This window comes from Bacillus sp. D386 (assembly GCF_006346415.1).
The window spans coordinates 346030-403700 of record NZ_VEMV01000004.1 but is presented as its reverse complement, the minus strand read 5'-3'; the positions used below and the strand labels follow the sequence as shown (position 1 = coordinate 403700).

The 57671-nt window shown below is 39.9% G+C and carries 54 protein-coding genes, 1 pseudogene and 1 riboswitch (2 of these 56 only partly in view); of the genes and pseudogenes, 13 read left to right on the top strand and 42 right to left on the bottom strand.

Going from position 1 to position 57671, the window contains the following annotated elements; genetic code table 11:
• The 3 genes from clpP to FHY45_RS13930 all read left to right on the top strand — a co-directional run.
• Positions 1-265: the 3' portion of an ATP-dependent Clp endopeptidase proteolytic subunit ClpP gene (gene clpP, locus FHY45_RS13940; protein WP_066106206.1), read on the top strand. 338 nt of this gene lie to the left of the window's left edge; the window shows 265 of its 603 coding nt (coding positions 339-603); its start codon lies beyond the left edge, outside the window; it ends in the stop codon at positions 263-265.
• A gap of 346 nt (positions 266-611) precedes the next feature.
• Complete coding sequence (locus FHY45_RS13935; protein ID WP_139892214.1) at positions 612-2036, top strand: amino acid permease; 1425 nt, start codon at positions 612-614, stop codon at positions 2034-2036.
• Positions 2037-2205: 169 nt separating this feature from the next.
• On the top strand, positions 2206-4590 hold the full coding sequence (locus FHY45_RS13930) for an immune inhibitor A domain-containing protein (RefSeq protein ID WP_139892213.1): 2385 nt from the start codon (positions 2206-2208) through the stop codon (positions 4588-4590).
• Between the two features lie 69 nt (positions 4591-4659).
• Here FHY45_RS13930 and FHY45_RS13925 read toward each other — a convergent pair whose 3' ends face one another.
• The 20 genes from FHY45_RS13925 to hprK form a co-directional block, all read right to left on the bottom strand.
• On the bottom strand, positions 4660-4914 hold the full coding sequence (locus FHY45_RS13925) for an HPr family phosphocarrier protein (RefSeq protein WP_066106196.1): 255 nt from the start codon (positions 4912-4914) through the stop codon (positions 4660-4662).
• A gap of 49 nt (positions 4915-4963) precedes the next feature.
• Positions 4964-5905 carry a DNA-binding protein WhiA gene (whiA, locus tag FHY45_RS13920; protein ID WP_066106193.1) on the bottom strand — a complete coding sequence of 314 codons (942 nt, stop codon included), beginning with the start codon at positions 5903-5905 and terminating at the stop codon, positions 4964-4966.
• A 29-nt stretch (positions 5906-5934) separates the two neighbouring features.
• Positions 5935-6909, bottom strand: a complete 975-nt coding sequence (locus tag FHY45_RS13915) for a gluconeogenesis factor YvcK family protein (RefSeq protein WP_302621342.1) — start codon at positions 6907-6909, stop codon at positions 5935-5937.
• Positions 6884-7810, bottom strand: coding sequence for an RNase adapter RapZ (gene rapZ / locus FHY45_RS13910; protein ID WP_373925482.1), 927 nt, complete (start codon positions 7808-7810; stop codon positions 6884-6886). The genes FHY45_RS13915 and rapZ overlap by 26 nt, the downstream gene beginning before the upstream one ends.
• 3 nt (positions 7811-7813) lie before the next feature.
• Positions 7814-8278, bottom strand: coding sequence for an 8-oxo-dGTP diphosphatase (locus FHY45_RS13905; RefSeq protein ID WP_139892212.1), 465 nt, complete (start codon positions 8276-8278; stop codon positions 7814-7816).
• Positions 8279-8572: 294 nt separating this feature from the next.
• Positions 8573-9526, bottom strand: a complete 954-nt coding sequence (trxB, locus tag FHY45_RS13900; RefSeq protein WP_066106186.1) for a thioredoxin-disulfide reductase — start codon at positions 9524-9526, stop codon at positions 8573-8575.
• 114 nt (positions 9527-9640) lie between these two features.
• Entirely contained in the window at positions 9641-11131 is a 1491-nt protein-coding gene (locus FHY45_RS13895; RefSeq protein WP_139892211.1) for a tetratricopeptide repeat protein, read from the bottom strand.
• A 642-nt stretch (positions 11132-11773) separates the two neighbouring features.
• The gene (gene hisIE, locus FHY45_RS13890; RefSeq protein WP_139892210.1) at positions 11774-12445 is read right to left on the bottom strand and encodes a bifunctional phosphoribosyl-AMP cyclohydrolase/phosphoribosyl-ATP diphosphatase HisIE; all 672 of its coding nucleotides are present in this window, start codon (positions 12443-12445) and stop codon (positions 11774-11776) included.
• Positions 12442-13200, bottom strand: coding sequence for an imidazole glycerol phosphate synthase subunit HisF (gene hisF / locus FHY45_RS13885; protein WP_139892209.1), 759 nt, complete (start codon positions 13198-13200; stop codon positions 12442-12444). The genes hisIE and hisF overlap by 4 nt, the downstream gene beginning before the upstream one ends.
• Positions 13197-13943, bottom strand: a complete 747-nt coding sequence (gene hisA / locus FHY45_RS13880; protein WP_139892208.1) for a 1-(5-phosphoribosyl)-5-[(5-phosphoribosylamino)methylideneamino]imidazole-4-carboxamide isomerase — start codon at positions 13941-13943, stop codon at positions 13197-13199. The genes hisF and hisA overlap by 4 nt, the downstream gene beginning before the upstream one ends.
• Positions 13943-14581 carry an imidazole glycerol phosphate synthase subunit HisH gene (hisH, locus tag FHY45_RS13875; protein WP_066106169.1) on the bottom strand — a complete coding sequence of 213 codons (639 nt, stop codon included), beginning with the start codon at positions 14579-14581 and terminating at the stop codon, positions 13943-13945. The genes hisA and hisH overlap by 1 nt, the downstream gene beginning before the upstream one ends.
• Before the next feature lie 19 nt (positions 14582-14600).
• A complete protein-coding gene (gene hisB, locus FHY45_RS13870) occupies positions 14601-15188 on the bottom strand; it encodes an imidazoleglycerol-phosphate dehydratase HisB (RefSeq protein WP_066106166.1) in 588 nt (195 codons plus the stop codon).
• On the bottom strand, positions 15185-16468 hold the full coding sequence (gene hisD, locus FHY45_RS13865; RefSeq protein WP_139892207.1) for a histidinol dehydrogenase: 1284 nt from the start codon (positions 16466-16468) through the stop codon (positions 15185-15187). The genes hisB and hisD overlap by 4 nt, the downstream gene beginning before the upstream one ends.
• Before the next feature lie 15 nt (positions 16469-16483).
• Positions 16484-17119, bottom strand: a complete 636-nt coding sequence (gene hisG, locus FHY45_RS13860; RefSeq protein ID WP_139892206.1) for an ATP phosphoribosyltransferase — start codon at positions 17117-17119, stop codon at positions 16484-16486.
• Complete coding sequence (locus FHY45_RS13855; protein WP_139892205.1) at positions 17116-18303, bottom strand: ATP phosphoribosyltransferase regulatory subunit; 1188 nt, start codon at positions 18301-18303, stop codon at positions 17116-17118. Before FHY45_RS13855 ends, hisG begins: the two co-directional genes overlap by 4 nt.
• Before the next feature lie 193 nt (positions 18304-18496).
• Complete coding sequence (locus tag FHY45_RS13850) at positions 18497-19024, bottom strand: acyltransferase (RefSeq protein WP_066106154.1); 528 nt, start codon at positions 19022-19024, stop codon at positions 18497-18499.
• Positions 19021-19665, bottom strand: a complete 645-nt coding sequence (gene ppaX / locus FHY45_RS13845; protein ID WP_139892204.1) for a pyrophosphatase PpaX — start codon at positions 19663-19665, stop codon at positions 19021-19023. Before ppaX ends, FHY45_RS13850 begins: the two co-directional genes overlap by 4 nt.
• Entirely contained in the window at positions 19634-20602 is a 969-nt protein-coding gene (locus FHY45_RS13840; protein ID WP_139892203.1) for a nucleoside recognition domain-containing protein, read from the bottom strand. Before FHY45_RS13840 ends, ppaX begins: the two co-directional genes overlap by 32 nt.
• 78 nt (positions 20603-20680) lie before the next feature.
• Positions 20681-21481, bottom strand: coding sequence for a prolipoprotein diacylglyceryl transferase (lgt, locus tag FHY45_RS13835; protein WP_139892202.1), 801 nt, complete (start codon positions 21479-21481; stop codon positions 20681-20683).
• 21 nt (positions 21482-21502) lie between these two features.
• A complete protein-coding gene (gene hprK / locus FHY45_RS13830; RefSeq protein WP_066106142.1) occupies positions 21503-22426 on the bottom strand; it encodes an HPr(Ser) kinase/phosphatase in 924 nt (307 codons plus the stop codon).
• Positions 22427-22582: 156 nt separating this feature from the next.
• On the opposite strand from hprK, the gene nagA reads away from it, so the two are divergent.
• The 3 genes from nagA (at position 22583) to FHY45_RS13815 (ending at position 25414) form a co-directional block, all read left to right on the top strand.
• Complete coding sequence (gene nagA / locus FHY45_RS13825; RefSeq protein ID WP_066106141.1) at positions 22583-23758, top strand: N-acetylglucosamine-6-phosphate deacetylase; 1176 nt, start codon at positions 22583-22585, stop codon at positions 23756-23758.
• An 11-nt stretch (positions 23759-23769) separates the two neighbouring features.
• Positions 23770-24498: a glucosamine-6-phosphate deaminase gene (gene nagB, locus FHY45_RS13820; protein ID WP_066106867.1), complete on the top strand. Its 729-nt coding sequence runs from the start codon at positions 23770-23772 to the stop codon at positions 24496-24498.
• Positions 24499-24715: 217 nt separating this feature from the next.
• Positions 24716-25414: an N-acetylmuramoyl-L-alanine amidase gene (locus tag FHY45_RS13815; protein ID WP_257469122.1), complete on the top strand. Its 699-nt coding sequence runs from the start codon at positions 24716-24718 to the stop codon at positions 25412-25414.
• A 35-nt stretch (positions 25415-25449) separates the two neighbouring features.
• On the opposite strand, the gene FHY45_RS13810 is transcribed toward FHY45_RS13815, so the two are convergent.
• The 7 genes from FHY45_RS13810 to FHY45_RS13780 form a co-directional block, all read right to left on the bottom strand.
• On the bottom strand, positions 25450-25794 hold the full coding sequence (locus tag FHY45_RS13810) for a phage holin family protein (protein WP_066106135.1): 345 nt from the start codon (positions 25792-25794) through the stop codon (positions 25450-25452).
• Positions 25791-26003: a PspC domain-containing protein gene (locus FHY45_RS13805; RefSeq protein WP_066106133.1), complete on the bottom strand. Its 213-nt coding sequence runs from the start codon at positions 26001-26003 to the stop codon at positions 25791-25793. Before FHY45_RS13805 ends, FHY45_RS13810 begins: the two co-directional genes overlap by 4 nt.
• Positions 26004-26041: 38 nt before the next feature.
• A complete protein-coding gene (locus FHY45_RS13800) occupies positions 26042-27142 on the bottom strand; it encodes a DUF4097 family beta strand repeat-containing protein (RefSeq protein ID WP_066106130.1) in 1101 nt (366 codons plus the stop codon).
• A 34-nt stretch (positions 27143-27176) separates the two neighbouring features.
• Positions 27177-27500 carry a magnetosome magnetite crystal formation protein family gene (locus tag FHY45_RS13795; RefSeq protein ID WP_139892200.1) on the bottom strand — a complete coding sequence of 108 codons (324 nt, stop codon included), beginning with the start codon at positions 27498-27500 and terminating at the stop codon, positions 27177-27179.
• A 211-nt stretch (positions 27501-27711) separates the two neighbouring features.
• Complete coding sequence (gene uvrA, locus FHY45_RS13790) at positions 27712-30582, bottom strand: excinuclease ABC subunit UvrA (RefSeq protein WP_139892199.1); 2871 nt, start codon at positions 30580-30582, stop codon at positions 27712-27714.
• A 7-nt stretch (positions 30583-30589) separates the two neighbouring features.
• Complete coding sequence (gene uvrB, locus FHY45_RS13785) at positions 30590-32566, bottom strand: excinuclease ABC subunit UvrB (protein WP_139892198.1); 1977 nt, start codon at positions 32564-32566, stop codon at positions 30590-30592.
• 197 nt (positions 32567-32763) lie between these two features.
• On the bottom strand, positions 32764-32991 hold the full coding sequence (locus FHY45_RS13780) for a CsbA family protein (protein ID WP_066106119.1): 228 nt from the start codon (positions 32989-32991) through the stop codon (positions 32764-32766).
• Between the two features lie 266 nt (positions 32992-33257).
• Between FHY45_RS13780 and FHY45_RS13775 the strand changes: the two genes are divergently transcribed.
• From FHY45_RS13775 to FHY45_RS13750, 6 genes and pseudogenes are all read left to right on the top strand, one after another.
• The gene (locus FHY45_RS13775) at positions 33258-34544 is read left to right on the top strand and encodes an ABC transporter substrate-binding protein (protein ID WP_139892197.1); all 1287 of its coding nucleotides are present in this window, start codon (positions 33258-33260) and stop codon (positions 34542-34544) included.
• 100 nt (positions 34545-34644) lie between these two features.
• The gene (locus FHY45_RS13770) at positions 34645-35940 is read left to right on the top strand and encodes a carbohydrate ABC transporter permease (protein ID WP_139892196.1); all 1296 of its coding nucleotides are present in this window, start codon (positions 34645-34647) and stop codon (positions 35938-35940) included.
• The gene (locus tag FHY45_RS13765) at positions 35941-36765 is read left to right on the top strand and encodes a carbohydrate ABC transporter permease (protein ID WP_139892195.1); all 825 of its coding nucleotides are present in this window, start codon (positions 35941-35943) and stop codon (positions 36763-36765) included. It begins immediately after the preceding gene.
• 36 nt (positions 36766-36801) lie between these two features.
• Complete coding sequence (locus tag FHY45_RS13760; protein WP_139892194.1) at positions 36802-38742, top strand: glycoside hydrolase family 15 protein; 1941 nt, start codon at positions 36802-36804, stop codon at positions 38740-38742.
• A gap of 766 nt (positions 38743-39508) precedes the next feature.
• Positions 39509-40447 (top strand): annotated as a pseudogene (locus tag FHY45_RS13755) (cation diffusion facilitator family transporter).
• A 161-nt stretch (positions 40448-40608) separates the two neighbouring features.
• Entirely contained in the window at positions 40609-40929 is a 321-nt protein-coding gene (locus FHY45_RS13750; RefSeq protein WP_139892193.1) for a helix-turn-helix domain-containing protein, read from the top strand.
• 132 nt (positions 40930-41061) lie between these two features.
• Here the strand turns inward: FHY45_RS13750 and FHY45_RS13745 are convergent, their stop codons facing one another.
• Together FHY45_RS13745 and FHY45_RS13740 are read right to left on the bottom strand one after the other, a co-directional pair.
• Positions 41062-41187, bottom strand: coding sequence for an anti-repressor SinI family protein (locus tag FHY45_RS13745; RefSeq protein WP_077248107.1), 126 nt, complete (start codon positions 41185-41187; stop codon positions 41062-41064).
• Positions 41188-41223: 36 nt separating this feature from the next.
• Positions 41224-41308: riboswitch (cyclic di-GMP riboswitch) on the bottom strand.
• A gap of 626 nt (positions 41309-41934) precedes the next feature.
• Positions 41935-43089, bottom strand: coding sequence for an FtsW/RodA/SpoVE family cell cycle protein (locus FHY45_RS13740; RefSeq protein ID WP_139892192.1), 1155 nt, complete (start codon positions 43087-43089; stop codon positions 41935-41937).
• 195 nt (positions 43090-43284) lie between these two features.
• Here FHY45_RS13740 and FHY45_RS13735 point away from each other — a divergent pair, with 195 nt between their 5' ends.
• A complete protein-coding gene (locus tag FHY45_RS13735; protein WP_139892191.1) occupies positions 43285-43752 on the top strand; it encodes a hypothetical protein in 468 nt (155 codons plus the stop codon).
• A 239-nt stretch (positions 43753-43991) separates the two neighbouring features.
• Here FHY45_RS13735 and FHY45_RS13730 read toward each other — a convergent pair whose 3' ends face one another.
• The 13 genes from FHY45_RS13730 to secA form a co-directional block, all read right to left on the bottom strand.
• Positions 43992-45167: a PDZ domain-containing protein gene (locus tag FHY45_RS13730; RefSeq protein WP_180349980.1), complete on the bottom strand. Its 1176-nt coding sequence runs from the start codon at positions 45165-45167 to the stop codon at positions 43992-43994.
• Positions 45168-45439: 272 nt separating this feature from the next.
• On the bottom strand, positions 45440-46876 hold the full coding sequence (locus FHY45_RS13725; RefSeq protein WP_139892189.1) for a S41 family peptidase: 1437 nt from the start codon (positions 46874-46876) through the stop codon (positions 45440-45442).
• 105 nt (positions 46877-46981) lie between these two features.
• The gene (locus tag FHY45_RS20990) at positions 46982-47107 is read right to left on the bottom strand and encodes a hypothetical protein (RefSeq protein WP_257469103.1); all 126 of its coding nucleotides are present in this window, start codon (positions 47105-47107) and stop codon (positions 46982-46984) included.
• 4 nt (positions 47108-47111) lie between these two features.
• On the bottom strand, positions 47112-48218 hold the full coding sequence (locus FHY45_RS13720; RefSeq protein ID WP_139892188.1) for an AimR family lysis-lysogeny pheromone receptor: 1107 nt from the start codon (positions 48216-48218) through the stop codon (positions 47112-47114).
• Positions 48219-48431: 213 nt separating this feature from the next.
• Positions 48432-49682 carry a murein hydrolase activator EnvC family protein gene (locus tag FHY45_RS21145; RefSeq protein WP_306821555.1) on the bottom strand — a complete coding sequence of 417 codons (1251 nt, stop codon included), beginning with the start codon at positions 49680-49682 and terminating at the stop codon, positions 48432-48434.
• Positions 49683-49781: 99 nt separating this feature from the next.
• Positions 49782-50675: a permease-like cell division protein FtsX gene (gene ftsX, locus FHY45_RS13710; protein ID WP_066106086.1), complete on the bottom strand. Its 894-nt coding sequence runs from the start codon at positions 50673-50675 to the stop codon at positions 49782-49784.
• Positions 50665-51351 (bottom strand): cell division ATP-binding protein FtsE, encoded by a 687-nt coding sequence (gene ftsE, locus FHY45_RS13705; protein WP_066106856.1) that lies wholly within the window; start codon positions 51349-51351, stop codon positions 50665-50667. Before ftsE ends, ftsX begins: the two co-directional genes overlap by 11 nt.
• A 343-nt stretch (positions 51352-51694) precedes the next feature.
• The gene (locus FHY45_RS13700; RefSeq protein ID WP_139892186.1) at positions 51695-52036 is read right to left on the bottom strand and encodes a c-type cytochrome; all 342 of its coding nucleotides are present in this window, start codon (positions 52034-52036) and stop codon (positions 51695-51697) included.
• 55 nt (positions 52037-52091) lie between these two features.
• A complete protein-coding gene (locus FHY45_RS13695) occupies positions 52092-52961 on the bottom strand; it encodes a YitT family protein (RefSeq protein ID WP_373925481.1) in 870 nt (289 codons plus the stop codon).
• Between the two features lie 158 nt (positions 52962-53119).
• Complete coding sequence (locus tag FHY45_RS13690; RefSeq protein ID WP_139892184.1) at positions 53120-54070, bottom strand: ABC transporter permease; 951 nt, start codon at positions 54068-54070, stop codon at positions 53120-53122.
• On the bottom strand, positions 54067-54996 hold the full coding sequence (locus tag FHY45_RS13685; RefSeq protein ID WP_139892183.1) for an ABC transporter ATP-binding protein: 930 nt from the start codon (positions 54994-54996) through the stop codon (positions 54067-54069). The genes FHY45_RS13690 and FHY45_RS13685 overlap by 4 nt, the downstream gene beginning before the upstream one ends.
• 153 nt (positions 54997-55149) lie before the next feature.
• Positions 55150-56251 (bottom strand): peptide chain release factor 2 gene (gene prfB, locus FHY45_RS13680; protein WP_139063848.1). Its coding sequence is split into 2 segments (ribosomal slippage): positions 55150-56178 and positions 56180-56251, totalling 1101 coding nucleotides; the frame shifts between segments, so codons are not numbered across the junction.
• A gap of 157 nt (positions 56252-56408) precedes the next feature.
• Positions 56409-57671, bottom strand: the 3' portion of a protein-coding gene (gene secA, locus FHY45_RS13675; RefSeq protein WP_139892182.1) for a preprotein translocase subunit SecA. The gene runs 1242 nt beyond the window's last position; only the last 1263 of its 2505 coding nucleotides appear in the window; its start codon lies off the right edge, out of view — the gene reads right to left on this strand; the stop codon is at positions 56409-56411.

The window sequence follows — 57671 nt, the reverse complement described above, 5'->3', positions numbered from 1 at the left end:
TGTGTTACCAAACAGTGAAGTGATGATTCACCAACCACTTGGCGGAGCTCAAGGACAAGCGACTGAGATTGAAATCGCTGCTAAACGCATTCTCTTTATGCGTGAGCGCTTAAACAAAATTTTGGCTGAACGTACTGGTCAATCTTATGAAACAATTGCTCGCGATACAGAACGTGATAACTTCATGACAGCTGAACGTGCGGTTGAGTACGGATTAGTTGATAAAATTATCACCCGCAATGTAGTAGAAGAAAATAAAAAATAATAAACTGATTAAGAGCTGTCGAGATATTCGGCAGCTCTTTTGTTTTATCAAAAAAATAATGTAGATATCCCCCTCTACTCCCCTACCTCACAATATTTTAGTCCTCTAATTGTTTATCACTTTACCAAATTAAAGTTTGATGTTAATATGAAAGCACAATTTAATAATTAGTCATTCTAAAGAGTGTTTATTGTGTTGAATTTCATACTTAAAAGTCTCAACCAATACAGCCACCGGAATGATCAAATTATAATTCGGGTATAGAATTATAACGATTTGTACCACTAGCAATAATTTATCTTATTATATTTTTCGCATATTTTGAAAACAGAAGGGGTCTTTCATCATGAATAATAAAAAATGGGGATTTTGGATATTAACCATGTTTGTTGTCGGCAACATGGTTGGTGGAGGAATATTTATGCTTCCGGCAAACCTAGCTGGTGTTTCAAGTCCGTTTGGAGCATCAATGGCCTGGATCTTAACAGGAGCTGGAGTATTAATGGTTGCTCTTGTATTTGGAAATTTGGCTATCAGAAAGCCGGAATTAAAAACGGGACCGCAAAGCTATGCTCAAGCCATGTTCAGTTCACCAAGTAAAGGGAAAATTGCTGGTTACAGTATTGCTTGGGGTTACTGGGCTGCTAACTGGGCTGCTACGGCATCAGTCATTATCTCATTTGCCGGGTACTTATCTACCTTCTTTCCAATTATGCAAAGCCAGTACATCCTTTTTTCAAGCGGCAATTTTGATCTTGAATTAGGGAAATTCTTAAACTTTATGGTATGTACAGTTATGCTGTGGGGCATTCACTTTATTCTCTGCGAAAGCTTTAACAGCGCTGGGAAAATCAATTTGCTGGCTACTATCACAAAAGTAATTGGTTTCGCACTTTTTATTGTCGCAACCATTTTTATATTTGATTCTGCTAATATAATGAACGGTAAAGAATTTATCGATGCATCTGGGGTTTCCCATTCATTGGGTGGACAAGTAAATAACGCAGCTATTGCCACGCTATGGGCCTTTATTGGGGTAGAAGCTGCTGTGATGCTATCCAATCGAGCAAAGTCTCAGACTGATGTGAAAAAAGCGACAATCACCGGACTGATTATTGCCATTGCGATCTATATTGGTATAACACTATTAACAATGGGCGCTTTATCCCAAGAGGCATTGCAACAGTCACATAAACCTTTGGTTGATGCTCTGCAAGCTGCAATCGGATCTAGCGGTGCTTATATTCTAGGATTCCTTGCCTTAATTTCATTATTCGGATCTACAGTCGGTTGGATTGTCGTTAGCTCCGAGGTTCCTTATCAAGCTGCTAAATCCAACTTGTTCCCGGCATTCTTCGGAAAAACGAATAAAAAAGGAAGTCCAGTCAATTCTTTGACTATCACAAACCTTTTAACGCAATTCTTTTTATTCGCTACTGTTTCCGGAACGATAATGGAAGCTTATGAATTCGCAATGGTCGTTGCTACATTAGCTTACTTAATCCCGTATTTCGTTAGTGTCCTTTATCAGGTAAAACTGATTATTACCGGTGAAACATACACAGGGATGAAGCAATCACGATTGATAGATGGCATAATTGCGATAGTGGCTCTTGTATACACCCTATGGGTAATTAAAACCGGAACAGCCGATTTAAAAACCTTCTCGCTCGGTATAGGATTATTTGTCCTCGGTCTTGTTCTCTATCCAATCCTGATGAAAAACAAGAAACCAAAAGAAATTTCTAGAAGTTTGACAGAAGATAGATAATTATAAGACGAAACCACTCTTTCAAAAAGGGTGGTTTTTTTATGTCTAATCACCCACTTCTTTTTCCTCAACTACTCCTATTCTACCATTTTCTACTATTAAAGAGGTTTTTTAACAGAATAGTTAGAATATTTATAGATGTTAATTAAAATTTAGAGGAGGAAACCATTTGCGAGGAAAATCTATTTTGGCATCGGCCTTCGCTGCTGCTTTAACATTCAGTGCCTTTGCACCAGCCACTTCTGCTCACCAAGTTTCGACAATAAGTAATCATGCTGCAACCGAGACCAGTCATAATCATTCAGTTACCTATACAGGAAGCTCTTTTGATTTAAGCATTGCCAACGAGGAACGATTAATTAAAATGCTTAAAAAGGAAGGTGTTATCAAGAAAAATGCAACAGATAAAGAAGCACAGGCACAGTTGAAAAAGTACCTAAAGAAAAAAGAAGAAAACGCTAAAAAGGACTCATCAAAAAAATTCGATAAGCAAATAAAAGAGTTGCAAAAGAAGTGGAACAAAAAGAAAAAAGGAAAAAAACCTGGCAAAGGTTCCAAACCTAATAACGGTGTTGTTCAACCAGTAAAAGAAGAGAAATATAGAGGGTCTGTAGTAAAAGATAAAGTTTTGGTTCTGATGATTGAATTCCCTGATTACAATGGTGACAATGTCAGACCAGAGGATACAGACATGTATTATAAAGATTATACTAAGGATCATTATCAACAAATGATTTTTGGTAAAAAGGGATATACAGGTCCTAACGGCGAAAAGCTAATTTCTATGAAGCAATATTATGAACAGCAATCTGGCGGTAGCTATACCGTAGATGGTGAAGTAGCTGGTTGGTATATGGCTGAAAAACCTGCCGCTGAGTATGGTGGAAATATTCCCACACCCGATGGAAATGACAAGGATGCACGTAGCCTTGTAAAAGAAGCATTAGAGGCAGCAGCAAACGATCCAAATGTAGATCTTGCTGAATATGATCAGGAAGATCGCTACGATTATGATGGAGACGGCAATAAACGCGAACCAGATGGATTAGTCGATCACTTAATGATTGTCCACTCTGCTGTAGGTGAAGAAGCAGGTGGCGGTACACTGGGCGGAGATGCAATCTGGTCCCATCGTTCAAATTTGGGAGGGGTATTCCCAATCGATAATACGGAAACAGACATACCTTACTGGAATGGACAAATGGCTGCTTACGATTACACCATTGAACCAATTGATGGAGCTGCCGGAGTATTTGCCCATGAATATGGCCACGATTTAGGTCTACCGGATGAGTATGATACGCAATACTCAGGATCTGGTGAAGCCATTGGCTATTGGTCAATCATGGCAAGCGGCAGCTGGGCAGGTAAAGTTCCAGGAGGAGAACCAACTGGGTTCAGCCCATATGCAAAAGAATATCTTCAGGAGAGCCTTGGAGGAAACTGGCTTAATTATGAAGAGGTCGATCTTGATGATCTGACTAGACGGGGATCTGAATTCCTTCTCGATCAAGCCATTACAAAGGGAAGAAACCTGGATGCACTTAAAGTGAATTTGCCACAAAAGAAAACCACAGTAAATACCCCTTATAGCGGGAAGTATGAATATCATAGCGGAAAAGGTAATAACCTAAATAACTCTTTGGTTACTTCTCTTGATCTAACAAATAAGTCGACAGCCCAGTTATCTTTCAAGACTTGGTATCAAATAGAGCAGGATTGGGACTATGCATCTGTTCAAGTGCGTGAAGAAGGACAAACAAACTGGACAGGGGTAGCAGGGAATATAACCACTTCTACTAATCCATATAAACAAAATCCGGGTAATGGTATAACAGGAAACTCCAACGGATGGGTAGATGGTATATTTGATTTAACGGCCTATGCTGGCAAGAAAATTGAATTGCGTTTTAATTACTGGACTGATGTAGCAGCTATTGAAGCAGGTTTTTATGTAGATGATATTACAATTACTGCCGATGGTCAGGAACTCGTAAAAGATAATGCAGATACTTCAACCTCTTCCTTTACATTAGATGGCTTCACAAAGAATGAAGGCTTCTATACAAGTGATCAATACTATTTGGCAGAATGGCGGAATCATCAGGGCGTCGATTTGGGACTTGCTCATATCAAACGCGGAGCCAGCCTAATGAAATATGATGGCGGATTAGTGGTTTGGTATGTGGATGACAGCTATTCAGATAACTGGACAGGCAAACATCCAGGTGAAGGCTTCCTTGGAGTAGTCGATGCTGACCAAGGAACATTGAAATGGAGTGACAAATCCTTAGCTGCAACTCGTTATCAAATTCATGATGCTGCATTTAGATTAGATAAAACAGATAAAATGTATTTGGATTATAAGAACATAAATGGTTTAACATTGTCTGATTTTGATACGAAACCATTTTCTGTGTTTGATGATAGCAAAAATTATTTAAATCCTGGCAAACCGGACGCAGGGCGGAATATCCCTGAGTTTGGCGTAAAAATCAAGTTAACGGGCCAAAGTAAAGACCGTACTGTCGGAAAAATTCTTATTAGTAAATAAGGCAGGAAAAGAGGCGGCTCATAGATAGCCACCTCTTTTCTGTTTGTATCCTAACGGTTCTCCATTTTACTACTCTTTTGTCATAAATGCTTCTAAAACCTGTATAGCCTCTTCTTCATCCTGACCATCTGCTGCAAGGGTCACTGTCTTACCTGAACCAATCGCCATACTCATTAATCCCATAATACTTTTTACATTGGCCTTCTTTTCTCCATCTATAATAAATATATCAGATGAAAAACGACTTGCCTCCTGAACAAATAGAGCAGCCGGGCGTGCCTGCAAGCCTGTTTTAAGCTGTACAGTGACTTCTTTTTCAATCACAGCGATTCCCCTCCATTAAATATTATTTATATCATAATGCTTGGAATACTTATTTAGATTCACCGGCTCGCAGCCTCTCGGCAATTTCATCTATTTTACGTAGACGATGATTTATACCCGACTTGCTTATTTTATCGCTTGAAACCATTTCCCCAAGTTCTTTTAGGGTTACATCTTGGTATTCGACACGCAGTCTTGCAATTTCACGTAGCTTATCAGGCAATATATCCAGACCAACTGTATTTTCAATATAACGTATATTTTCAACCTGGCGCAATGAAGCGCTGATTGTTTTATTCAAGTTTGCAGTTTCACAATTTACAAGTCGATTTACAGAATTTCGCATGTCTCTAACAATACGAATATCCTCAAATTTCAAGAGTGCATTATGCCCTCCAATAATATTCAGGAACTCAGAAATCTTTTCCGCTTCCTTCAAATAGGTGATAAATCCTTTTTTTCTTTCGAGCGTTTTGCTTTTTAATCCAAATGAGTTCATCAACTCACACAAAGAATCATTATGCTGTTTATATAAAGACGATATTTCTAAGTGATAAGAGGAAGTCTCAGGATTATTAACTGATCCGCCTGCAAGAAATGCACCACGTAAATATGATCGTTTACAGCATTTCTTGTGGATTAGTTCCTCGGATATATCATGGATAATCGTAAATCCATTTTCAATGATATTCAAGTCTGTTAGTACTTCCTTCGCTTTCTCAGAAAACCGTACAATATAGACATTATTCTTTTTCAGCTTCATCTTTTTACGAACAAGCAAATCAACCTGGAGATTATAAAGCTTCTTTAAAAACGTATAAATTCTCCGGGCAATCGCTGCATTTTCTGTTTGCACATCCACAATAAGATGACGATTGGAAAAGGATAAGGATCCGTTCATCCGGATTAGCGCAGATAGTTCTGACCGTGCGCAGCACTCTTTTACTTCTAAATTGGTTAATTCTTTTTTTGTTTCCGACGCAAACGACACCCTTTTTTACACCTCAATCCCTTTACAACTTACACTTTATTCTTTTCCTTTAATAAATTATAGATAATAGAAGCAACAACGACTGTATCATGTCTGACACGGTTATTTTGAATTGTTACAATATTATCCTTAATCACTTGCAGTCCCATTTGTTCAAGTCTGTTTATATCAAAGATAACCGGTTGGGCATACTCTTCTTTATATTTTAATTTTAAATGCGCAGGGATATCCTCTTTATTGACTAAGATTGTATCCATACATGACTCACCTAAATGCTCATTTATTACTTTCAAATGGTCACTTGCTGTATAATTCAGGGTTTCCCCTGCTTGAGTCATTAAGTTACAAATATATACCTTGGATGCTTTGGCATTTGCAATTTCAGCTGCAATTGTAGGCACAACCAAATTAGGCAATATACTTGTATAAAGACTTCCCGGCCCCATCAAAATTAAATCTGCCTGTCTGATGGCCTGGATGGTTTCATGAGGAGGCTGAATATGCTCAGGACTGAGGAATACCCGCTTTATGCGTTTCCCGGAGTATGGAATTTTTGATTCACCGGAAACAACCGTCCCATCCTCGAGTTCTGCATGTAGGATTACGCTCTGGTTAGCAGAGGGCAAAACCTGCCCTCTTACATTTAAAACCTTACTCATCTCCTGAATAGCATGTACAAAGTCACCGGTAATAGAGGTCATCGCAGCAAGAATTAAATTCCCTAGAGCATGACCTGATAATTGTTCAGAGCCTGTAAATCGATGCTGAAACATTTGCTCAATTAATGGCTCTACATCAGACATAGCTGCTAAAACATTCCGTATATCACCAGGAGAAGGGATGTCCAGTTCCTCTCTCAGTCTGCCAGAACTGCCACCATCATCCGCAACGGTCACTATAGCGGTAATGTCGAGGGGATATGCCTTTAGCCCTCTTAATAGGACAGGAAGGCCCGATCCACCACCTATGATGACCACTTTAGGTTGTGCTGATATGGATGTCATCTGTGCGTACCTTCCTTTTATCAATATCACGATGCGTTACACTCGTATGGTACTCATTGTTATACCGTTTACCCAGATATTCAGCTAAAGTTACGGAACGATGCTGGCCTCCAGTACATCCCACAGCGATAATTAACTGGGCTTTTCCCTCACGTTTATATTGAGGAATCATAAAATCAAGTAAATCCGTCCATTTTTCAATAAATTTCTGGGTTTCACTCCATTTCATTACGTAAGAAGAAACCTCTTCATCCAGTCCAGTTTGCGGACGCATATTTTCTATATAAAACGGATTAGGCAGGAATCTTACATCAAAAACTAAATCTGCATCAATAGGGATCCCATGTTTGAAACCGAACGACATGATATTAATCGAGAACTCTACCCGTTGATTAACGGAAAACTGTTTGGCAATTTTCTCACGCAGCTCTTTTGGCTTAAAATTTGATGTGTTATAAATCGTTTGAGCCCGTCCTTTTAATTCCTCAAGCAAATCTCGTTCCAGTCTAATCCCTTCCAACGGCGATCCTGATGGAGCCAATGGATGAGTACGTCTTGTTTCCTTATATCTTCTTACTAAAACGGAGTCATCCGCATCCAGGAATAAAATTTCAGGAACAAACTTGGAGGATTCGTTAAGATCATCCAAGGCTTTGAATAAGTGTTCAAAAAATTCCCTGCCTCGTAAGTCCATTACTAATGCTACCTTATTCATCTTCTTTCCTGAATTGTTCATAAGCTCCATGAATTTAGGAAGAAGCGTAGGGGGAAGGTTATCCACACAGTAGAAGCCCAGATCCTCGAAGCTCTGTATCGCAACTGTCTTACCGGCACCCGACATACCCGTAATAATGACCAGTCGATTCTCTGATGCTGCAGTTTCTATTTTTTTCTCTTCCATTATTTATTCCCCGTTTCTTTCAAGCTTGTAATCGAGTAGTATGAAATCTTCTGTATATTTAAATGTACCTATTAGTATTCCTTGTCCATTCATCATATGATCCAATATTTTGCGATCTCCCTCTGCCATTGGCAATGCCAGAATATCGTTTAAAGGATGCCATTTCAGAATCCCTTCCTCATTCTCCTGATATGCTTCTCCCTTAAATGCATAGGCACGAAAAGAAAAAAGCATCCATTCATGAACAATTTGGTCATCTTTCATATTAACCATGGTGAAAATGCCTTTTAACTCAGGACGCTCGATTTTCAAATTGGTTTCTTCATAGAATTCACGCATGACAGAGTCATGTATGGATTCTCCAGATTCCATTTTGCCGCCGGGCGCTACCCACCAATTTCTTCTGGGCTTTTGAAGCATAAGGGCCTTGCCATCTGCCATTAACATACAATTGGTTACTCTTTGCAAACTATTTCACCTCAGTTGCTACAGCACAAATTAGATAGACTTCTCTTTATTATACTATTTTAGATGTGCATGAACAATGTACGTTAATCATCATAATTTTTTCAAGTCATCCCTATATTTTTCGACAAACAACAAAAAAAAGCGGCATAGGTTTTATAACCTATGCCAAAAAAATATATAAAAGGGGGTCAATTTCTTATTTTTATTCTACCCCAAATGTATTGCACTTTGATTACAGCTACATTAATTAATAATGACTTTAATGTAAATTTTTTACTCAGCCTTCAAGCAATTTTATTTTGCTTGTGCTTTTAATTGCTCCATCAACTCTTCCACATAATGCTGTGCGGATTGAGCGGCTATACTGCCATCACCTGTTGCCGTAACAATTTGTCGTAAATTCTTTTCACGAACATCTCCGGCTGCAAAAATACCAGGAATTTTTGTTTCCATACGATCATTGGTTTCGATATAACCAGCTTGATTCGTAATTCCGATTGTTTGGAATGGTTTTGTTAATGGCAGCATTCCAATATAAATGAATACGCCATCTGCAGGATACTCGCGCTCAGTACCATCTACAGTGGATATCAATGTTACACTGCCAACCTTACCATCTTTCTCATTAATGCTTTTTAACGTTGTATTCCAAATAAAATCTACTTTTTCATTCTCAAAGGCACGCTGCTGTAGAATTTTTTGGGCACGAAGTTCGTCCCTGCGGTGTACAATCGTTACTTTAGAAGCAAAGCGAGTTAAGTACACACCTTCTTCAACAGCAGAATCTCCTCCGCCAATCACGAAAAGCTCTTTGTTCTTAAAGAAAGCTCCGTCACAAACAGCACAATAGGAAACACCGCGACCACCTAGCTCTTTTTCACCAGGTACGCCGATTTTCTTATATTCAGCACCAGTAGCAATAATAATAGTACGCGTTTTATATTGCTTGGAACCAGCATCAATGGTTTTATATTCTTTTCCATCAATAATTTGTTTTACTTCACCATAAGCATATTCTGCGCCAAATTTTTTCGCATGCTCGAACATTTTAGTTGATAGATCTGGACCAAGAATGGTTTCATATCCCGGATAGTTTTCAACCTCTTCCGTATTCGCCATTTGCCCGCCCGGAATTCCACGCTCAAGCATTAATGTCGAAAGATTGGCTCTTGAAGTATATACAGCTGCTGTCATACCCGCCGGTCCGGCTCCAATAATAATTACATCATAAATTTTTTCCTCAGACATTATGAATCACTCCTTCTTACGATAGGACTCGAACCCTCTCTACATTCATTACATTTCTCGTCTTATCCTCGAACTAATCGTATTAAACTATACATATTAGGTCCAAAAATTTGCTCATTGCAACAATTCGGCTACATGCTTTACATACTTAGAAAGTGTCGAGTTAGATATTCCATATCGTTCCGCCACTGTTTTTTGAGATTCTTTTTCACCGCGCAGCTTGTGCCATTCGTAATCAATAGCAGCTGCCCATGCAAGTGGATTTGAGAACCGTATACCATTCTCTTTTCCTTCTGCATATACAGAAAACCAGAGAAAATAAAGGCCGGACTCAATCAATTTTACCGGCTGATAAAACCTATATAACGTGTCTGCTACCTCTGCCGCAAAAAATTGACGGTTATCGGATAGCTCGATGCTATTTTTATATTCTCGTTCCATCGCTGTGAAACGTTTATTAGTTTCGTAAGAGGGATGAGTTTTAATTTGATTAAATTCCCCCGAATGACTCGCTAAAAAGAGACCAAACAATCTCTCCTCCAGATACTCACTTTCCAACTTTTTAATGATGGAAGGCGCATGCTCTTCAAATCCAGATTCCTCATCTTCAGTCATTGCGCCCCAAGGCTCAAGTCCCTCTTTATCAGGACTGTATTCAACCACTTTAGCCCAGGCATTTTCAGCAACTCTCTTTTGCCCGATTTGATGGGCAGATTTACTGAGCCAATAATAGAAGGTTCCGTCCCCTTCATAACCCTTTTTCTGCAGCTGGCGAAGCCAGATATAAGCTTCCTCATAATAACCAGTCAGCGCAAAGGTCGCTCCTAATTTTAACCGGTGTTCATCAAGAATAGGTCTGACTTTTTTTAGGACAGCGAAAACCTCATCAAGCTTATCCTGCTCCATCTGATAATGGTAAAAGACCATTCCATTGCACAGAGCATGCAGATTGCCAGGGTTCTTCTCAAGGACTCGATCGAGCGTCTCAAAAGCTTTCTCTGTTTTACCTACATAGAAATAAGCCAGTGCCAAATTATTATAAGCCGACCAAAATTCAGGATATAAATCGATTAATTCTTCAATTTTTTCAACGGCTTTCACAAAATTACCCGCTTCAAGCAACTCACGTGCCGCCTCTTGGCGCATCATTAAATCATCCTGAACTTCCAAGGTCTCTTCTGTTTCATCCGTCTCAAATGTGATTAAATCCAGCAAATCTTCTGCATCCTCACTGAATTCACCAAACTGATCTTTATTTAAATATTCGTTAGCATGCTTATAGGCCTCTTTAAATAAACCCATATGAGCAAAATTATTAGCCAGGAAATAATGGCACTCCGTCATAAACGGATCCAACTCCTGAAGAATATTCTCAAGCAGCTGATTCGAAAACTGATATTCACCTAATTCCGTACAAATCACAGCCAGCTGGCAAGCAATCATCGGCTCACCCGGTTCCAGCTGCAACGCACGGTTCATATATTTCTTAGCTCTATATAATTCCCTTCGCTGGAAAGCTTTTATTCCCTTTGTAAAATAGAACTCTCCCGTGGGGTTAAACGAAACAACTTTTGCCTTATTAGTCAAATTAAAATTATTCCCCATCTAGTCCTCCAAGCACATATACTTTAACCCTACAATTATACCATATTAAGAGAATTATAGAAAGAAAAGCGGAAGGGCCTTGCCCAGGAGCGAGGAGCATAAGACAGAGGCTCGGAGGGGGATGTTTTCCCCCGTAGAGGCTATGCTTATGTCCCGAGCTCCTAGGCCCTGACGCTGGATCAGATGAAAAGCGGAGGCGAGACGACTGATTCAAGGAACAAAGATTAAGAACGCCACATCCTGTGGCAACATCTTTGTGACCTACATCCTGTAGGCATCCGACAAGCATATGGAGTGGCGGTTCAGGAGCAGGAGGGGCTTAGCCCAGCCAGAGCTCCTTTCCCCTCTACCTTTCACCCACCTTCGACCCACCTTTACCCGGGTATAGGCAGGTTATAGGTTGGTCATAGTCCTACCATAGCTCCTTTCCTCTACCTTTCACCCACCTTCAACCGACCTTTACCCGGGTATAGCCCGGGCATAGGTCGGTCATAGTCCTGGCATAGCTCCTTTCCTCTACCTTTCACCCACCTTCGACCTACCTTTACCCGGGTATAGCCCGGGCATAGGTCGGCCATAGCCATGACATAGCTCCTTCACCCTGCCACCTTCATCAAACAAAAAAACTCAAAAGGATATCATTCATCCTTTTGAGTCAGTTTCATCATCATTCTGTTTAGTAAGATGGCGTTCACGGAGGTTTTTTTGAATTTCAGAGAATGGGAGATTTTGTTCTTTTAAGAGGACAAGGACATGAAAGAATAAATCGGATACTTCCCATTTTAATTCTTCTAGGTCGCGGTTTTTGGCAGCGATGATGACTTCGGCTGCTTCTTCTCCCACCTTTTTAAGAATCTTGTCTACCCCTTCTTCAAATAAATACGTTGTATATGAGCCTTCGGGACGCTCTGCTTCCCGTTCAGCAATGATTTTCTCCAAATCATACATAAAATCCTTTGCTTCATCTGCCGGCTGAATTAAATTAATATCATCAGCCTGATACAGCGATTCCGTAAAGCAGCTTACCGTACCGTTATGACAGGCTGGGCCTGCTGGTTGAACCAATACTACTAATGCATCCTGATCGCAATCATAGCGGATTTCCCGTACGGCTTGAGTGTTTTTGCTTGTTTCCCCTTTATGCCAAAGCTCCTGGCGGGAACGACTGTAAAACCAGGTTTCTCCCGTTTGAATCGTTTTCTCCAATGATTCCTTATTCATATAAGCCAGTGTCAGGACTTCCTTCGTTTCTCCATCCTGAACAATGGCCGGCACTAATCCGTTCGTATCAAATCGTATATTCTCTATATTCATCTCACAAGCACTCCTTGTTCTCGCAGTCTACGTTTAACTTCCTGTACGCTTGTCTCTTTGTAATGAAAAATGGAAGCAGCCAGTGCTGCGTCTGCTTTTCCTTCTGTAAAAACCTCAGCAAAATCTTCCTTACTTCCCGCTCCACCGGACGCAATCACCGGAACTGTAACAGCCTCACTGATCGCCTTGGTCAGTTCAATATGGAATCCGCTTTTTTCCCCATCACAGTCCATACTCGTTAGTAATATTTCACCGGCACCGAGCGCAACGGCTTGCTTAGCCCAATCAATAGCATTTAATTCGGTAGCTTTACGGCCGCCATGTGTATAAACTCGAAAGCCGTTCATCTCCGCATCATACTTTGCATCAATAGCAAGAACGATACACTGATTCCCAAAATAGCTGGCTCCCTCTGCAATCAGCTCCGGCCGAAGCACTGCCGCCGTGTTTACAGATACCTTATCCGCTCCGGCACGCAGAATGGTCCTCATATCAGCAACTGAGTTAATCCCTCCACCAACTGTAAATGGGATACTCAGGACAGTCGCCGCTTCCCGAACCACTTCCACCATCGTCTTTCTTCCTTCATGGGACGCTGAAATATCAAGGAATACTAGCTCATCTGCTCCTTGGTCATCATACATTTTCGCCAATTCAACTGGATCACCTGCATCCTGAAGCCCAAGGAACTGAATCCCTTTCACGACACGGCCCTCTTTTACATCTAAACAGGGAATAATTCGTTTCGTAATCATAAGGATTCAACCGCCTTCGCTAGGGCCTGCGGCAATGTAAAGCGATTTTCATAAAGTGCCTTCCCGATGATGACTCCTTCAATTCCATCCGCTTGATAGGCCTGTAAAGCAGCGATATCCTCAAGCTGACTCATTCCTCCTGATGCGATGACATTCTTTCCGGTTGCGCACGCAAGTTCAGCTGTTGCCTCTACACTGGGACCATTAAGCATCCCGTCATTGGCGATATCCGTAAAAATGAACCATTCTGCCCCTTTATCGGCAAAATACTTGCCTAAGTCAACGACAGTCCATTCACTTGTTTTCAGCCAGCCATCAGTCGCCACCTTACCGCTTTTACCATCCAGTCCTATCGCAACTTTCCCCGGATATTGCTGAATCATCCGTGTGGCAAATTCCGGTTCTCTTACAGCCACACTGCCAAGAATGACACGCGATATACCATTCTTCAAGTAACGGGCTACCTGCTCCTCATTGCGAATCCCGCCTCCGACTTGAATGGATACGCTCTTTAATTCCCGGGCTGCCTTTAGTACGTGTTCCTCATTAACTGGATTTCCCTCTTTGGCACCGTCTAAATCGACCATATGAATCCATTTGGCTCCTAAATCAGAAAAGGACTTGGCCATTTCAAATGGAGAATCTCCATAAACCGTTTCCTGCCCATAATCTCCCTGCAGAAGACGGACACATTTACCGCCTCTCATATCAATTGCCGGATAGATTGTAAAATTAGTCCCCATCACTTATCCCCCGCCTTCTCTATTACCAGATTCACGAAGTTCCCGAGCAAACCTTTTCCCATCTGTCCACTTTTTTCAGGGTGAAATTGCATTCCCATCACATTCCCTTTTCCTACAATTCCGGGTACCTCGACATCATACATTGCTGTTGCGATTAATTCCGCTGAGTCCTTTATTTGGGCATAATAGGAATGGACAAAGTAGACATAATCCTCTTCCAATCCTTCAATTAAAGGATTCACATTCTTAAATTGCAGTTTATTCCATCCCATATGAGGAACTTTATAGGTTTTACCGGTTTGATCAATCCCCGTAAATTTCGCAATATGTCCTTCCAAGAAACATAGCCCCTCGGAAAACCCGTGTTCATCACTGCTCTCGAACAATAGCTGCATTCCAAGGCAAATGCCGAGCAGGGGCTTACCACTTTCGACATACTCCTTTAAAAATACGTCCAATTTCTGCTCTTTTAATGCAGTTATTGCATCCCGAAAAGCACCCACGCCGGGTAAGATTAACCCATCACAGCCGGCCAATACAGTCGGATCACCGCTTATCACAGGATCCGCTCCCAGCCTGTCTAATGCGTTATAAACGCTGAATAAGTTTCCCATCCCGTAATCAACGATTCCAATCAAGACTGCCACCCCTCTCCACTTACAGCATCCCTTTTGTAGATGGAATTCCTTTCACCCTTGGATCGTGTGATGTCGCTTCATCAAGCGCACGTCCAAGCGCTTTAAAAATGGCTTCAACAATATGATGGGAATTGCGGCCATAATGGACGACGACATGAAGATTCATCTTCGCCTCAATCGCAAGCTTCCACAGGAATTCATGTACAAGCTCTGTATCAAAGGATCCAATCATCGGTGCCGGAATGTCTGCTCTAAATTCAAGATGCGGCCGATTGCTCAAATCAACAACGACCTGTGCCAGTGCTTCATCCATCGGAACAAAGGCATTTCCATATCGCTTAATCCCTCTTTTATCTCCAAGCGCCTGACTCAACGCCTGCCCTAAACAAATACCAATATCCTCTGTTGTGTGATGCCCATCCACTTCTATATCCCCATCCGCATCTACTCGTAAATCAAAATGGCCGTGCTTCGCAAATAGATCCAGCATATGCGAGAGAAAAGGCACACCTGTTGAAAGCTCCGTCTTACCTTCACCGTCAAGGCCTAAAGCAAGCTTAATTTTCGTTTCGTTCGTTCTTCTATCTATTTCGGCTGTACGTTTCATTGACCTTCCTCCTTCGAAATAAATCGCGATTCCACGGCCCGCGCATGAGCCTCTAATCCTTCTAATCTAGCAAAAGCAGCGATTTTAGATGCATTAGCCTCAAAATCCTGTTGACTGTACATAATTAAGCTCGTTTTCTTTTGAAAATCATCTACATTCAATGGGCTTGAAAAACGGGCTGTACCATTTGTAGGCAGCACATGATTGGGACCTGCAAAATAATCGCCAACCGGCTCAGAACTATATTTACCGATAAAAATAGCACCTGCATGCCTAATTGCGCCCGCCACATTCATCGCATCCGCTGTTTGAATTTCCAAATGTTCAGGGGCCAGCTCATTTACAGCCTCAATCGCCTCTTCCAATGTGTTTGCTACGTATATACCGCCAAAATTATTCCAGGCAGCGAGCGCAATCTCTTTACGCGGTAACACGGCCAATTGTTTCTCCACTTCCACTTTGACCTGGCTCGCCAATCTTCGGCTCGTGGTAATCAGCACACTGCATGCCCGTTCATCATGTTCAGCCTGTGATAGCAAATCTGCCGCAACATGCCGAGCCTCTGCCGTTTCATCAGCAAGCACCGTAATCTCACTAGGACCGGCAATCATATCAATATCCACATCCCCATATACTTCCCTTTTGGCAAGCGCGACGTAAATATTACCCGGTCCTGTAATTTTATCTACTTTTCCGATTGATTCTGTTCCATAGGCAAGAGCTCCGATTGCTTGGGCACCGCCTACCTTATAAATTTCAGTGATGCCTGCAATATGCGCGGCAGCAAGCACGGAGTCAGGTAATCTCCCGTCTATTCCCGGCGGCGAAACCATGACAATCCGCTTTACACCGGCCACTTTAGCCGGGATGGCATTCATTAATACGGAGGATGGGTAGGCGGCCGTACCGCCTGGAACATAGATGCCGACTGAATCAAGCGGAGTACGCCTTAAACCAAGCATAGTTCCTGTCACGGACATATCTATCCATGAATTTTGCACTTGTTTTTCATGATAGCTTCGAAGATTTGAAGCAGCTTCAGTCATGATTGAAATCATCTCTTGCGGCATGTTGGCGATTGCTTTTTCCATTTCATCGTTTGTTACTTTAAGAGAATCCATCTCTGTTTGGTCAAACTTTTTTGTATAAAAAAATAAAGCCTGATCTCCGCGTTCCTTTACATCCTGCAGGATTTGTTGGACAACCTTCCTTTGAGCATCGGATCCGCCATCCACCGTACGTTTCAACGATAATCCACTCGTTAACGATTTAATTTCCATGCCTTCTCCCTCCAATTATTCCTTCGGCTGCAAAACCTTTCCCAGTCGAGTTACCATTTCAGCGATTTCTTTTTCCTTCATTCGATAACTTACCGGATTTGCAATAAATCGTGATGTCACATTCTGGATTGCTGCATACTCTACCAGTCCATTCTCACGTAAAGTTTGTCCGGTCGATACAATATCAACGATTCGATCAGCAAGGCCTATCATGGGAGCCAGCTCAATGGACCCGTTTAACTTAATAATTTCAACCTGTTCACCCTGCTCACGAAAATATTGGGAAGCGATATTTGGGTATTTACTGGCAATCTTCGGAGCAATCTTGTTCATTTCTGTATTCGGCATGCCTGCCACTGCTAAATGGCATTCACTTATTTCTAAATCCAACAATTCATACACATCACGTGCTTCTTCCATCAGAACGTCTTTACCGGCAATCCCTACATCAGCCACACCATGCTCGACATAAGTGGGAACATCCATTGGTTTAGCCAGGATAAAACGAAGATTTTCATTCTCTACATGAATGATCAATTTTCTAGTATCGTCAAAATCAGGAGGAATCTGATAATCTGCTTTTCTTAATAATTCCACTGCTTCATCCAAAATCCGTCCCTTTGGCATGGCAATCGTTAATTGTTCCATTATCCCTCTCCCCCTGATCCATCTGTCATGTCAATCATAAATTCAATATTCGGAAAATGATTTGTAAATGTATTTACATCCTTTATTCCATTCACATTTTGTAAAACCACGCGCATGCCGGATTGTCGCAGCTCCGTTGCCCGGCTTATCGCTTTCTGTTGCTGTACAGGGTGATAAATGATGCAAAGGGGCGGCTCTTCTTCAACTCCTGAATCGAGCGCCTCCAGTATACGGTCTAAACGTAAACCAAATCCTGTGGCAGGAGCATCTGTCCCGAACTGTTTATATAGCTCGTTGTATCTTCCTCCATTTCCAAGTGGAAAGCCTACATTTTCCCCAGATACTTCAAACAAAATACCTGTATAATAATCCATATGGCTGACAAGTGATAAATCATACGTAATCATTTCTGTATGATCTGTTAAAAGAAGGATATCGGCCAATTTTTTCAACTCTTTAACCGCATGCTGACCAAGCTGCCCATTTGTCAGTTTTTCAGCCATTTCCAGAATCTCGCGGCCCCCTTTTAAATAAAGAAGCTGAAACAGAGTCTCTTTATCCTTTAATGAGATTGGCAATTGATTCACATACTGTTTAAAACCAACATAGTTTTTTTCAAACAGAAATTTCCTCATAATCCCTGCAGTTTCTGCGCAACCGCCAAAATGAAGGAGTAAATCCTGTACAAAGCCAATATGACCAAGCGTAATATGGAATCTTTCCAAACCAGCACATTTTAAAACATCAGACAGAAGACAAAGCACTTCAGCATCAGCCGAAAGGGTACGATCCCCTATCAATTCAATCCCAAATTGCTCAAATTCTGCTGGACGTCCTCCCTCTTTTTCCTGTGCTCTGAACACATTTGCACTATAGGCGAGCCGCTCGGGATTCCCTTCCTTCAATAGATGGGAAGAAGCAACCCTAGCAATAGGCGAGGTCATATCCGGTCGCAACACTAAACTATGACCATCTTTATCTAATAACTTGAATAAATGAACATCACGGATAGCAGATACCTTACCGACCGTCTCATAATATTCGAGTGATGAAGTTTCCAAAAAACGATATCCGTATTGAACCGTTTGATCCATCATCCTTTGTTTCATGGATTGTTTTATCTTATATAAATCCGGCAATGTGTCACGCATGCCCAAGGGCTTTTCAAACATAAATAAATCCGGCATAATTAACAGTCCTTTATTATAAGTTTTTAGAATACTTTAGTTCGCTAATATGCTAATATGATGAAGTTAAGTTAAAGTGTATCGTTCCTTCCAAATAACGTCAAGTGATATGGATATTCCTTTCCACCAATCTATCATTAGGCCTGCAAATTACACAATTAAAAACCCCGCTCTAATGAACGGGGTTCCTCTTTTACCGAAAGAAATCATCTTCCTTGATTCTAATTTTCATTTCTTCCGCACTATAGATGATTTTCATCGGATTACCTCCTACAAAGGCCCCTGCCGGAACATCCTTATGAACGAGGGTCCCTGCCGAAACAATCGCACCATCACCTATTTCAATTCCGGGCAACAGAGTAGAGTTGGCACCAATCAACACCTCATCACCAATAATTACACTCCCTAAACGGTATTCGTTTATTAAGTATTCGTGCGCGAGAATCGTTGTATTATAGCCAATCACTGAGTTACGTCCAACGGATATTTTTTCTGGAAACATAACGTCAAGCATAACCATTAAGGCGAAGGAGGTCTTCTGCCCAACCTTCATTCCTAAAAAAGTCCGATAAAGCCAATTTTTCATGCTTAAAAAAGGTGTATATCTCGCAAGCTGTATAACGATAAAATTCCGAACAACCTTCCAAAAGGGAACGGTTTTATAAACATACCAAAGGGAATTGCCATCACCTTTTACCGGATAACGCTTAGTTCTTCTCATTGCTTTACAATCGTTAAGAGATCGCGCATATTTTCAAGCATATAATCTGGCTTGAATTGCTCAAGATACTCTCTTCCCTTGATTGTCCAGGCAACGCCCGCTGTCTTCGTTCCAGCGTTTTTCCCAGCCAAAACATCATGGCTATTGTCTCCAACCATAATCGTTTCAGAAGGCTCAGATCCGATTAATTTCAACGCTAACTGGATTGGCTCCGGATCTGGCTTTGGCATTTGAACATCATCAAGTGTGACAACAACATCAAAAAAGGATTCAAGGCGGCCTTTAATCAAGCCCATCTTAACAGCATTGCGCATTTTAGTTGTCACAATACCGACTTTATATCCACTTTTTTTAAGTATTTCAATCGTCTCATATACACCTTCATATTCACGAACAAGTAAGTCATGATTGGCAAAATTGTGTTCACGGTAAAATGCAATCATCTCATCCTTACGCTCAGGATCCAATCCTCCAAAGGTTTCAGCCAGGGAGGGACCAATAAATTGGTAGACGTCCTCACGTGAATATTGGCCTGGATAGTAGTGATTAAATGTATGTAAAAATGAAGCAATAATTAGTTCATTCGTATCAATTAATGTTCCATCTAAATCAAATAGTAATGTTGTGATTTTCTGCTTCACGCTGTTCGTCCTTCCTCTTTCTTAATTCTACCTTTTTCCATATAAATGCAATTGTTACGGCTAAAAGAATGGCTGTCACCAAACGGATGAGTAGCAGGGGCAGAACTGGCACGCCAAGAGGGATAAAAATGACCGTATCCTCCACCACTGCATGGCAGGCGATTAGAAAGATAAAGGCGATCGTAATATCCTTTTTACTAACCCCATCTTCACGAACGGCATCAAGCATAACTCCCGCTCCATAAGCCAGACCAATGACCAAGCCCGCAACCAAAGTCATGGATGTGTTTTCTTTCATCCCCAGCATCCTAGTGATAGGCTTCATCCAGTCCGAAAATTTATTTAGCCAATTAAGATCCTTCATAATTTGGATAACTAGCATCAATGGAATAACGATCAATGCCAGCTTTAATGTTCCATAGGCTGCTTTTTCCAATGCCAGCAATAACACAGGTATGAGGCCTGATACCACTTCCTCATTGCCGCTGATTCCATAATATATTCTCTCTGATCCGCCCTGCCATACTAAATGAATGACAATGGCTGATAATAGCGCGAGTCCAATACGTGTGAGCAGGACAACCCATAGTTTAACTCCTACCTTTAGCGCAACACCGGTTTCAATAAAGAGATTATGGGAAAAGGAAAGCATTACGGCAATAATAAATACTTCTTTAACAGTTAAAGAATCGAGTGCCAATATGCCCCCAATCCCGGCATAGAGATTCAAAAAGTTCCCGAGTACCAACGGAATTGCTGCGTCTCCCGGAAGTCCAATCAGTCCCATGGCAGGACTTATCAAATCAATGATCCAAGGTAATACCGGTGTATATTGCAAGATGGATATTAAAAATGTAACGGGAAAAATAATCTTCCCGAGCATCCACGTAGTTCTTAACCCAGCCATTATCCCTTTTGATATGGTATCTTTTTTCATAAATTCCACCCCTTTAGCTGTTCACGATGTACAACCTGCAATCTGAAATTCTAAAGATGTGGTTATGAGCAATGGACATCATATGTCTAAATATTTTTTCTCTGAATATCCCATTTTCCGTCTTACAACAAGCAGGATTATTCCACCAATAATCAATGAAAGCGATAAGACCTGCGCCATTCGGAATTCACCAAACAGCATGAGGCTATCTGTTCGCATCCCCTCTATAAAGTAGCGGCCGATGGAATACCAAATTACGTATGTCAGGAACATTTCACCCTGACGCAGATTAACTCTTCTTAACAGAAGCAATAAACCAAATCCAAGGAAATTCCAAAGGGATTCGTACAAGAAAGTCGGGTGGTGGTATGCACCATTGATAAACATTTGATCAATGATGAAGTCGGGCAACATTAAATTCTCAAGAAATTGGCGGCTAACCACATCACCATATGCTTCCTGGTTAATGAAGTTACCCCATCTGCCAATACCCTGCGCGAGAATAAGAGATGGCGCTGCAATATCAGCAATTTTCCAGAAGGATATATTTCTGGAGCGAGCAAAGAAAATGGTTGTAATGACGGCCCCAATCAAGGCTCCATGAATGGCAATTCCGCCATTCCATATTTTATAAATATCGCCGAGGTGATCTTTATAATAGGACCACTCAAAAATAACATAGTAAATACGTGCACTGATAATAGAGATTGGAACTGCATAGATCAACAGGTCAACAAACAAATCTTTGTCCAACCCACGGCGTTTTGACTCACGCATGGCAAGCCAAAGCCCAATAAAGACACCCATTCCAATAATAATTCCATACCAGTAAATCTGGATGGAACCGATATGTATGGCAACACGGTCTATCGTATTCATCTACCCTAACACCTACTCTAATTATTTTTCTTTTTCAATTGCTTCATTCAATTTTTCGGTAAATTGCTGAGCTGTATTAACGCCCATTCGTTTCAGACGGAAATTCATAGCCGCCACTTCAATAATAACCGCAATATTTCGGCCCGGCCGAACTGGTATATTCATTCGGGTGATATCCGTATCAATAATTCGTACCTTTTCTTCTTCCAAACCAAGTCTATCGTAATTCTTCTGCTGATCCCATAGCTCCAGATTGATGACAAGGGAGATTCTTTTATGGCTTCTGACTGCTCCCGCACCAAACAAAGTCATCACATTAATGATGCCTACGCCTCTAATTTCCAAAAGGTGCTCGATCAATTCAGGTGAATTTCCGACCAGTGTGTCGTCATCTTCCTGGCGAATTTCCACACAATCATCGGCAACTAAACGATGTCCTCTTTTTACAAGTTCAAGCGCAGTCTCACTTTTTCCGACTCCGCTCTTTCCGGTAATCATGACACCTACGCCATATATATCTACCAAAACGCCGTGAACAGCAGTCGTTGGAGCAAGCTTGCTTTCAAGGAAATTAGTCAGTCGGCTGGAAAACCGGGTCGTTTTCATCGATGTTCGTAAAACCGGTACAGAAACGCTTTCAGAAGCCATCAATAATTCCTTCGGCACCTCTAAATCACGCGTGATAACGATACAAGGTGTAATATCACTGCATAGCATTTGCATTCTTGAAATTCTTTCTTCATCATTTAACTTAGAGAAAAACGATAATTCTGTCATCCCAAGGATTTGAATACGATCAGCAGGGTAATAATCGAAATAACCTGCAATTTCTAAACCAGGTCTGGAAAGATCGCTCGTAGTGATAGGTCTATTTACACCTTCTTCACCACAAACCAGTTCAAGCTGGAATTCATCAATGAGGTCGATTGTTTTAACTTTTGCCAAAAAATTCACTCCCTGATCTAGTGATTATTAAATTTGTGCTTTCATTTTATCATTATTTCCTACATAACCATACAATTACAATAATATAATTCTGGTTTTTCTAAAAAGTTAAAAGTACCATAAGGATAGGACAACTTACCTGGGGGTTTAAGAGAAATGACACTACTGATACAAAACGCAACGATATATCAAGAGAATGCCATCCTGCAAAACGGATATATCTTAATTAAAGATAATCAAATTAAAGAAGTGGGTCTTATGGAAAACTCACCACAGCACGCTGATGAAATTATCACCCTTAAAGAGGGACAGCTAGTACTGCCCGGTTTCATTGATATCCACATTCATGGCGCGGCCGGGGCTGATGCCATGGATTCTACAGAAGAAGCACTTAGAATCATGGCAAAAGAGCTGCCTAAAGAGGGAACCACATCTTTTCTTGCAACAACAATGACACAGGATCCTGCCAATATAAATAAAGCGTTACAAGCTATCAAAAGCTTTAAGATTAACGGAAATCCTGCCGGAGAAACCGAAATGCTTGGCGTACATTTAGAAGGTCCATTTATCAGTCCATCAAAAGCAGGAGCACAGCCGTTGCATCATATCAAGAATGCCGACGTGGATTTATTTAAGGAGTGGAACGAATCATCAGGTAATGCAATCAAATTGGTCACTCTTGCTCCGGAACAGCCTGGTGCAAAGGAATTAATTAAACATCTCCGCAATTCAAATATCATCTGCTCCATGGGTCATACTAATGCCACATACGAACAGGCATCAGAGGCGATTGAACACGGAATTTCGAATGCTACACATTTATTTAATCAAATGACCGGCTTACACCATCGTGACATAGGTGCCGCTGGAGCAGCTTTGCTGCATGATCAGGTATTCGTGGAGATGATTGCGGATGGAATTCACATATCACCTGAAATGATAAAGCTTGCCCTCAAGGTTAAAGGCACAGAAAAGGCCATTCTTATTACGGATGCCATGCGGGCAAAAGGAATGGCGGATGGACAATATGATCTTGGCGGACAGGAAGTAACCGTTACAGGTGATGAAGCGCGTCTTGCAGATGGTACTTTGGCAGGCAGTATTCTCAAAATGAACGATGCCATAAAAAATGTATGTCATTTTACCGGATATTCACTGCAAGAAGTTGTCCAAATGGCATCTGTTAATCCAGCTAAACAGCTTAATATTTATGATCAAAAAGGAAGCATTGTTGTTGGGAAAGACGCAGATCTTGTGATTATGGATACAAACTTTAATGTATCCACGACAATCTGCCGTGGTAAAATAGCTTACAGAGGTGAAGAGCAATGAATCAAACAACTATGAGGATTATTAAAGCAGACAATTATGATGAAATGAGCCAAATTGCAGCAGAAATTTTCATCAGCAAAATCAAGCAAAAACCGGATGCAGTCCTTGGACTCGCTACCGGAAGCACCCCACTCGGTCTCTATAAAAATCTTATAGAGGATCACCAGAAAAATGGGACAAGCTATCAGCAAATCCATACCGTAAACCTGGATGAATATATAGGGCTTTCAAAAGATAATCCAAACAGCTATCACTCCTATATGATGAATAATCTATTCAAATACTTGGACATCCCACAAAATCATATTCATCTTCCACATGGGGATGCAGAGGACCTTATGCAGGAATGTGAGCGATATGAAACGGTGATAAATAATCTTGGTAATGTAGAGCTTCAGGTATTAGGAATCGGAAAGAATGGTCACATTGGCTTCAATGAACCTGGAACACCATTTTCCAGTAAGACACATATCATTGAATTAAAAGAAAGCACTCGACAAGCTAATGCCCGCTTCTTTAATCATCTGGATGAGGTTCCAAAACAAGCGATCACAATGGGCATTTCTACAATTATGAAAAGCAAAGAGATTATACTGCTCTCTTCTGGTGAAGCAAAGGCAGAAGCAACCTACAAACTGATTCACGGTGATCTAACAGAACAACTACCAGCAAGTATTCTAAAGCAGCATCCGGCAGTAACCGTAATCGTAGATAAAGAAGCAGCTTCTATGCTCGATTAATCATTGGCTTTCCACATTCTATGGAGTGCTATAACGCATATTAGATGAAGCCATTACATACATTCTGACAGCCATGAAGCCTGACTGAAATATAATATCCATTTTAATCAAGAGATCCTGTCCTTTTAATTTAAAACGTCACCATAGATGGGCCATTTAGATGGCTTGCCTCATATTATGGTAGTAAAAGGACAGGGGGCTTTTAAAGTTGAAGATTATGATTGATGCAGGCCATGGCTATAAAACACCTGGAAAGTCATCACCGGATGGAATGAAGGAATATGAATTTAATCGAAGTGTTGCTGAATATTTAAAGGATCTATTAACCAACTATCAAGTTAATACTTTCTTTGCCCATTCGGACATAGTAGATGTTCCTTTACAAGAAAGAACGAATCGTGCAAATTCTCTCCATGTAGATTTATATGTATCAATTCATGCCAATGCCGCTGTAAATCGGGGTTGGCATAAAGCAGAAGGTATTGAAACGTATATTCATACATCAGGGCCCAAAGAAGCCCTCTCTCTCGCCACAAAAATCCAGAATAAATTGATTGCCACCACCGGTTTACAAAATCGGGGAGTTAAAACGGCTGATTTTCATGTGCTGAGCGCCACAAAAATGACAGCTGTACTGGTTGAATGCGGGTTTATGACAAATGAAAATGAAATAAAGCTGCTTAAAAGCAATCACTACCGAAAAAAATGTGCACAAGCAATTGCCGAATCTATCATCTCTCATTATTCATTGAAAAAGAAATTAAGCAATCCTTCCAAAAAATCAGATCCGGAAAAAATACTGTACAAGATTCAGTTAGGTGCCTTTTCAGACAAGCAGAATGCAGCCAACTTAGCAACACAGCTAAAACGTCTTGGTTTTGAAACAACCATCATAACGGACAAGCAAGAATGCTAAAAAACCTGAAGCCTAGTAAACAGGCTTCAGGTTCTTTATTTATCATCCATTACACTTTCCATAATCGTATTAACCAATGAAAGAATAATCGATACCAGGAATGTCAGCCAGAAGCCATTGATATCAAAGGCACTTCCCATTGCTGCATCCGTAATCATTAACACAATGGTATTAATGAAGAGCAGAAATATTCCTAGCGTAATGATCGTTATAGGTATCGTTAGGATGGTTACAATTGGTTTGACAATTACGTTAAAGATGGATAATACAATGGCTGCAATAATGGCTGCACCAAACCCGGTTACATGAACACCTTCAAATATCTGTGTCAGCAATACGAAAACGACTGCATTAACAAGTATTTTGGCTATCCATTTCATATGTCCATCTCCTTCACTTCTTCTCTCGGCATAAAACAGCTAAGAATCGTATAGGGAATAATCAGCATAAAGCTAGTTGGAATGAGCGCGATTATAAATAGGATACGCAAAAGCTTTGAACTCATACCAAAATATTGTGAGATTCCTCCAAGGACACCCGAAACAATCTTATCTGACCTTGAACGGACAAAACGCTTTTTTTCCTTCAAAATACATCGCAGCTCCTTTTAATCCATTAACGTATTGATTAATGTTTGATTTTAATATTACCGGCTCTTGATTCGGCCAAAATATGAATGGATTCCTCATAATTACCCTCTGATTTGAATCGGAGCATCTTTTGGACCACATCACTTTTTTCCTCAATGATGTGAATACCCTTCAGGTCAATATTAAAACTGCCGAGATTGGATTTTAACTCCCCATCACATCCAGTATTTGCTGGGATTTGCAGATTAATACTTCCTGCCGACGCCTTAGCTCGGATCGTTTCTCCATAACGGCCGGTTTGTTCACATTGAATGCTTCCATTAATCGTCTGGAAATCTCCTTTTCGGAAGCCTCCCTGGATTTGGATTGCACCATTCATCGTTTCGACTTCCAATTCGCCTACATCAAATCCTTTAAGATTGACAACACCATTGACCGTCTCAAATTCTGCTTCTCTTGCATTCAAATCCGTAAATTGAATTTGCCCATTACCCGTTTTGGTCATGACCGTATCGACTTTAACATTTTCACCGGTAATTGCTCCGTTAAATAGTCGAATTTTCAATTCCTCATAGCGATTGTCTGGCACACGAATGATTGCTTGTAATTTAATGGATTTGTCGTGTGCAGCAAATCGAAGTCTTCCTTCTTCAAGCGAATAAGTTACTTCTTTAAGAAGTTTTTCCCTCGCTTCAGTCGTATTTTCTGCCCTATACACCTTCGCCTGGCATTCAATCCTAATCTCGTCCTTATCCCATGGGAGGAACTGGACACTGCCGTTTGCCAGATCGACATCTATTTTACGCAAAGATACATGATCATGATGATAAATATGCTCGATATCAACCGCTGAGCCAAAATTAAGGTCAAAATCTACATCTTTTATCTTTTTAACAACATCGTCTACGATTCCTAATAGTTTATCCATTGTGGATGCAGACTTTTTGGATGGTGACCCCTTATATTCTGATTCACTTTGGTTTACAACCGTTGATAATTCACTGGTTTCTGTCCTTTGCTCATCTTCTTTAATCAGTTTGTCTTTCTTTTCAATTTGCTCAAGTAATAATAATGCTTCATCGGCGTTAAGTAAGCCTTCCTTCACCATTTCCAAAATTCTTTTTTTCTCTTGATTCATTCTTACCAGCTCCCTTTTCTATGGTATGTACCTATCAATCCTTTACTAGTTTAATACCCTGAATGACATTCCAAATCATCACAATAAAGCTAATCAAACCGAAAAGAAACATAGCCAGTATAGCAGTATAGGGCAAGGCCGTTATTTCCGAACTCGAGGCAAGCTGAGTTAGAAATACAAAGAACACGATAATGCCCATGACGAATGGAAATAGATGTGAGATTAAAGCTCGTTTAGCATGCCCTTTTAGCTCAAAATCATCTACAGCTACGAAATAAATAACCGTAGGAAAGATGAAGCCTAAAAAGAAGAAACTGAAATAACATAGAGCAGCCAGAAATCGATTAGTTGTTGTCATAGATACAGACACCTCTCCTAATTGTACGTATAAATTGAAAGAAAGTTTCTTATATATCAACAATACCTTACAACAATTGGAAAATGGTAACTTTTCGATTATACCCTGGCCAGAAATCGTTAATCTATGAGTTTTCTAAAGGTGCACGGGCAAACGTATGAGTAAGTTCTCTGAAGCAAATACGCCGGATATGGATAAAAAGCAAGCCGTTTTATCTGGCGGCTTGCTTTTCCTTGATTTTATTATTCATACGGTCCCGATCACGTTCTAGAACGGGCTTCAAATATTTTCCTGTATAAGATTCAGGTGTCTCCGCTATGACCTCCGGTGTTCCGGTAGCCAAAATGGTTCCGCCTTTTTCTCCACCTTCAGGACCTAAATCAATTAAATAATCAGCTGCTTTAATGACATCTAAATTATGCTCAATGACAAGCACTGTATCGCCATTATCAACCAAGCGCTGCAATACTTCCAAGAGACGCGAGATATCATCAACATGAAGTCCTGTTGTCGGCTCATCCAAAATATAGAGTGAGCGGCCATTGGAGCGACGGTGTAATTCACTCGCCAGCTTAACCCTTTGCGCTTCTCCGCCGGATAGTGTTGTGGCAGGCTGACCCATCTTAATATATCCCAGACCAACATCATAAATGGTTTGGATCTTCCGTTTGATTTTCGGATGATTTTCAAAGAACTGAAGTGCTTCTTCTACTGTCATATCTAAAATATCAGAAATATTCTTCCCTTTATAGGTTACTTCCAATGTTTCCCGATTATACCGCTTTCCATGACAAACCTCACAAGGAACATAGACATCCGGAAGGAAATGCATTTCTATTCGGATGATTCCATCTCCACGGCATGCTTCACAGCGTCCGCCTTTAATATTGAAACTGAAACGGCCTTTCTTATATCCACGGACCTTCGCTTCATTTGTGGAAGCAAACACATCCCTGATATCATCAAACACACCTGTATAGGTTGCCGGATTGGATCGCGGCGTACGACCGATTGGTGATTGGTCAATATCAATCACTTTCTCCAGTTCCTCCACACCTTTTATCTCGCGGTGGTTTCCTGGTCTCGCTTTCGCCCTGTGCAGCTTTTGAGCTAATGATTTATGGAGAATTTCATTCACTAATGTACTTTTACCTGATCCGGATACTCCTGTAACAGCTACAAATGTCCCAAGCGGAAAAGATACATTTACATTTTTTAGATTATTCTCTTTAGCACCTTTAATCTGGATTAATCGTCCATCGCCCTTTCTGCGTTCCTGTGGCAAAGGAATGAATTTTTCCCCTGATAAATATTGGCCCGTTAAGGAATTAGAATCTGCCATCACTTCTTCAGGCGTACCTGCTGAGACAATCTCACCGCCGTGCGCTCCTGCTCCAGGACCGACATCAATCAAATAATCCGCTGCCAGCATCGTGTCCTCATCATGCTCCACCACAATAAGCGTATTCCCGATGTCACGCATACTTTTCAGCGTCGCAATCAATCGGTCATTATCACGTTGATGAAGACCAATTGAAGGTTCATCCAAAATGTATAAAACACCTGTTAAGCGCGAGCCGATTTGAGTAGCCAATCTGATTCGCTGTGCTTCTCCCCCTGAAAGTGTTCCGGCTGCTCGGTTTAATGTCAGATATTCCAAGCCAACATTATTCAAAAAGCCCAGCCTTTCTTTGATTTCCCTAAATATCAAACGGCCGATACTCATATCTTTCTCGGATAGATTCAAATTTTCAAAGAAATCGTTAGCATCTTTAATAGAGAGGGCCGTAATCTCGCCAATATGCTGTCCTGCTATTAATACCGCCATTGTTTCCTTCTTCAGGCGATAGCCTTTACAGGTTGGACATGCCTGCTCGGCCATATATTTTTCCATCTGATCGCGTGTATAATCTGAACTCGTTTCTTTAAACCGGCGCTCTACATTAGCCAATACGCCTTCAAATTCCACTCTGTTTTCCCGTATTTGCCCGAAATCATTCTCGTAACGGAAATAGATTTTCTCCCCATCCGAGCCATAAAGAATTTTATCAAGCTGGCTTTCCGGTAGTTGAGAGACTGGAACATCCATATCTATACCATAGTGATTGCATACACATTCAAGCAATTTAGGATAATACTGAGAACTGGTAGGTACCCATGGAGCGATTGCATGCTCCCTTAATGTTAATTCCGGGTCAGGAATTACGGCAGCCCGGTCAACTTTTACTTTAAAGCCCAGTCCATCACATGTTGGGCAGGCGCCAAATGGACTGTTGAACGAGAACATCCGAGGCTCCAATTCCCCAATTGAAAATCCACAATACGGACAAGCATGATGCTCACTGAAAAGCAACTCTTCCTCGCCTATTACATCAATGATAACTTTACCATCACCCAGACGGAGTGCAGATTCAAGTGAATCAGCTAAGCGGGCATTGATTCCCTCTTTCACGACAACCCGGTCGATGACCACTTCAATCGTATGCTTTTTATTTTTATCCAGACGAATATCATCATCCAAATCATACATTTCTCCGTTTACACGGACACGGACATACCCTTGCTTTTTAATATCTTCAAGCATTTTGACATGGGTACCTTTTCTGCCTGTTACAACCGGAGACAGAATCTGCATTTTCGTGCGTTCTGGATAGGACAAGATTCTGTCTACCATTTGCTCAATCGTTTGAGATGTAATTTCAATCCCATGCACAGGACAGACTGGTTTGCCGACTCTGGCATACAATAAACGCATATAATCATAAATCTCTGTCACTGTCGCAACGGTTGAACGAGGATTGCGGCTTGTCGTCTTTTGGTCAATTGATATCGCCGGAGACAGCCCTTCAATCAAATCAACATCCGGTTTATCCATTTGGCCGAGGAACTGCCGGGCATATGCGGAAAGAGATTCCACATAGCGGCGCTGTCCCTCCGCATAGATTGTGTCAAAAGCCAGAGAGGACTTTCCGGAACCGGATAAACCCGTCAGTACAACCAGCTTATCCCGGGGGATTGTCACATCAATATCCTTAAGATTATTGGTCCTGGCCCCTTTAATTACAATTTTATCAAGTGCCATCCTATGTTCATCCTTCCACTTTTAACTCTAAAATTAAATCTCTAAGTTCGGCAGCACGTTCAAAATCAAGCGCTTTGGCTGCTTCCTTCATTTCTTTTTCCATATTTGCAATTACTTTTTGGCGCTCTTTCTTGGATAGTTTCTCGTATTTATTTGCAGCTTTTTCTTCTTCATCTTCCGTTATATGAGTGGCCCGAATGACATCGCGAATATCCTTCTGGATCGTCTTAGGAACGATGCCATGTTTCCTGTTATACTCTTCCTGGATCGCACGGCGCCGTTTAGTCTCTGAAATCGCTATTTCCATGGAATTCGTTATTTTATCTGCATACATAATAACATGACCATTCGAATTACGGGCAGCACGGCCGACCGTTTGAATAAGAGACCGTTCTGAACGCAGGAATCCTTCTTTATCCGCATCAAGAATAGCTACGAGTGAGACCTCCGGAATATCAATCCCTTCACGCAGTAGATTTATTCCAATCAACACATCATATTTTCCAAGACGCAGATCTCTGATGATTTCGATTCGTTCAAGTGTTTTAATCTCAGAGTGCAAATATTGAACCTTGATGCCAAGCTCTTTTAAATAATCCGTTAAATCCTCAGACATTTTCTTAGTCAATGTAGTGATTAGGACACGCTCATCCCTTGTGATTCTCTCGTTAATTTCCCCTAACAAGTCATCAATTTGACCTTCAATCGGGCGAACATCAATAGTTGGATCCAGCAGTCCTGTTGGACGGATAATCTGTTCAACCATTTCCGGTGAATGCTCCTGTTCATAAGGCCCCGGTGTAGCAGACACATAAACAATCTGGTTGACATGTTCTTCAAACTCCTGAAATTGCAAAGGCCTATTATCCATTGCGGACGGCAAACGGAAACCATGATTGACAAGTACCTCTTTCCGGGCGCGGTCTCCATTATACATTCCGCGAACCTGCGGGACTGTAACATGGGATTCATCTATAACCATTAAAAAGTCTTTAGGGAAATAATCAATAAGGGTATAGGGGGTAGAGCCCGGCGGCCTTAAGGTCAGATGTCGGGAATAGTTCTCGATTCCTGAACAAAAGCCCATTTCTCTCATCATTTCAAGATCGTAACGGGTTCTTTGCTCCAACCGCTGTGCTTCGAGAAGCTTTCCTTCACCTCTTAAAAAGGTGAGCTGCTCTTCCAATTCCGTCTCAATATTTTGAATAGCAATCCTCATCTTTTCTTCTCTTGTAACGAAGTGGGATGCAGGGAAGATAGCTACATGATCTCTTTCGCCGATAATTTCTCCAGTCAGCGCATCCACCTCTCTGATCCGTTCCACTTCATCGCCGAAAAATTCAACACGTACACAGTGTTCATCCTTTGAGACCGGAAAAATCTCTACTACATCTCCTCTTACTCGAAATGCTCCGCGTTGAAAGTTAATATCATTTCGTTCATATTGAATGTCGACCAATTTACGTAATAGCTGGTTCCGCTCCATTTCCATGCCAACTCGTATGGATAAAACCATTTCCCCGTATTCTTCTGGAGAACCCAAGCCATAAATACAGGACACACTGGCAATAATAATGACATCCTTCCGCTCAAATAATGCAGATGTTGCAGAGTGGCGCAGTTTATCTATCTCATCATTAATACTGGCGTCCTTTTCTATAAAGGTATCGGTCTGAGGTACATACGCTTCAGGCTGATAGTAGTCATAGTAACTGACAAAATACTCGACTGCATTATTCGGAAAGAACTCTTTAAATTCACTGTACAGCTGTCCAGCAAGCGTCTTATTATGAGCAATGATAAGGGTGGGCTTATTAATCTCTTTTATCACGTTTGAAATCGTGAATGTTTTTCCGGTTCCAGTAGCGCCAAGCAGCGTTTGATGCTTAACGCCATTATTAATTCCATTCACTAGCTCTTTAATTGCAGTTGGCTGGTCTCCTTGAGGAGTATACTTGGAAACCAATTCAAATTGTTTACTCACACAAAAGCCCCTTTCATCATTTTCATCTCAAGTCTCGTTTTATTTGATAACAATATTTTACCACAATCATCTATAAACAAACCAATAAAAAGCGAACAAACATTCCCATTTTTTTAACTTTAATAATATCATTTATGCCCATCCTGCAAAAAAATAAAAGAGTCTTCCTCAATATTGCGGAAGACTCAGTCTGTTGTTTATGCACTTTTAGGTGTTCTTTTGATCATCCGCTGAGAATACCAATACCCCGCCGTTAATGAAAATGCGTCAATTATAATCAGAGGCCAGGATGATGTATAGCCTTTATACGCTGATGCGGCGATTAGGGCAACAGTTAAACATAAACCGACTATGCAGCTATATGTCACTCTTGAAAAGAGCACAACTAATAAACCTGGAGCTAAAAGAGCTATTAAAATCTTCATCTGAGGTCTCACCTGCTTCCTCTGGAATCACGCAGCTATTTTCCAGCAATTCTATTCAGCTACAAATATATTACATTTCATGTGATTAATCCAGCAGGATACTAAGTTAATCGCTGACTGGCCCTCCATTTGGCACCCCTCTGACTTCAAATGTGTCCATAGGCCTTTAGGATCATGTATGAAATTTTATCCAAAATTAGGTTTCGTTAACCAAATCTAAAGGAATTTATAAAGAAGCAAGTATTCATTAATATAGGAGGGAAAATATGAAACTTAAAAAATGGTTATCCATCTCTTCTGCTGCTTTCTTAGGGATTGCCTTAACAGCATGTTCGGATGCCGAAGAAACCTCTAATGATGAGAACGATTCAAAAGAAGAAACAGTTGAAATTACATATGCCAGAGGAGTCGATACGACAGGCAGTACAGAAAAACTGATAGAAGCATTCGAGAAAAAACATCCGAATATTAAGGTAAACTATCAGGAAATGCCGAATAGTTCTACTCAACAGCACGATCAATATGTAACCGCATTCAGTAGTAAAAGTGCTGAAATTGATGTATTTGATGCAGATGTTGTTTGGCCGGCAGAGTTCGCCCAAGCTAACTATGCGATGGAATTAGACCGCTTCATCGATCAGGATAAAATAAATCTCGAAGACTACTTCCCCGGTCCAGTTGAAGCCGGGAAATTTGAAGGTAAGCAATGGGCTCTGCCAAAATACTCAGATGCCGGTATTCTTTATTATCGAACAGATTTGGTTAGCGAACCCCCAAAAACATGGGATGAGTTGATAGAAATGGCTAAAGAAGGAAACGGGAAAGAAGGCACAAGCTCAGGCTTTGTCTTCCAAGCAAAGCAATATGAAGGTATTGTTGTGAACGCCATGGAATTCATTGCCTCCTACGGCGGCAAAATCATCGATGAAAACAATGAAGTCGTCATTAACAGTCCAGAAGCCAAAAAAGGACTTAGTAAAATGGTTGAAATTGCAAACGCAGATTTCATGCCAAATAACATTTTAACTTTTACCGAAACGGAAACTGAATCTGCCTTTAAAGAAGGCCAAACTGTATTCGCACGCAACTGGCCCTATATGGAAAAAACAGCTGCTGATAAAAGTACCTCAAAGGTAGCTGGCAACTTTGCCTTTACCTCCTTGCCTGCTGGTGATTCAGGCTCAGCTTCGACACTCGGAGGCTATATGGCCATGATTAACCGCTATACTGATCATCCAAAAGAATCATGGGAATTTGTGAAATTCATGACTGGGGAAGAAGGACAAAAAATCTCTGCGACCGAAGGCGGACGTGCTCCAACCATAAAAGCTTTATATGAGGATAAGGAAGTACAGGATGCGGCTCCTGTTTTCAAAGAAAAGTCTTTTGTTGAAACACTAGAAAACGCTGTACCTAGGCCGGTTACTCCAAATTACCAGGAAATATCGGATATTTTGCAAATCGAAATTTCTAAAGCATTAACAAAGGATATTACAGTTGATGAAGCCATTGAAAATATGGAATCGAAAATGAAGGCTGCATTGAAGGAATAGATAACTTAGCCTAATAGGAACGGCAATGGGAGGGAGATGGGCACAAAAGCTTGTCTCCTATTTTTTAGCTTTTGAAGTCCATCCTGAAAGGAGTAATGATATGAAAAAGAAATTTTCGCTATCCGAACGACAATTAGGATATGCCATGATTATCCCTTCTCTTATACTAATTGGAATTGTTGTTCTCTATCCAATTACCATGTCTTTTTGGAACAGTATGTTTGATTATCGATTGAATACTCCAGAGAAATCCGTACGAATGCTATCTTCTCAAGTTGACCTTGAACGGTATGCCACTGATTATTATTATCTACAAAAAAATCTAGAAGAATTGAATAGCGATAAATCCAGCCGATGGGCAGAACTCATTGAAAAAAATCATCAAAAACTTTTAAATGAATCCGATATCGAAAAGCAATATGAATATGTAGAGAAAAAGGTTGCCAACTTTGAACCTATTAAGGAGAAAGATGAAAAATATGCCTCCATTAATGAGGATACAGCAGAAGCCTATAAAGCTGATTTAAAATCCATCAGTGGTGAATTGAAAGCGATCGAGGGAGAGCAGTCAGAACTTGCAAAGGATACAGCTGCTTTATCTGCTTCTGTCTCTGATTCTATTTTGAAGGAAAACTTTGTTGGGTTAGGTAACTACAGTAAATACCTATCTGATGCACGCATGTGGAAATCGTTATCCAATACGATGATTTTCACAGTTATTACAGTCTTTTTTGAATTGGTGATTGGATTAGCCATTGCCTTATTAATTAATCGAGCGTTCTTTGGCAGAGGTGCGGTCAGAGCAGTTGTATTAATTCCCTGGGCGATCCCTACCGCTGTATCAGCGATGATGTGGATGTTCCTCTATGATGGGCAATCAGGCATTATCGCCCACTTGTTCGAAGAGCTTCATATTATTTCAAACGCCGGGGATTTATTAAGCACAGGTGCCGGAGCGATGGCGTCTGTTATTCTAACGGATATATGGAAAACAACACCCTATATGGCTTTGTTATTGTTAGCGGGCTTGCAGACCATCCCCAAGGATGTTTATGAAGCTGCTTCAGTCGATGGAGCAAGCAAGTGGTACCAATTCCGCAGAATAACACTACCTTTATTAAAATCCAGCATTCTTGTTGCCCTGCTCTTCCGTACACTTGATGCGTTCAGAGTATTTGACCTCATTTTCGTCTTAACAGGCGGCGGACCTGCAAATTCAACAGAAGTGATTACCATATATGCATATAAAACCTTATTCGCTCAACAAAATTTCGGCGAAGGCTCCGTCCTCTCGATGATTGTGTTTGTTTCAGTGGCGATTATCAGCCTGATTTACATTAAATTCATAGGTTCTGACCTATTTGGAGACCGCATAAACGGAAAGGGGGAAAATTAAATGAAGAAGTCTGTAAAAACCATACTTTTCTATGTGTCGATTGCTCTTTTTATCTTTGTTATCATGTTCCCATTTCTCTGGGTCTTTCTTACATCCTTAAAAGAACCGGGTGAAATTTTTGCCTCGTATAAATGGTGGTCCAAGAATCCATCTCTAGATTCATATAAATCTGCTTTAACTTCAAGGCCCCTGCTCGGTTACATGAAAAATAGTTTAATCGTTTCTACCGTTACGACCGTAATCGCCATCACGTTTGCATCATTTGCAGCTTATGCGTTAACACGTTTACCGATTAAAGGAAAGGGTATTATATTTGCTGTAATACTAGCATCATCTATGTTTCCGCATATCGCTATTATTTCACCAATCTATAACTTTGTAACCGACTTCAATTTACGTAATACGTATACAGGGTTGGTGATTCCCTATATTACATTCAGCTTACCTTTGGCTATTTGGCTATTATCCACGTTCTTTCAGAAAATACCAAAGGATCTTGAGGAATCAGCGAAGATGGATGGTGCTACACCATTTCAAACCTTTAGAAGAATCATTTTCCCATTGGCTGCACCCGGCGTATTTACGACAGCCATCCTTGTATTTATCGCAGCTTGGAATGAATATTTATTTGCTTTAACTATTAATTCAAAAGAAGCAGCACGAACTGTACCAGTAGGTATATCCCTTTACCAAAGTGATTACACCATTCCTTGGGGTGATATAACGGCAGCAACTGTCATCGTCACCATTCCAATTGTTATATTGGTGTTGATTTTCCAAAGAAAAATAGTATCCGGTTTGACATCAGGATCAGTGAAGGGATAAAACAAATGTACTGTTTCAACGTTGAGGGGGATTTTGTTGGAAAAAAAACCTTATATTACAGAAGCAATCATTGGTAATTCAAGCATGCTGGTATCTTTAACAAAAGATGGGCAGGCGCAAAGAATCACATGGCCAAATATCGATTTTCCTCAGCATCTAAATCTATTTTATACAGGTATTCGCGGCATTGAAGGCTCGGTAAAGACCTTCTTCCTTCATGAGAATGTTTGGAATCATAAACAAGCCTATATGAACCGTACGAACATTTTAGAAACGATTTCCACACTCGGCGGTTCTGGCTTGTCTATCAGACAGCTCGATTTTGTGTTACCCAAAAAAGATGTCTATGTTCGACACTTTACCTTTAAAAATCTATCAGATCGTCCACAAAATATAAGCTTCGTAGTTTACAGCGATTTTATGATTGATGAAAAAAGACGCTATCAAACTGTTATGTTCGAGGAAGATACAGATAGCTTTACCCATTACCACAGAGAATATGGATTTGCAGTTGGCTCCACTCATAACGTTAAGAAATTTCAATGTGGAGCTACATTTAAGGAGCTAAATGACGGTATTCTTAGGGGTAAAAGAATTGCCAATAAATCATCATGTGGAATTGAATATGATCCGCTTTCTCTCGATCCCAACGAGGAAAAATCCATTACGCTTTATATTGCAGCAGGCAACGGCTCTCAAGGAGCGATTGACATCTTAAAGGATGTAAAAGAGATTCCCTTTGACGAACATTTCAAGGAGACCTTGCACTATTGGTATGAATATTTGGATCAAGCGAAGCCAGTTGAAATTAAAGATGAACGAACAAAGAAAATTTATGAGCGTTCTTTACTTATGTTTCATTTAATGAATAATAAAAATGGCGGTTTCATTGCTGCCCCTGAGGTAGATGAGGAATATGCCTTTTCAGGTGGATATTCCTATTGCTGGGGTCGTGATGCAGCCTACACCGCCACTGCATATGCTCGTGCAGGCTATCACAGACAGGTTAAAGAGTTTTACCGATTTGCCAGAACTCTTCAGGATGAGGAAGGAAAATGGGATCAGCGCCACTATTTAGACGGACATTTAGCTCCTGCCTGGGGCTTGCAAATTGATGAAACAGGCTCCATTCTGTGGGGACTCCATCAATTTTATGAAATTACCGGTGATGAGGACTTTGTAGTTGAAATGTGGCCAGTCATGGAAAAAGGGGCGGACTTCCTTACTAAGTTTATCGATCCCATCACCCATCTCCCTCTTCCTAGCATGGATATATGGGAAAAAAGAGAAGCTGAACACTTTTATTCAGCCGCCGCAGTATATGGAGGGCTGTTAGGATCTTCTGAATGGGCCGAGAAATTAGGTCATCCCGAAAAAGCTATTCTTTATAGGAATACTGCAGCAGCTATTAAAAAGACTATCATGCAGATTGGCTACAATGAGACGAATGAAGCGTTTTTCCGAGCTTTTCATTTAAGACTCGATGAACCGGCCTACTTAAATAAGAAAGCTCAGGGCAAGGATGTCTCAAAGGAATATGATGCCAAGGGATATCCAATCTATCGTCAGGTCAGGGATGATGTCATCGATATCTGTTTACTTGGCCTTCAGGTACCCTTCAATATGATTGATGCCAATGATCCAAAAATGAAACAAACAGCTGCCACCATTGACCGACTGTGCCGCTCCAAGATTATTGGCGGTATCGAACGCTTCCCGGGGGATATCTATATTAGTGGTGACCCTTGGATCATATCGACGCTCTGGCTCGCGATTTATTATATTCGCATTAATAAACAGCTTGAAGCAAAGAAATTATTTAAATGGGTCGTCGATCATGCCACTGATTTGGATCTTTTAGCAGAGCAAATTGACAAAATTACAGGCAGACCTGCCTGGGTATTACCGCTTACTTGGTCACACGCTATGTTCATTTTGACTGTTTTAGAAATGAAAGAGAATGGAATAGAACTTTAACCGCCTGTGGATAAGCCAAGTTGTCCACACACTTATACACGGTAATCACAGTTTATTCATAACATTTAATAAGCAAAGTAAATTTCCCCCTGTGGATAAACTATGCAAAAAGGATCTTCAGGTCTATATTGGCCAGAAGATCCTTTCATTTTATATGGATATACTTTCTAATCTTCTAAAACAACTTAAGCCATCATCTCTGACTGGATGGATATACTATAGACAAGCAACCTTTTCAGCAATACCCTGAGTATCATCACTTAATCTATGGTTATTCTCGATATTTGTTTGAGTTAATATATATCTGATTATTGATTTCTTAATACTGTCAATTACACGTTCCGGCTATTTCAGAGGCAGCTTCCAAACTTTTCAGAACACATATGAAAAGAACTATAATCAACTGCATACCTTCCGAAACATTCATAACCCCTTTATTCATTTGGATGATTATAGATTCTCGGGATTAACTGAGATCCCTCTAAATCTGCCATCAAGGAAAAAAAGCTAATGAACATTGCAATCATTATGATTTATACTTAGGTAGTATTATAAAATAATAATATTTAAATAATTTCGTTCGTCTAAAAAATACTCCAAATAAACCGAAAATAAAATTGAACCATGTGCTGAAACTAAATCAGGTATTTATTTCATGATAGATATTCAATAAAGAGGGGGCATAACATATATAATACGATTAAATAGTCAACAGAAAACAGGCTTGTAAACATACCTATAAATCCTGAGATTGGAGGAGTTTACAATGAGTGGGCATCATCAACATGGGCATCATCATAGTCACGGAAGCGAAGGCCATCATCATCATCATCATAATGCAAATAAAAAAGCCCTTGCGATTAGCTTTAGTTTAATATTTGCCTTCATGATTATAGAAGTGATTGGCGGGATTTGGACCAACAGTCTTGCTCTTCTTTCCGATGCTGGCCATATGCTCAGCGACGCAGCTGCTTTGGGATTAAGCTTATTTGCCTTTAAACTTTCAGAAAAGGCTGCTGACTACTCCAAAACCTATGGCTATAAGCGCTTCGAAATATTAGCTGCATTTACAAACGGCATGACTTTAATCATTATTTCCTTTTTTATCTATTGGGAGGCAATTGAACGTTTTAGAGTGCCGCCAGAGGTTAGCTCCAATATGCTTTGGATTGCTCTAATTGGATTGATTGTCAATTTAGCGGTTGCATGGATCTTGATGAGAGGTGATACAGAGGAAAATCTGAATATGCGAGGAGCCTTCCTTCATGTATTAGGGCATTTACTTGGATCAGTCGGCGCAATCATTGCCGGAATCTTAATCATTCTGTTCGGCTGGAAGTTGGCAGATCCGATTGCCAGCATGATCGTAGCAACTCTTGTCTTAGTTAGCGGATGGCGTGTATTAAAGGACTCTTATCATATTCTAATGGAGGGTACTCCGACAGGCATCCAAATCGAGCAGGTAAGAAAAAAGTCTAATGAGTATAGAGGGTGTTCTGGATGTGCATGATTTACATATCTGGACGATCACATCCGGTTTCCCTGCACTTAGCTGCCATGTTGTCGTTGAGAAAAAGTGGACCGTGATGAAATTCTTATTCAATTACAGAATTGGTTAAAGAACAATCATCAGATTGAACATTGTACATTTCAAATCGAAGGATACACTATAGCAGAGAGCAATCAACATGAACCATGTAACTAATACTGAATGGCCATTAACCTATTAAGATTACAATTTCGCTACGTTTTCAAGTCAAATTCTAAAAGCAATTGAATGTGAAGGTTCTAACTATTATAATAATTTTATCAGTTCATGACCACGTTTACATAATTGTAATTTTTTATCCAGAAAGGGAATTTAAAATGATCGGTGATCGTGTTAAAAGAATTAGAAAAGAGAAAAAGATGTCTATGACGGAGCTAGCGGAGAAGGCGGGAGTAGCAAAGTCCTATTTAAGTTCACTCGAAAGAAATATACAGGTGAATCCCTCCGTTCAATTTCTTGAAAAGATAGCAGCTGTACTAAATATCCCGCTAGATGCTCTCTTACACGATGAACCAGACATGACCAATCTTGATGAGGACTGGGCAGAGTTAATAAAAGAAGCAATGAATTCGGGAGTATCCAAAGATCAGTTCAGAGAGTTTATTGAATTTAATAAATGGCGTATTAAGAAAGATTGAATAGAAAGGCCTTAAAATAAATACTAGAATTCCCAAAACACTTATATAGCTGTAAGTGTTTTTTCTTGTTTAAGAAAGCAAAATAAATACCCCGAACTTCAACTGAAACCGAGGCATTTCATATATTCACCCTCATTCCTGTGCGTTTTCTTCTCTCTCTATAAAGCCCCTAATCTCTTCTTTAGTAAATCCTATTTGTCGGGCGATCAATATAAGATTTACCCACTCTTGATCCAATTCAGCTTTAACGGTACACATCTACTATATCTCCCCCCTAAAATACTTTCCTCTATTTCAGGCAGTCCAGCCATCATAGTAATTAAACCTTAGACCTGTGACTTTGCGTCCTTATTTTTCAATAAGTTTGCCCTTTACTGTCAGTCTTCATTAGTATAATTGCTTACTCACTATTTTATTGCCACTGTTTGTAGTTTTCAAACATTTTTTGGGTATATTTTCCTTCATTTTTCTACAAATATAGGTAAAAAGGATGATATATGCCGTTTCTAAACTAGACTTATGTCGAAAACAAATGAAATTTGTCCTTTTCCATCTGATATTTTTCATAATAAATTTGTTTATTTTGCGAATACTCTAAGGCTCTTAACACCTGTTGTTTGGTTAAATCATTCCCACAGGAAGGACATAGCCATTCACCAATTTCACAGCTGCTATAAGAAGCTCGATGGCAGATATAACAATTTTTATGATACATAATATCCTCCTTAAATGTTCTTTTTAAAGAACAATAACGTCAAAAATATAGCATATAATGATGGTGATTAAGTCCTGAATACGGACTAATGGTCTAAATCCATATTAAATATAGAAACGTTCTTTTTTAAGAACATTTTACTACCTATTTATTTAACAGTCAAATAATTCCAGAACAAACTCTTATACTATTTATTCCTTTAAATAAATCTCTTTTGTATCAATCTATATGGCGCATCCAGATGTCTGATTACAAAAAAATCCTCTCACAACAGAGAGGATTGACAATTATTATTTAGAAAACATATAGGTCTTTGTCTTTGCAGATATATTTAACACAATACTTAAAGCGAGAAGAGTTCCCAATACTGAGCTCCCTCCATAGCTCAGCAATGGTAAAGGAATGCCAGTAATCGGAACAAGTCCCATGACCATTCCTATATTCTCAAAGATATGAAAGGAGAGCATGGAAACGATGCCTATGCAGATATACCGTTCATACTGTCCCTTATTTAATGTGGCAATTGCAATTATTTTATAAATCATAATGAAGTAAAGAGCAATGACCATACTGGCAACGATAAATCCTCCCTCTTCTCCAATTACGGTAAAAATAAAATCCGAGTGAGCTTCCGGAACATACATAACACCATTGTTAAAGCCTCTGCCTGAATCCATTCCTGATCCAATGGCAAGTATGGAATTTTTAAGCTGATAGCCTTCACTAAAATTAAATGGATCAACCCAGGCGTGTATCCGATTTATTTGATATTCTCCTAAAAAGCTTAGTAATAGTTTTGTATGATAAAGATAGATGTAAGCCAGCGTACCCACGGCAGAAATCCCTGTTAAAATCAAGGTGAAAATGATTCTCCAATTCACTCCGGACACAAAAATCATGCCTATTAAAATAGCTGCGATTACCATAGCCGTACCTGCATCGGGCTGCAAGAGAATCAATCCAAGAGGCGGAATTGCAGCCAATCCTAATTTCAGCAATAAGATGAAATCAGATTTAAGAGATTTATTTCTCATAAATTTATCATTATGGGAGACTATGATTTTTGCCAAAAAAAGAATGAGAAATACCTTCATAAACTCTGAAGGCTGCACAGAAAAACCAGGTAGTTGAAACCAGGATTTTGCCCCCTTCGTTTCCTCCGCAATACTTTCAGGAGCGACTAGAAGGAAAGCTAATACACCGAATCCGAAAAGATATAGATAGATAGACATTCTCTTAATCTGGCTCAAATCAAAATAATAAACAACCGATGTCAGGATTAGTCCTATACAAAAATAAATGGCCTGCTTTATTGCAAATGGATTTCCATAAGGTAAATACTTCTGTGCACTATAAATATAGAAACAGCTGATGCCCATAAAAACAAAGATAATCAACAATAAGTCCAGATCAAAATAACTCTTACGAACCTTGTTTAAATTCATTAAATGACCCCTATTGTTTTTCCATATTATAACATTTACTCGATATGTATTACAAATATTACAAAAACCAATACTACTATTACAAAAAGAATTTAGATTACATAAATGTAATTATGGCTGAAAACTGATACTCCCCTTCACCATTGAATAGCAAGAGTATTGATAGCGCAAAAAAGAATAGTTAAGAGGGCTAAAATGAACATTTATCAAACGATACTTTATAAAGTAGAAGATATGCTTATTAAATTGTTTACAAAAAAAGAAAAATACGCCGATGTTAAAGCCAGCATCGAACAAAAGAGAGCTGAAAAGGAACAAGCTCGCCTTCTAAAGCAACAGGAAAAAGAGCGGTTAAACAGGGAACGGGAAGAACAGGAAAGAAGAGAAATAGAAGCCATCATCGCTAATTTGCTGGAACATAACGGCCAAAATTACTCCCCTTATGAATATAACGAAATTAAAAGGAATAAAGTATTCTTTAGAACCCTTATTCAACGTGTTTTTGAACCTAATGAGAAGGCTTTGGCCTTCATTTACTGTGAATATGATAAAAGCAGTAAGAAGGAAATTTTCGGATACTTAATTCCTACCAATAAAAGAATATTTTTTGTTAATAAGAGGTTCAGTGTAATACAAAGATTCAGGTATCAGACAGACCGTTAGAAACGTCAACTGGTTCAAGGATGGACTATTAGAAAGAGGATTAAAAATCCAATATGGTAAGCGTAGATTGGAATTTGATGAAATATTTGATCAGGACCAGTTGATTAGAGTAGGGAATATTATTTTGAATAAGTCCAGGAATATTTGAATAGTATGATCACAAAAACTAAATAAAACAGTGGTCACAGATGTAAGCCTGTGACCACTGTTTTATTTCATTCATACTATTACTAAAGCTTCTACCTCTTCAGTTCACTATCAACTGTCAAAATACCTAATTCGTGATGGTCTCCCTCATATAAGGCATTTTGGACAAGCCTGATTTGCTCATTCGTATCATAGACTTCCAGCTTACAATGAGCACGATTGATTTGTAAGGCTTCATAAAGTTGCTCAGAGTTGTAAACCTGTTGTCCATTCACACGGGTCAAACGCTCCCCTGCTTTTAAACCCATTCGCTCTGCCGGCGATTCCGGAAGTACACCTAGGATCATCAAGCCTTTTTTTCCTGAAGTGAAGAAAGCATTCGATTGATTTTCATTATTTTTATACACAAACTGTATGACTTCCCTGCCAAGGATTGCAACAATGGCAGCTGCTAAACTGACAATCGGATACCACTTTCCAGCTACAGCCAGAGCTAATACAATGATGCCTAGGATAGCTACATGGTTTCCAAGCCTTCCAGCCACATTGCCCATCAAATTACTTTTCACTTTAAGGGAGAACCCAATAAAAAATGGCACCAGAATAGGACTCCAATCCGTTCCTCCAAATGAAAAGACAGGCCAAAAATCTCCGCTAACATTCAACATTCCATTAGGAATAAATAATAAGACCGGCACCAGCCAAACTCTTTTTGTTGTTTGCGTTCCAATATAGAGACCGCGCTTTCCTTTTTCAACTGAAGGAGAAACTTGAATAGCTCCTCTTTTCCGAATTAATACTCCCTCTGTAATAATCAATAAACCTATTAAAACAGCTATTGAAGGATAAATCGCCTGCTCAAATAGAAAATAGCTGTTATTCAGGATGCCCTCAAACCCTGTTACATATAAAATATAGATAACAAGAAAGGCCAATCCAACTGTATAGGCCGGGGAAAGAAATCTGATTTGCATGCTTACACTAATCAGTAACATGAAGATTCCTACGATTACAATGAAATCAAATGGTACAGCTAAGCCGAGTAGCCCAGTGATGACCGATAGAATGAGTCCCCATACTAAACTAGGAACAATATATTCTTTCATTTCAATCATAGAATCCTCTACACGGACATGAAACAGTTTTCTTTCCTGTTTGACCCTCATGGAGCCAAGTATATATGTAAGTATAAATCCCACATAGAAAAGCGGGTGTAAAAACAATTCGCCTATTCCTTTTGCAATTTCAATTATCCACGTTTCCCACAAATTAATCACCAACCTCGCATACACTTACTTAATATTCTATCAAATCCCCCCCTCCTTTCCTATCAATTCTTTTCAGATAGTCACTATACTACAAAACTCACCAAGAACTTCTAAGATGTCCTCCCTGCAAAGAAACAAAAGGATCGGTAACGAATTACAATAATAATGGATGAATCAGCATACAAAAAAATGAAGGCTCATAGCCTTCACTTTTTTGATATTCACCTTTAAGAAAACAAGGCACTTTATATTCTCATACCATGACCCGAATGCTATTGCTGGGCCAACCAACTTAAACCAGTTTGCAGCTGACGGTCATTTTTTTCATCCTTAATCTTATCCACTACGGCCTGCTGGAGCTTAGCTGCGACATCCTGATCAACACTCCCTGTAACCGGCAATTTATGCATCCGCTGAAAGGCTAGGACAGCCTTCTCTGTCTTACTGCTAAAATAACCATCTGTACGCCCTGGTGCATATCCCAATCCCTCTAACATCTGCTGCAGTGTCTTCACCTGTTTATTATTCATATCCTTCCGCAGGTCTCCCGTAACAACAAGGGGCTGTAAGGTATAGTAGCTATCCTGATGAACGGACATCGTCGGAGCAATACCCTTTTTATGAATCCACGTACCATTTGGTGTCAGCCATTTATAGAAGGTTAACTTAATGGTACTACCATCCCCCATTGAAACAGGCTGCTGAACAGTCCCTTTTCCAAATGTTTTCTCGCCAATCAATGGATAACCTTCCGCTTCCTGCATGGCACCGGCAAATATTTCTGAAGCTGATGCGCTTCCCTTATTAATAAGCACAGCAATCGGGTACTCCTTCTCACTTTTTAAAGTAGAGAAAAATTTATTCTTTTTGCCATTTCGCTCTTGAATTTGAATATAAGGATGTTCATTCGTTACAAATACCTCCAGGATTTCCTGAACACTTGTTAACAGTCCTCCAGGATTTCCCCTTACATCAATCAAAAGTCCATCCACCTTATCCTCTTCCAGACCTTTTAGATCTTCCAGAAAATCCTCTGCAGTTTCTTCACTGAATGAGGTGATTTGGATATAACCAATTTTTTTATCCCTTACTTTCTTTATAGCCGTGTGGATTGTTTCAATCGGAATCTCATCACGCTCCACTAAAAACGTGATTGGCTGATCATTGCCGTTTCTTTTAATGTCTATCGTCACTTTAGTTCCAATCTTCCCACGTATCAGGGAAACCACATCATATAGTTCCAATCCCTTAACATCCTTACTATCAATACGGATAATTTCATCACCAGGTTTTATACCGGATCGTTCGGCCGGGGAATTTTTAAATGGTGACACAATGATAAACTTCCCGTCCATAAAACTTATCTCAGCTCCAATTCCCTGAAACCTGGAATCCAATGTTTGTTGAAACTGTGACGAAGTCTCTTCATCCATATATACCGAATATGGATCTTTGAGCTCCCCAAGCATCCCTTTAATAGCTCCCTCAGTCAGCTGCGCTCCATCTATACGCTCTACGTAATTAGACGTAATAATATCATATGCCTGTCGTACTTTATCAAACTGGGGCCAGGAATCAGCCTGATTCTCTTTTTGATTCTTCGATTCAAGCGTATTCTCCAATGTCACATACTTCCACCACAAGCCAGCGATTGTAACAACTAATAGAAAGATGGCTACAGAAAATAACCAGTACCATTTATTTTTCATAGATCGCTCCTTTCATAGTTCTATCAATTAAAAAAGCACTGCACGTATAAATGTGCAATGCTTAGTCCTACTATATACTGTATGAAAGGCTTGTACATAGTATGATTATTTATCTAATTTTTGACTGGCACCCGGAGCAATCGGTCCTGGATCTTTAGCAAATACTGCAGCACTTCCAAAAGCGCAAGTCAGTATGCATAACGTGATGACAAACCCAGCTATTCGCTTCATAAACCTATTCACCTCCCAATCTTGCTTTGTATCTATGTACATTCTCGGAGTTCAATAGTTGAAGATAAAAAAAGTTTGAGTTTGATGTAAAAACATCTCTGGCAACTTGCATTAATTTTTCATTATCAGTTGCGATGCTATAAAAAAACAGCTGATACGAAGTTAAATACCCATTCTCTTTTTTCAGATTATCTAATATATGCAAAGCCTCTTCTGTTCGTCCTGTTACAAGATAGCGATGGGCTTTTTCTGCTTCATCCTTTGGTATTGAGTCAGTATCGACTCCCCAAAAAGAGTTCAAAAACTCCATAGTATTTATTAAAAAACTCATCCTTTTGGATTGTATATCGGCTGGCAGGGAACTTAAAGTAGCCATTGATTTATTTAGCCAGTATTTTGCCACCTGATAATTTTCAAACATAAAGGATTGACCCAATGTGTGATAGAAAACGGAATAGATAACAGGAAAATATACTTCCAATTCGCGTCTTTCAATCACTTTCATGCATTTTTCTCTGCAGAGATCAATTTTATTCATATACAGGTAGGTGAGAACTTCCATCTCAGCCAAACGGATTGAATATGATTCACGCAGGAAATCATTATCCATTAATTCAACCATTGGTACGATAACACGCCTGACCTTATGAAAAGGTTCATATAGGCCTGTTTCGCTGATTCCATATAGATGAATAATTAATGAAAGAATAAGCGTTTCATTACTCGTATTCTTCACCTTAAAAATGGCATCAATTAAATCCGTACCAGTTAAAAGACCATCTCTTCGCTTACTTAGGATGGAATAGATTGAGAGCCATGTCCTCATCTCCGGACTGTCGAATTCTCTCTCAGTTTGAAGGAGGGATTCTACTTCTTTCGTATCCCCCTGCATCGTAAAGTATTCCATTAAAATGTGAGGTTTTATAGCATCTCTGCAATTGATATAATATTCCTTCAGAAAATATTTCTGTTTTTCATAGTTATTAGGAAATAAATCATTCAGCGAAAATATAATACTATGTAAATCGATTTGTGTAGGATCATAGAGTTCTTTTTGTTTACTGATAAAATCAGTAAACTGTTGATCGTCCTTGATCAGATAATCCTTCAAAATAACACCCTCCATGCCACACCTCACTATTTGTAAAATTCTATACCATAATACAAATTTTAGCAGGCGTTGTCTAAATAGTACACTTTATTTATCCACCAAAATAGTAGGTAAACCGACATATTTCGGGTTTCTTTGCTAGCATATTCACATTTACCCCATGAATAAAAAAACGCAGTTCAATATAGAACTGCGTTACGTGCATCTTTCAACTTACATACCACTTAAATATTTCAATGGATCTACAGCATTCTTTTTAGAAGCAGTCCATTCACCTACGTATAATTCAAAATGTAAATGCTGTCCAAATGAGCGACCCGTATTTCCCATGATTCCGATTTGTTGGCCCTTACTTACTGTTTGACCCTCAGAAACATTTCTTGATCTCAAATGGGCATAGACTGTTGTATAAACTTGTCCATCTATATAGTGCGACAGGTAGATAACATTCCCATAGGAACTTGAAAAATTTGACCTTGTTACGACACCGGCTGCCGAAGCTACGACTGGAACTGTACCTGACTTGGCAATATCAATCCCATTATGGTTTCTTCCCCATCTTCCGCCAAATCCTGAGGATACATATCCTGCTGCAGGGCGCATAAATTTACCGGACGTAATGGCCGGCGCAGATACTGTATTACCATTTCCCCCGCCTGTGCTTGCAGAAACCTTTTTAGCTTCTTCTGCCTGACGGTCCTTTTCTTGTTGAATGGCTTTTTTCACAGCTTCTGCTTGACTCGCCAATAATTGCTTTTCCTCCTCCAGGCTTAGTTTTTCTTCTTCAAGTTCAGCCTGTTCGGATTTTAGAATAGCCATTAATTTATTTTTTTCGACCTTCTGGCCATCAAGCTTTTCATTTATAGTTACCAGCTCTTGTTTCATTGCATTTAATTTATTGAGCTTATCTTCAACTTCTTCTTTTTTTGCAACCAAGTCAGCTTTATCATTTTCTTGTTCCGTTAAGATATCCTTATCCGCTTGCATAATAGTGGATACAGCACCTACACGTTCAACAAATTCACCAAAACTGCTGGCTCCAAAAACAACCTCTAAATAATTCACTCCTCCACCATTTTGCTGGTAGGAGCGAGCCCGTTCTTTTAAAATCTCATTGCGAGTTTCAATTCTGTCCTCAATTTCTTTAATGCTTTCTTTTAAACTTGTAACTTTCTCTTGTGTTGAAGTAATTTGGCTATTTTTCTCTTTAATTTTCTCTTGTGTTTCAGTTATTGATTTTTGTAATTTATTAAGTTCTGCTTTTACTTCAGCTTTTTGAGATTCAATCTGATTGATTTTACCGTTTGCTTCTGAGATATCTGTTTCAACAGCTGATTTCTTTTCTTGGATGTTATTCTTCTTTTGTTGTAAAGAATCAATGGATGCTGCTTGAACACTGCCTCCAAAGAGGCCAGCAAAACCCAGCACTAGCGCTGTGTTTAATGCAACAATAGTCTTCTTCACGTGACTTTCCCCTTTCATACTAGGTAACACAATCTGTCTATTCTATGTAGGCCCCTTTGTTACAAGGGGCACAATTGATAATGTTTGAAATTTAGATGGTTATATTTTCAAAAACTTACGAACCGACATTAAACTTCCCCAAATACCAATCAAAGCTCCAAACAGGACAATCAATAGGGAGACCTGAATGATAAATGGATTGTATGGAAGTAGGCTCATGTAATCAATGGTTAAACCTAATGCAAAATTATCGTAAAGGAACTTATACCCTACAGCAATAATCGCTATTGGAATAATAGATCCCATGATGCCGAGCCATAATCCTTCAAGGAAAAACGGCCAACGGATAAATCCATTTGTGGCACCTACTAATCTCATAATTTCAATTTCACGTCTTCTTGCGAAGATGGTAATTTTAATCGTATTGGATATCAAGAACATCGCCGTAAATAACAAGGCTGCGATTAAAACAATCCCTACATTCCGTGATGTATCGACTATTTTAAACATTTTTTCAACGAAGCCTTGTCCGTATTTGACAGTTTCAACATAATCCATTTTTCCTGCTTCTTCCGCAACCTTTGCGACATCGTCAGGGCGATATGTTTTGATGATATATACATCGTTCAGAGGATTGTCCTGCTCAAAGAGTTCAAAGGCACTTCCCTGATCACCCATATTTTCAATCAGGTTGTTTAATTCATCTTCTTTCGGGGAAAAAGTAATAGAATCTACTTCCCCTAATTTTTCTAGATTACTCTCAAGTTGAATCCTTTGTTCTTCAGTAGCAGTGCGATCCACATGGACACGTACTTCAACATCACTCTCAATGCTGCTGGCAAAGTTATTTAAGTTCATCATAATAACAACAAATACACCAACTAAAGATAGTGTAACTGTTACGGCGCTGACAGAAGCAAATGTCATCCAGCCGTTTCTGCCAATATTTTTGAAGCTTTCTTTTATATGTCGGAGGAAGGTTCTAAAGTTCATAGCCATATTCCCCCTTCTGTTCATCACGCACGATGTATCCATTCTCTATCGCAATAACTCTATGTTGTAGTGTATTAACAATCTCTTTATTATGCGTTGCCATCACAACTGTTGTACCGAGACTATTGATTTCTTCGAAAATCTTCATGATTTCCCATGATGTTTCTGGATCCAGGTTACCAGTCGGCTCATCTGCAATTACCAGCTTAGGCGAGCGAACGATGGATCGGGCAATCGCTACCCTTTGTTGTTCTCCCCCGGACAATTCAGTTGGAATCATACGAACCTTATGCTTTAAACCAACTAAATCAAGCACGTCCATAACCTTTTGCTTAATGACCTGTGGTCTTTCCTCTGTTACTTCCAGAGCAAAGGCTACATTTTCATAGACTGTAAGATTATTCAACAGTTTATAATCCTGGAAAATTACCCCGATATCTCTTCTTAAAAGAGGCACCTTCGAGTTTTTGATATTGGCAATATTCCTGCCATTGATCATGATCGTACCACTTGTCGGTTTTTCTTCGCGGTACATCATCTTAATAAATGTAGACTTCCCTGCGCCACTTGGTCCAACAACGTAAACAAATTCTCCTGATTTGATTTTTACATTTAGGCCCTTGACTGCTGAAACGCCATTAGGATATGTCTTTTGAACATTAATCATTTCTATCATGTCGTTTTCACCTTTTTCTACCTTCATGTTGTGTATAGTACCTCTATGCTTTATCGACAGGTGTCGTTATTTCTTGTTTTATGATGGAAAAATCCATCTTTTGTCACGATTTTATTATAACATCATAAAATGTCAGAAAAACCACGTTTATATTACATTTATATTTCAACTCTATTACCTTTTTTGTCAGATACCGTAAATATAGTATTAACTATGCCTGTGGTTCATTGTACTCAAGTTGCAATCTTAGAGAAGAGGTCATTTAACCTATTCAATTAATTAAAGGACAAACAGAAACCGGTAAGATAATCTCCTCCGGTTTGGTAAATTCTATTAAAATACTTCACTGCTTATTGCTAAGCCATTCAGCCACTTTTTTAGCATCATCCTCTGCAATCAAATCGCCTGGCATGGCAGGTGCCCCATCATTAATGATTGCTTCAATTTCTTGCACGGATAATTTTTCACCTACAGAAACCAACCCAGGACCAATTCGGCCTTCAAGTGTGTCTCCATGGCAATTTGAACATTTTTGTTCATAAATCCTTGCCGCTTCACTTCCATCATTAGCAATCGAAATGGGAGTGGATGAGGCTGTTTCGTTTTTCTCAGTACCCGAATGAGTTGTACAACCAACAAGGGCAATGATAACAACTGCTATGCCAAAATGCAAATAGTTCTTCAAGGAAGTACCCTCCCAATATTAGGAAAACATTTGTATACCCTTATTTTAGCTGTATCTAGGATTTTTTAAAACCCTCTCCAAGTACCTCAGCAGCATCCATAACGACGACAAATGCCTGGTCATCAATACGTTGAACTACTTGTTTCAGTTTTGTGAAATCAGTTTGATCAATTACACACATTAATACCGGACGTTCACTCTCTGTATAACCGCCATGGGCAGATATTCTTGTAACCCCGCGATCCACTTCTTCCAAAATAGCTCTTCTTACTTCTGTTTCATGATTGGTAATGATCATAACCGTTTTAGAGCGATTAATGCCGACTTGGACTAAATCAATGGTTTTGCTCGTTACATATAATCCAATCAATGCATAAAGACCTTGCTCGATATCAAATACAAGACAAGCAGCCAGTACGATTAAGCCATCAATGGCGGCAACACAGGTTCCTAAAGAAAGCCCGGTATATTTATTAACAATTTGCGCCGCTAAATCAGTACCGCCAGTTGAAGCTTTTCCAAGGAATACTATTCCAAGTCCCAAACCAACACCAATCCCACCAAATAAAGCTCCCAATAAAGGATCCTGAGTCCATGGAGACCAGTTACTCGTCAGGAAAACAACGAATGGGAAAAAGATCGTTCCTACAGCCGTTTTAATTCCAAAATGCGTACCGAGCAGTATAACCCCAGCTATAAAAAGCGGAATATTAAAGGCCCATTGCACAAAGGCCGGCTCCCATCCGAATACATTATACGTAATCGTACTGATTCCGCTGACCCCACCGGATGCAACTTTTGTCGGCAATAAAAACATATTAAAGGAGATGGCCACAATGGCAGAGCCGATCAGAACATATAAATAATCCTTAATTAGATTGAAGTAAGGATGTGATTCCTTCTGTGCGTTTCTTTTTTTCTTCACAATTGCAAAAGCCTCCGTCTAAACATTTAATAAAGTATATTCATTCTATACGATAATTCACTATGAAACAATGAAAGGCAACAAAAGATGAAAAAGTCAGACAATAATCGCGCCAAATGGCAAAGAAAAAGGCACCCCGTAAAGGGCACCTATTATAATTAAATCGAAATATCTTTCTTATTGAAAACAATAAAGGTTATCGCGATAAACAGTACATAGTAAGCAGCCAACACACCGAGTGAGAGACCAACCGTCGCACCCTCAAACATAGGCGCACTTTCCATAATATATCTTCTCAAATCTATGTGAGGGAACAAAACAAATTTTAACCATTCATATCGTTCAACAAGGGAGGTGATTAACATATTTAAGGTTGAAGAAGCAAACAAGATGAAAACAGATATACCGACTGCGATTGCCTGGCTTTTAAACAAAGTGCTCAACATAAAAGCCATCGTTATAATGATGAGGAAGCCTGGAACCCAAAATAGCATAAGCTCAAAAAAGTATGGGCCTGCTTCTAATGTTATGACTTCCTCAAAACTTGTAGGGTCGATCATCTTATCTGTGAATGATGCTGAACCAAAGAAAATTAACCCGACAAGGTATCCTGCAACACTTAATACAACCACCATTGTAGCTGCATATAATAAAGTTGTTATATATTTCGAGAGAAGAACTTTCCAGCGCCGATGCGGACGAATTAATAATTGCTTAATTGTTCCATCAGAGAACTCCGCGGACACTGAGGCGCTGCAGATAATAACAGCAAATAAGGTCACAAAAGATGCGATTGACGTAACCCAATTGACCATAAAGGTCCAACTTGTTTCTTGGTTAGGATTGATACCAGTATCCAATAATTTCTGACTTCGGGCAATATCTTCTTGAATCCACTCTTTTTCTTCCTCAGACGTCTTCGGATCATCCAAAACAGCTTGCTGGGACTGTATGTTATTCTCTTCCTTCACTTTCCAATCATCTGCATTATTCATGGTCTTTACTAGAATAGCACTCCCTACTAGAGCAACTAGCAAAAAGCCGATAAATATATACGAAGACATTTTAGAGAAAATTTTCATCCATTCATTTTTAATCAATGAAATCATACTCGCACCTCCTCTTGCTCTGTAATCTCGAAGAATCGATCTTCAAGCGTTTTCTTCACAACATTAATTTCATAAACATCTACTTCTGCTTCATTTAACTGTCGATTTACTTTGGCAATATCTTCGCGTGTTGCCTGGAGGGTAATCATCTTTTTATCCTGCTTTACAATATTCAGACTTGAAAATTGCTCTTTAATTACATTGACTGCTGCCAATACATTATTGATGGAGAAAACCACTTCTCTTAGGTCTTCCTCTTTTTCTTCTATAATATTATTTTCTATATGTATGAGCTTTCCTTTCTCAATAACGGCAAAACGATCACACATTAATTGCATCTCGGATAATAAATGAGAGGAAATTAGCACACCTATTCCCTCATTGGCTAATTGACGTAAATAATCACGGAATTCTCGTATTCCTTGTGGGTCCAATCCGTTTGTTGGTTCATCGAGGATTAATAACTGAGGACGATGCAGCACAGCCTGCGCAACCCCAAGACGCTGTCGCATTCCCAGCGAATAGGTCTTTACCTTTTTATCCATCGCATGGTCTAGCTTTACCAAGCGAGCAACTTCATCAATCCGCTCTGTTTTAATCTTTTCTTTAGCCATACGGGCATAATGGATCATATTCTTCCGGCCGGTCATATATTTGTAAAACTCCGGGTTCTCTACAATTGCCCCTAAATCATGCATAGCCCCTTCAAAATCCCTATCCAGATCATGCCCATTAATAAGAACCTGGCCGTTCGTACGATTAATTAGACTGGCAATCATTCTGATAATCGTTGTCTTACCAGCACCATTCGGACCAAGCAGTCCGAAAATTTCACCCTTTTTAACGCTGAAACTAACATCATTGACAATAACAGTGCTGCCAATCTTTTTCGTTAATGACTTCACTTCAAGAGCCGTATCATTCATGCCATCACTTCCTTTCAAAAATTACACCTATTAATAATACCGTATAAAACGGATAAAAGTTACAGAAATTACAAAATAATTAAAAAATTCATTAAAAAATTAAATTAAAAAAGACCAGCTAAATTAGCTGATCCTTTAAAAGTTCTATATGAATTAGGATAATTTTGAACGTAAATAAGCATCGATGAACATATCTAAATCTCCATCCATGACAGCCTGAATATTCCCAGTTTCGGCATTTGTACGATGGTCCTTAACCATGGAATATGGATGGAATACATAGGAACGGATTTGACTTCCCCAGCCAATTTCCTTTTGTTCTCCACGAATTTCTGCCAATTCAGCTTCTTGTTGCTCGATTTCCAGTTGATAAAGCTTGGATTTCAGCATTTTCATAGCTGTTTCACGGTTCTTGATTTGGGAGCGCTCAGTTTGGCAGCTGACCACTGTATTCGTTGGTAAATGAGTGATCCGAACGGCAGAATCTGTTGTATTGATATGCTGACCACCGGCACCGCTCGCACGATACGTATCAATTTTCAAATCCTCTGTACGAATTTCGATATTAATCTCATCATTGAATTCAGGCATTACCTCACAGGAAACGAAAGAGGTATGACGACGTCCTGAGGAGTCAAACGGCGAGATACGTACTAGGCGGTGTACGCCTTTTTCTGCCTTCAAATAGCCATACGCATTGTGGCCTCGAATGCCTAGCGTTACGCTTTTAACTCCAGCTTCATCACCAGGGAGATAATCAAGTGTTTCTACCTTGAAGCCTTTCTTTTCAGCCCATCTTGTATACATACGCAGCAGTAAGGATGCCCAATCCTGAGATTCCGTTCCGCCTGCACCTGGATGAAGCTCTAAAATGGCATTATTCTTGTCATATTCTTCACTCAATAACAGCTGAAGCTCAAACGCATTCAATCTCTCGGATAGTTCCATAAGCTCGCTCTCCAGTTCTTCCTGGAGATCTACATCTGGCTCTTCCTTAATTAATTCAAAGGTCAAATCCAAATTCTCGTATGACTCATTTAATGCATTAAATTCGCCCACTTGATCCTTCAAGCCATTTGCCTCGTTAATAATTCCCTGCGCTTTCGCTTGGTCATTCCAAAATGATGGTTCGGACATGATCTCGTCCAATTCCATAATACGGGCTTCTTTTTCTTCTAAGTCAAAGAGACCCCCTAAAGTCCGCCAAACGTGTGGCTGTTTTTTCTAACTCGTTACGAATTTCTGCTATTTCCATTTACGTTCACCTCATCTATTTTTACAAAGCTTGTTACTCACAATTGAAATCTCCTTTTCAGGAAAAAGAGAGCCGGCCTATCCTTTAGCCGTCCCTCTTTATTTAACATATCTTATTATACGCGTCAACGTCGTTTAAAGATACTGACATGTCTTATTTATCTTCCATGGCAATTCTTATATTTCTTACCGCTTCCGCATGGACACGGAGCATTTCGCCCAACGGATTCTTCATTGCGTTTCGGTTTTTTCTTAACTGTCTCTCCTTCATCACCCTTCGGATTAACAGCTTGCCCTTTCACAACCTCTTCACGCTCGAGATTATTGCGGATCTCAGCTTTCATGATGTATTTAGCCACATCATCCTCAATCGCAGAAATCATGGCTTCGAACATCGCAAAACCTTCTTGCTGATATTCATTGAGCGGATTGATTTGAGCATAGGCACGTAAATGAATACCTTGTCTCAATTGTTCCATTGTATCAATGTGATCCATCCACTTGCTATCAACCGCACGCAATACAATTACCTTTTCAAACTCACGCATTTGCTCAGAAGAAAGCTCTTCTTCCTTCTCATTGTATTTTTCAATGATTTTGCCATAAATTAATTCAATTAATTCTTCCCCATCAAGCTCTTTTAATTCCTCAGCATTAAAAGTACCTTCAGGCAGAAGGTTGGCATAGACATAATCAAGCAATCCTTCAATATGCCACTCTTCGCTTTCCACATCAGGCGCAAAGGCATAGACATTGCGCTGCAGAGAGGAACGAATCATAGTCTCTACGATTTCACGCAGATTCTCACTTGATAGTACATCAAAACGCTGCTTATAAATAATCTCACGTTGTTGACGAAGTACATCATCATATTCAAGCAATTGTTTACGGGCATCATAGTTATTACCTTCAACTCGTTTTTGCGCAGATTCAACGGCTTTAGATACCATTTTACTTTGAATCGGTTGGTCATCCTCCATACCGAGACGGGACATCATGCTCTTAATATTGTCAGATCCAAAACGGCGCATCAATTCATCCTCTAATGAAAGATAGAATTGTGTAACACCAGGATCTCCCTGACGACCGGAACGTCCACGCAGCTGATTATCAATACGGCGGCTTTCATGACGCTCCGTACCGATAACCGCAAGACCGCCCACTTCCTTCACACCTTCACCAAGCTTGATATCTGTACCACGGCCCGCCATATTCGTAGCAATTGTTACGGCACCTGGCTGACCGGCATCAAGGATGATATTTCCTTCGCGTTCATGCTGCTTCGCATTCAGGACACTATGCGGAATTCCTTTTTTCTTCAATAATTCAGATACATATTCACTCGTTTCAATCGCCACTGTACCAACCAATACTGGCTGACCCTTCGCATGGCGTTCAGCGATATCCTCAACGACCGCTTT

Excerpts from the sequence above, each read along its gene's own strand:
- FHY45_RS13935 (WP_139892214.1), top strand. The coding sequence starts at position 612 with ATGAATAATAAAAAATGGGGATTTTGGATATTAACCATGTTTGTTGTC.
- FHY45_RS13915 (WP_302621342.1), bottom strand. The coding sequence starts at position 6,909 with ATGACATCCATATCAGCACAACCTAAAGTGGTCATCATAGGTGGTGGA.
- rapZ (WP_373925482.1), bottom strand. The coding sequence starts at position 7,810 with ATGGAAGAGAAAAAAATAGAAACTGCAGCATCAGAGAATCGACTGGTC.
- trxB (WP_066106186.1), bottom strand. The coding sequence starts at position 9,526 with ATGTCTGAGGAAAAAATTTATGATGTAATTATTATTGGAGCCGGACCG.
- FHY45_RS13895 (WP_139892211.1), bottom strand. The coding sequence starts at position 11,131 with ATGGGGAATAATTTTAATTTGACTAATAAGGCAAAAGTTGTTTCGTTT.
- hisIE (WP_139892210.1), bottom strand. The coding sequence starts at position 12,445 with ATGAATATAGAGAATATACGATTTGATACGAACGGATTAGTGCCGGCC.
- hisF (WP_139892209.1), bottom strand. The coding sequence starts at position 13,200 with ATGATTACGAAACGAATTATTCCCTGTTTAGATGTAAAAGAGGGCCGT.
- hisA (WP_139892208.1), bottom strand. The coding sequence starts at position 13,943 with ATGGGGACTAATTTTACAATCTATCCGGCAATTGATATGAGAGGCGGT.
- hisB (WP_066106166.1), bottom strand. The coding sequence starts at position 15,188 with ATGAAACGTACAGCCGAAATAGATAGAAGAACGAACGAAACGAAAATT.
- hisD (WP_139892207.1), bottom strand. The coding sequence starts at position 16,468 with ATGGAAATTAAATCGTTAACGAGTGGATTATCGTTGAAACGTACGGTG.
- FHY45_RS13855 (WP_139892205.1), bottom strand. The coding sequence starts at position 18,303 with ATGCCGGATTTATTTATGTTTGAAAAGCCCTTGGGCATGCGTGACACA.
- FHY45_RS13850 (WP_066106154.1), bottom strand. The coding sequence starts at position 19,024 with ATGAGAAGAACTAAGCGTTATCCGGTAAAAGGTGATGGCAATTCCCTT.
- FHY45_RS13840 (WP_139892203.1), bottom strand. The coding sequence starts at position 20,602 with ATGAAAAAAGATACCATATCAAAAGGGATAATGGCTGGGTTAAGAACT.
- lgt (WP_139892202.1), bottom strand. The coding sequence starts at position 21,481 with ATGAATACGATAGACCGTGTTGCCATACATATCGGTTCCATCCAGATT.
- nagA (WP_066106141.1), top strand. The coding sequence starts at position 22,583 with ATGACACTACTGATACAAAACGCAACGATATATCAAGAGAATGCCATC.
- nagB (WP_066106867.1), top strand. The coding sequence starts at position 23,770 with ATGAGGATTATTAAAGCAGACAATTATGATGAAATGAGCCAAATTGCA.
- FHY45_RS13815 (WP_257469122.1), top strand. The coding sequence starts at position 24,716 with ATGATTGATGCAGGCCATGGCTATAAAACACCTGGAAAGTCATCACCG.
- FHY45_RS13810 (WP_066106135.1), bottom strand. The coding sequence starts at position 25,794 with ATGAAATGGATAGCCAAAATACTTGTTAATGCAGTCGTTTTCGTATTG.
- FHY45_RS13800 (WP_066106130.1), bottom strand. The coding sequence starts at position 27,142 with ATGAATCAAGAGAAAAAAAGAATTTTGGAAATGGTGAAGGAAGGCTTA.
- FHY45_RS13795 (WP_139892200.1), bottom strand. The coding sequence starts at position 27,500 with ATGACAACAACTAATCGATTTCTGGCTGCTCTATGTTATTTCAGTTTC.
- uvrA (WP_139892199.1), bottom strand. The coding sequence starts at position 30,582 with ATGGCACTTGATAAAATTGTAATTAAAGGGGCCAGGACCAATAATCTT.
- FHY45_RS13780 (WP_066106119.1), bottom strand. The coding sequence starts at position 32,991 with ATGAAGATTTTAATAGCTCTTTTAGCTCCAGGTTTATTAGTTGTGCTC.
- FHY45_RS13775 (WP_139892197.1), top strand. The coding sequence starts at position 33,258 with ATGAAACTTAAAAAATGGTTATCCATCTCTTCTGCTGCTTTCTTAGGG.
- FHY45_RS13770 (WP_139892196.1), top strand. The coding sequence starts at position 34,645 with ATGAAAAAGAAATTTTCGCTATCCGAACGACAATTAGGATATGCCATG.
- FHY45_RS13765 (WP_139892195.1), top strand. The coding sequence starts at position 35,941 with ATGAAGAAGTCTGTAAAAACCATACTTTTCTATGTGTCGATTGCTCTT.
- FHY45_RS13750 (WP_139892193.1), top strand. The coding sequence starts at position 40,609 with ATGATCGGTGATCGTGTTAAAAGAATTAGAAAAGAGAAAAAGATGTCT.
- FHY45_RS13745 (WP_077248107.1), bottom strand. The coding sequence starts at position 41,187 with ATGTGTACCGTTAAAGCTGAATTGGATCAAGAGTGGGTAAATCTTATA.
- FHY45_RS13740 (WP_139892192.1), bottom strand. The coding sequence starts at position 43,089 with ATGAATTTAAACAAGGTTCGTAAGAGTTATTTTGATCTGGACTTATTG.
- FHY45_RS13735 (WP_139892191.1), top strand. The coding sequence starts at position 43,285 with ATGAACATTTATCAAACGATACTTTATAAAGTAGAAGATATGCTTATT.
- FHY45_RS13725 (WP_139892189.1), bottom strand. The coding sequence starts at position 46,876 with ATGAAAAATAAATGGTACTGGTTATTTTCTGTAGCCATCTTTCTATTA.
- FHY45_RS20990 (WP_257469103.1), bottom strand. The coding sequence starts at position 47,107 with ATGAAGCGAATAGCTGGGTTTGTCATCACGTTATGCATACTGACTTGC.
- ftsX (WP_066106086.1), bottom strand. The coding sequence starts at position 50,675 with ATGAACTTTAGAACCTTCCTCCGACATATAAAAGAAAGCTTCAAAAAT.
- ftsE (WP_066106856.1), bottom strand. The coding sequence starts at position 51,351 with ATGATAGAAATGATTAATGTTCAAAAGACATATCCTAATGGCGTTTCA.
- FHY45_RS13690 (WP_139892184.1), bottom strand. The coding sequence starts at position 54,070 with ATGATTTCATTGATTAAAAATGAATGGATGAAAATTTTCTCTAAAATG.
- FHY45_RS13685 (WP_139892183.1), bottom strand. The coding sequence starts at position 54,996 with ATGAATGATACGGCTCTTGAAGTGAAGTCATTAACGAAAAAGATTGGC.